The sequence below is a fragment of the Streptomyces sp. NPDC006335 genome (assembly GCF_040612795.1).
Classification (GTDB): Bacteria; Actinomycetota; Actinomycetes; order Streptomycetales; family Streptomycetaceae; genus Streptomyces.
In genome coordinates this window covers 169,224-226,894 of the sequence record NZ_JBEXQX010000014.1, presented here as the reverse complement: position 1 = coordinate 226,894, position 57,671 = coordinate 169,224, and the positions used below count along the sequence as shown (strand labels likewise).

Sequence of the window (57,671 nt, the reverse complement as noted above, 5' to 3'; positions counted from 1 at the left end):
CTGGGCGCCGTAGCGAAGCAAGGGCCGGTCACCTCGGGGGTGGCCGGCCCTTCGGCGGGTGAGGCCTCGTGGGCTTCTCCGGGCCTGTCAGTCGTCGTCCGGACGGGGAGAGCGGGGCCCGCCCAGTTCGACCGCGGTGCAGCGCCAGCGGAGGTCCTGGCCCTGTTCCAGGCGGAAGGCCATGGCGCGCAGTTGGTCGCCGGCGCCGATGCGGGCGAAGGCCTCCAGGGCGCCTTGGCGCGGGACGTAGTAGCCGATGTCCCGGACGACCGGGCGGGTGCCGCGCGTGCGCAGGGGGCCGCGTTCGGCGAGCCGGGCCAGCTCGTCGTAGGCGCGGCCGGCGGTGTGTCGGAGCATCGAGTGCACGGGGCGCTGGCCGCTCAGGACGGCGAGGAGGAGATCGGCGAAGAGGTCGGTGGGCCGGGGCTGGGGGACGGCGGGGCGCCGCGGGGTCTGGGCCGGGACGATCGCGGGTGCGGGTGCGGGTGCGGGTGCGGGTGCGGGTGCGGGGGCGTGTGTCGCGGTGGCGGTGCGGCTCCGGCCGGTAGTGGTGCTGCTCGTGCCGGTGGTTGCGGTGCCGGCCGTGGTGGTGTTGCTCGTGCCGGTGGTTGCGGTGACGGCCGTGGTGGTGCTGCTCGTGCCGGTGGTTGCGGTGCCGACCGTGGTGGTGCTCGGGGTGCCGTGCGGGGCGAGGGTCGTAGAACCGGCCGTCCCACCGCGTCGCGCGACTGCGGGCGTCGTCTCGTTCGGGCCCGGGATGCTCTGCGGGCGGCTGTCCGCGGGGCGCGTACGGGTGCGGGGGCCGCTGCCCGGGGAGCCCGGTGGGCGGCCGTCGCCCGGGGCGGTGCGGGGCGTGCTGCCGCCAGGTGTGCGGGGCGGGGTGCCGGCGGGGCGGCGGGAGTCGCGGCGGGCCGGCGGGCGGGCGCCGGAGTGGTGCTGAGCCCTGGTCATGACCTTGTTCATGGGATCCCCGTTCAGCTGGCCCGGGAAGTACCGGGCAGTAACTTCTGGTTGAGGATCTTGTACGGGGCCGCGGACCGCGTCGGCAAGGAAGCGGCGGGCCGGGTCGGGCGGCCGGAATGTTCACCTATCAGGGTGATCCGAGGGGGAAAAAGCCCGTGAATCCGGGGGTGGGGCGGGTGAATTCCGGGCCCGGGGTGGACGCCTGCCGAGGTCTGGGCAGGGACTCGAAAGGGGACGCCGCACGTATCCTGAAGGCCTTCGCGGAGCCCCTCCGATGATGTTCTCCGACCACGAAAGCGGCCAGTCATGCGCGTCTACGTCCCCCTGACCCTCTCCGGTCTCGCCGAGGCGTACAAGACGGGTGAGCTGGGGGCCGGACCGCTCCTCGCCTACGCCGTCACGCCCGCCCTGCGCGAGTGGTACCTCTCCGACGACATCGAGGAGCTGGAGTACGCGGCGCTGAACCGAGCCGCGCTGGCCTCGTTGCGGTTGCTGGCGGCGGACGCCGGGGCCGTGCGGCGCCGGGTCGTCGTGGCCGTGGACGTGGCCGACGGGGCGGCGGTCGCCGATCCCGACCGGGCGCTGGACCCCGCGGCGCTCGGCGAGGTGCGGGTCGCCGGGACGGTGAGGCTGGCCAAGGCGGCCGCGGTGCACGTCGACTCGGACGACGCGGTGGAGGACGTCACCGCCGCCGTGGACGCGCTGGAGGCGGCGGACGCCGGGGACGACGACGCGCAGTTCGTCGTGGACGGAGCCGAGGACCACGAGCTGATGTGGTACGCCACGCAGGAGATCCCGAACCTGGTGGGGCTGGGCGGCTGAGCCCGTTCTCCGCCGTGCCGGGTCGTAGCTTTACCCGACTTGACCTGCTGGTCTCTTGATTGTCAGTGGGGGCGGGTACGTTTTTGGCATGGGGAAGCTGACAGGGGCGGCAGGGGCGCACATCGTCTGGGACTGGAACGGCACGCTGTTCCACGACAACGACGCGATCATCGGGGCGACGAACGCGGCGTTCGGCGAGCTGGGACTCGCGCCGATCACGATGGAGCAGTACCGGGCGCTGTACTGCGTGCCGGTGCCGAAGTTCTACGAGCGACTGCTCGGCCGGCTGCCGACCGACGCCGAGTGGGAGCTCATGGACGAGACCTTCCACCGGTACTACACCGAGCACCGGGTGGGGTGCGGGCTCACTGAGGGGGCAGTCGAACTGCTCATGGGGTGGAGGTCGGCCGGGCGCAGCCAGTCCATCCTCAGCATGTACGTGCACGACGAGCTGGTGCCCTTGGTGCGCGGGTTCGGGATCGAGGCGCACTTCCTGCGTGTGGACGGGCGGACGGGACCGTCCGGGGGGAGCAAGGCGGAGCACATGGAGCGGCATCTCGCCGCACTGGCGGGAGTGGAGGCCGGCCGGACCGTGGTGATCGGGGACGCCGCGGACGACGCGGTGGCCGCGATGCGGGTCGGGGCGCGGGCCGTGCTGTACACCGGCGGGTCGCACAGCCGGGCCAGCCTTGAGGGGGTCGGGGTGCCCGTGGTGGACACCTTGGCGGAGGCGGTCGCGGAGGCTGAGCGAATAGCGGCGTGACTGTTCGCGCCGGCTCCGCGACCATGGCGGCAGGCGGCAGGCGGCAGGCGGCAGGCGGCAGGCGGCAGGCGGCAGGCGGCAGGCGGCAGGCGGCAGCCGGCAGACGCCAGACGGCACCACGTCGGCTAAGTCACCGGTGCCTTCGCCCTGAGCACTTCCAGGAACTCCCGCATCCAGGCCGAGTGGTCGGGCCAGGCGCGGGAGGAGACCAGGGTGCCGTCGACGACCACCTCGGCGTCCTGGAAGGCCGCGCCGGCGGACTGCATTTCGGGTTCCAGGGCCGGATAGGCCGTGACGCGGCGGCCGCGGAGGCTGTCGATCGCGGCGGTGAGCAGCGGACCGTGGCAGATCTGGGCGACCGGCTTGTCCGCGTCGAAGAAGGACTTGAGGATCTTGCGGAGCTCGGGGTCGTTGCGCAGGTACTCGGGGGCGCGGCCGCCCGGGATGACGAGAGCGGCGTACTGACCGGCGTCGACCTCGGCGAAGGCCAGGTCGGCGGGCCAGGTGTAGCCGGGCTTCTCGGTGTAGGTGTCGAAGCCGGGTTCGAAGTCATGGACGACGAACTGGAGCTTCTTGCGGGCGGGAGCGGCGATGTGGACGTCGTAGCCCTCCTCGCGGAGGCGCTGGTAGGGGTACAGGACCTCCAGTGACTCTGCTGCGTCACCGGTGACGATGAGGATTTTTGCGGTCATGTCGGCAAAGTGCACCGGCGGGGCGTGCTTGCCAAGAGGGCGCGCGAAGAAGAGGAGGGAAGAAGGTCATGGCCCGGATGCGGCGCAGACACTGTGCAGAGTGTCAAAGTTCCACCCCCGGTTTTGTACACATACGGCTCATGACGGCGCCCCTGTAAGGAGCGATAGCCTTGGTGGCGTGATCAGCGCGATAGTTCGCGGGGGCACTGTGGCCCCCGCCCCGCGCCCGGTGCGCACGGAACACCTCCGTGGCCGGGCGGCGGCCGCTGGTCCTCGCGGGCGGGACGGGGCCGTAGGGGCCCTCATGACGCCGAGCACACCCTCGTCACCGGCGCGGCAGAGAGCAGCGTCACACCTGGCGGGCGTGTCGACAATGGCCGATATACCCCCGCTCATCTCACCTTGCGGCATAGCGTCGGAGCAGACCGGAGACCCCGGGGCCGTGGCGTCGAGCCGCAGGGGAAGAGACCGTACTTCCTTCTACGTCACGCAACGGCGCGCGACAGGAGTCAGAGGACAATGCAGACCAAGCTGGACGAAGCCAAGGCCGAGCTGCTCGAGAGGGCCGCACGGGTAGCTGAGAACAGCCCGGCCGGGGGGCACCTACCGACTGGGACGACGGACGACGACACCTCCCGCACCCCGGACACCCCGGACAGCGAGACCGTGCTCGCGTTCCTCCAGCGCTACTACCTGCACACGGCACCGGAAGACCTCGCCGACCGCGACCCGGTCGACATCTACGGAGCCGCTCTCTCCCACTTCCGGCTGGGCGAGACGCGCCCGCAGGGCACGGCCAACGTGCGGGTGCACACGCCCACGGTGGAGGAGAACGGCTGGACGTGCACCCACTCGGTCGTCGAGGTCGTCACCGACGACATGCCCTTCCTCGTCGACTCCGTCACCAATGAGCTGACCCGGCAGGGACGCGGCATCCATGTCGTCATCCACCCCCAGGTCGTCGTCCGCCGCGACCTCACCGGCAAGCTGATCGAGATCCTCACCGTCCCGTCCGCCGGTGACCTCCCGCACGACGCGCACACCGAGTCCTGGATCCACGTCGAGATCGACCGCGAGACCGACCGCGGCGACCTGAAGCAGATCACCGCCGATCTGCTGCGCGTGCTGTCCGACGTCCGGGAGGCCGTCGAGGACTGGGAGAAGATGCGGGACGCGGCCCTGCGGATGGCCGACGAACTGCCCGCAGAGCCCGTCGCCCCCGATCTGCGCGACATGGAGATCGAGGAGGCCCGCGAGCTGCTGCGCTGGCTGGCCGACGACCACTTCACGTTCCTCGGCTACCGGGAGTACCAGCTCAGGCCGGACGACTCCCTCGCGGCCGTGCCCGGCACCGGCCTCGGCATCCTGCGCTCCGACCCGCACCACGCCGGTGAGGAGGGCCACCCGGTCAGCCCGTCCTTCGAGCGGCTGCCCGCGGACGCGCGCGCGAAGGCCCGAGAGCACAAGCTGCTCGTGCTGACCAAGGCGAACAGCCGGGCGACGGTGCACAGGCCGTCGTACCTCGACTACATCGGGGTCAAGAAGTTCGACGCGGACGGCAATGTCGTCGGCGAGCGGCGCTTCCTCGGACTGTTCTCCTCCGCCGCCTACACCGAGTCGGTGCGCCGGGTTCCGGTCATTCGGCGCAAGGTGGACGAGGTGCTCGAAAGGGCCGGTTTCTCGCCCAACAGCCACGACGGCCGCGACCTGCTCCAGATCCTGGAGACCTACCCGCGCGACGAGCTCTTCCAGACCCCGGCCGACGAGCTGGAGTCCATCGCCACCTCCGTCCTGTACCTCCAGGAGCGGCGGCGGCTGCGCCTCTACCTGCGCCAGGACGAGTACGGCCGCTACTACTCGGCCCTCGTCTACCTGCCCCGCGACCGCTACACCACCGGTGTCCGCCTGCGGATCATCGACATCCTGAAGGAGGAGCTCGACGGCATCAGCGTCGACTTCACCGCCTGGAACACCGAGTCGATCCTGTCCCGGCTCCACTTCGTGGTCCGCGTCCCACAGGGCACCGAACTGCCGCAGCTCAGCGACAGCGACAAGGAGCGCATCGAGGCCCGCCTGGTCGAGGCCGCCCGCTCCTGGGCCGACGGCTTCGCCGAGGCGCTGAACGCAGAGCTCGGCGAGGAGCGCGCCGCCGAGCTGACGCGCCGCTACGGCAACGCCTTCCCCGAGGGCTACAAGGCCGACCACACCCCGCGCGCCGCGGTCGCCGACCTGGTCCACCTGGAGCGGCTCGGCGAGGAGAACGACTTCGCGCTCAGCCTGTACGAGCCGGTGGGCGCCGCCCCCGAGGAGCGCCGCTTCAAGATCTACCGCAAGGGCGACGCCATCTCCCTGTCCGCCGTCCTGCCGGTCCTCAACCGGCTCGGCGTCGAGGTCATGGACGAGCGACCCTACGAATTGCGCTGCTCCGACCGCAGCATCGCCTGGATCTACGACTTCGGCCTGCGCATGCCCAAGTCGAAGAACGGCACCGGCGACTACCTCGGCGACGACGGCCGCGAGCGCTTCCAGGAGGCCTTCGCCGCGAGCTGGACCGGCAAGGCGGAGAACGACGGCTTCAACGCCCTCGTGTTGAGCGCCGGCCTGAACTGGCGTCAGGCGATGGTGCTGCGGGCGTACGCCAAGTACCTGCGCCAGGCGGGCTCGACGTTCAGCCAGGACTACATGGAGGACACCCTCCGCAACAACGTCCACACCACCCGGCTGCTCGTCTCCCTGTTCGAGGCGCGGATGTCGCCGGACCGCCAGCGCGCCGGCCACGAACTCGTGGACGCCCTCCTGGAGGAGCTCGACGCGGCGCTCGACCAGGTGGCCTCGCTGGACGAGGACAGGATCCTCCGTTCCTTCCTGACCGTCATCAAGGCGACCCTGCGCACCAACTTCTTCCAGGAGGCCGCGGGCGGCAAGCCGCACGACTACGTCTCCATGAAGTTCGACCCGCAGGCCATCCCCGACCTCCCGGCCCCGCGCCCGGCGTTCGAGATCTGGGTCTACTCGCCGCGCGTCGAGGGTGTGCACCTGCGCTTCGGCAAGGTCGCGCGCGGCGGACTGCGCTGGTCCGACCGGCGTGAGGACTTCCGTACCGAGATCCTCGGCCTGGTCAAGGCGCAGATGGTGAAGAACACCGTCATCGTGCCGGTCGGCGCCAAGGGCGGCTTCGTCGCCAAGCAGCTGCCCGACCCGTCGGTCGACCGGGACGCGTGGCTGGCCGAGGGCATCGCCAGCTACAAGACGTTCATCTCGGCGCTGCTCGACATCACCGACAACATGGTGGCCGGCGAGGTCGTGCCCCCGGCGGACGTCGTCCGGCACGACGAGGACGACACCTACCTGGTCGTCGCCGCCGACAAGGGCACCGCGACCTTCTCGGACATCGCCAACGGGGTCGCCGAGCAGTACAACTTCTGGCTCGGCGACGCCTTCGCCTCCGGCGGCTCGGCCGGCTACGACCACAAGGGCATGGGCATCACCGCCCGCGGCGCCTGGGAGTCCGTCAAGCGGCACTTCCGCGAACTGGACCTCGACACCCAGTCCGAGGACTTCACCGTCGTCGGCATCGGCGACATGTCCGGTGACGTGTTCGGCAACGGCATGCTGCTCAGCGAGCACATCCGCCTGGTCGCCGCCTTCGACCACCGGCACATCTTCATCGACCCGAAGCCTGACGCGGCCACCTCCTACGCCGAGCGCCGCCGTATCTTCGAGCTCCCCCGCTCCAGCTGGGCCGACTACAACACCGAGCTGATCTCCGCCGGCGGCGGCATCTTCCCCCGTACCGCCAAGTCCATCCCGGTCAACGCCCACGTCCGCGAGGCCCTCGGCATCGAGGACAAGGTCACCAAGATGACCCCGGCCGACCTGATGAAGGCCATCCTCAAGGCGCCGGTGGACCTGCTGTGGAACGGCGGCATCGGCACGTACGTGAAGGCGTCCACCGAGACCCACGCGGACGTCGGCGACAAGGCCAACGATCCGATCCGCGTCGACGGCGCCGACCTGCGCGTGCGGGTCGTCGGCGAGGGCGGCAACCTGGGCCTGACCCAGCTCGGCCGGATCGAGTTCGCGCTGCACGGCGGCAAGATCAACACCGACGCCATCGACAACAGCGCGGGCGTGGACACCTCCGACCACGAGGTGAACATCAAGATCCTGCTCAACGGCCTGGTCACCGAGGGCGACATGACGGTCAAGCAGCGCAACAAGCTGCTCGCCGAGATGACCGACGAGGTCGGCCGCCTGGTCCTGCGCAACAACTACGCGCAGAACACCGCGATCGCCAACGCGCTCGCCCAGTCCAAGGACATGCTCCACGCCCAGCAGCGCTTCATGCGCCACCTGGTGCGCGAGGGCCACCTCGACCGGGCCCTGGAGTTCCTGCCCACCGACCGCCAGATCCGGGAGCGTCTCGGGGCCGCGCAGGGCTTGACCAGCCCGGAGACGGCCGTCCTGCTGGCGTACACGAAGATCACGGTCGCCGAGGAGCTGCTGCACACCTCGCTCCCGGACGACCCCTATCTGCACGGCCTGCTGCACACGTACTTCCCGGCCGCGCTGCGCGAGAAGTTCCCCGAGCACATCGACAACCACCCGCTGCACCGCGAGATCACCACGACCGTCCTGGTCAACGACACGGTCAACACGGGTGGTACGACCTACCTGCACCGCCTGCGCGAGGAGACCGGCGCGTCGCTGGAGGAGATCGTCCGGGCGCAGACCGTGGCTCGCGCGATCTTCCGCTCCGGCGTGGTCTGGGACGGCGTCGAGGCGCTCGACAACAAGGTCGAGGCCGCCGTACTGACCCGGATCCGGCTGCACTCGCGCCGCCTCGTCGAGCGCGGCACGCGCTGGCTGCTCAACAACCGGCCGCAGCCGCTCCAGCTCGCCGAGACCGTCGAGTTCTTCGGCGGCCGCGTCGAACAGGTGTGGTCGCAGCTCCCGAAGCTGCTGCGGGGCGCCGACCTGGAGTGGTACCAGAAGATCTACGACGAGCTGAGCGGCGCCGGAGTGCCGGACGAACTCGCCGCGCGCGTGGCCGGCTTCTCCTCGGCCTTCCCGACGCTCGACATCGTCTCGGTGGCCGACCGCATGGACCGGGACCCGATGGACGTCGCCGAGGTGTACTACGACCTCGCCGACCGTCTCCACATCACGCAGCTCATGGACCGCATCATCGAGCTGCCCCGCGCCGACCGCTGGCAGTCCATGGCCCGCGCCTCCATCCGCGAGGACCTCTACGCGGCCCACTCGGCGCTCACGGCCGACGTACTGGCGGTGGGCAACGGCACGTCCACGCCCGAGCAGCGCTTCAAGGCCTGGGAGGAGAAGAACGCCCCGATCCTGAGCCGGGCGCGCACCACCCTGGAGGAGATCCGGAGCTCGGACGCGTTCGACCTGGCCAACCTGTCGGTGGCGATGCGCACGATGAGGACACTGCTGCGGCAGCATTCCTGAGCCGTACGGCCGTCTCGGCGGCGTAGCCGGTACGACGACGAGGGCGCCCCGGGCCGTATGGCTCGGGGCGCCCTCGTCCGGTTGTCCGCCGGGACGGAGTCTCAGGCTGCGGCCTTCGGCTGCGGCTTCGCCTTGTCCGGGCCGCCCGTGAAGTCCTCGTAGGCCGCCAGGACCTCGTCGGTGGGGCCGTCCATGCGCAGTTCGCCGCGCTCCAGCCACAGCACCCGGTCGCAGGTGTCGCGGATCGACTTGTTGCTGTGGCTGACCAGGAACACCGTGCCCGCGTGCTTTCGGAGTTCGCGGATGCGTTCCTCGGAGCGCTTCTGGAAGGAGCGGTCGCCGGTGGCGAGCGCCTCGTCGATGAGGAGGACGTCGTGGTCCTTGGCGGCGGCGATGGAGAAGCGCAGGCGGGCCGCCATGCCGGAGGAGTAGGTGCGCATCGGGAGGGTGATGAAGTCACCCTTCTCGTTGATCCCGGAGAAGTCGACGATCTCCTGGTAGCGCTCCTTGACCTGCTCGCGGGACATGCCCATGGCGAGGCCGCCGAGGTGGACGTTGCGCTCGCCGGTGAGGTCGTTCATCAGGGCCGCGTTGACGCCGAGGAGGGAGGGCTGACCATGGGTGTAGATACGGCCGTTCTCCACCGGCAGCAGGCCCGCGACCGCCTTGAGCAGGGTCGACTTGCCGGAGCCGTTGGTGCCGATCAGGCCGATCGCCTCGCCCTTGTAGGCGACGAACGACACGTTCTTGACCGCGTGCACCCTGCGTACGCCCGCCGCCTTCTCGGCCTGGCCCCGGCGCAGCATGCGGTTGAGGGCGGCGGTGGCCGAGCCCTTGCCCGCGCCGGTGCCGTTCACGCGGTAGACGATGTCGACTCCGTCGACGACGACGGTGGGGGTCTGGTCGTTCTCGATGTCAGCCACGGCCGTACGTCTCCTCAGCCTTCCAGAAGTAGATGAAGCCGCCGACGCCGGCGACCAGCGCCCAGCCCACCGCGATCGCCCACACGTGGTGAGGCAACTGGCTCGCGTGGAAGCTGTCGATCAGGGCGTAGCGCATCAGGTCGATGTAGACCGCGGCCGGGTTGGCCTGGAGGACGGGGACCACCCAGGACGGCCAGTCGTGGTGGCCCTTGGCGAGCTTGTCGATGCTCCACATCACGCCGGAGACGTACATCCAGGTGCGCAGGACGAACGGCATCAGCTGCGCGATGTCCGGCGTCTTGGCGCCCATCCGCGCCATGATCATCGAGACGCCCGCGTTGAACGTCGACTGCAGTACCAGCGCCGGGATCGCCAGCAGCCAGGACGCGGCGACGGGGACACCGAAGCAGAGCAGGATCACGACCAGGGCGGCCATCGAGAAGAGCAGCTGCTGCAACTGCTGGAGGGCGAACGAGATCGGCAGCGCGGCCCGCGGGAAGTGCAGGGCGCGCACGAGGCCGAGGTTGCCCGAGATCGCCCGGGTGCCCGCCATGATCGAGCTCTGCGTGAACGTCCAGATGAACACGCCCGTGACCAGGAACGGCACATAGTCCGGCACGTTCCTCTTCGTGCCCAGGAGCACGCCGAAGATGAAGTAGTAGACCGCCGCGTTCAACAGCGGGGTCATCACCTGCCAGACCTGGCCGAGCTTCGCCTGGCTGTACTGCGCGGTGAGCTTGGCGGTCGAGAACGCGGTGATGAAGTGACGCCGTGCCCAGAGCTGACGGACGTAGTCGGGCAGGGAGGGACGGGCGCCGCTGACCGCGAGGCCGTGCCGGGCGGCCAGGGCCGACAGGTCTTCGTCGGCGGGGGGCGCTGTCGGGGGCGGTGTGTCGAGGACCTGGCTCACATCCGCTGCTTTCGCTCGAGGGTGGGGGTGGGGCGCGTGCGGCCGGCGCGTCTCGTCATCCGGCGTTTCCTTACGTGACTCTTCACGTTTTCTTACGTCGGGACGGGACCGTATCGTCGCAACGTGAGCGTAAGGCGAGGGAGCGTCGGAACGCAACCGTTTCGTCGTGACGAATGATGCTGGAACGTGACCGGGCCGTCGCGGGCGTAGGGGCGTTGGCACGGAACGGTGTCGTCGTGGCGTGCGGCGCGGGGACGGGACTGTGTCGTCGTGACGCCCGACGTCGGGGCGGGGCCGTATCGTCCTGACGTCCCACGCCGGGACGCAACCGTATCGTCCTGACGCGCCTCGTCGGGGCGGCGCCGTTTCGTCGTCGCGACGACTTCGCGTCGGAACGCAACCGTTTCGTCGCTACGCCCTATGCTGTCCGCATGACGACCAACGCCGACGCGCCGCAGACCCGTCCGCGCCGCCGTGCCCCGGCAGGGGCCGCCGTACTCCGTGAGGATGTGACGGACGCCATTCGAGCGGCCGTCTTCGAGGAGCTTGCGGCCGTCGGCTACGCGCGGATGTCCATAGAGGGCATCGCGCGCCGCGCGGGCGTGGGCAAGACCGCGGTCTATCGCCGGTGGCGTTCCAAGTTGCACCTGGTCCTCGACGTCGTGTCGGAGATCGCGGTGATGGGCCTGCCGGTGCCGGAGACGGGTTCGCTTGAGGACGACCTGCGGATGCTGTACGAGGTGACGTCCCGGGCGCTGCGGCACCCGGTGGCCTCGCAGATCATCCCGGATCTCCAGGCCGAGGCCGCCCGGAACCCCGAGATCGCCGAGGCGTTGCAGAACGCGTTGCAGAAGGGTCAGGAGGGCGTCGCCAGCAAGATCATCTCGGCGGCGGAGCAGCGCGGGGAGCTCCGCACGGGCTTCAACGACGAACTGGCCCTCGATCTGATTTCCGGCCCCCTGTACTGGCGCTCGGTGGTCATCCGCAGCCCGAAGCTGCCCAAGGGGTATCTCGCGGCGCTGGCCCGAGCGACGACGGAGGCGCTGAAGGCGCTCTGAGCGCTCAGCGGCCCGGCTGGTGGCCGGGGGCCCTCAGCGGCCGGGCCGGTGGCCGGGGTCGGTGTGCGGTGCCGCGCGCAGGGCGAGGAGTTCCGGGGCGAGCACCCGGATCCGGCCGTTGCCGCCGCCGCTCTGCGTGGGCCCGATCAGCCCGTCCCGTCGGAGCCGGGACAGTGCGCGATTGACGGTGACGCGGGTGACTCCGAGGAGGTCGGCGAGTTCGCGCTGACCGCCGGGGAGGGGGACGTGGCCGTCGGCTCCGTCTCGGCTCAGTCCGTCCAGGAGCCAGGACGCGAGGCGGGCCTCGCAGGGCAGGGTGGCCGTGTCGGTGAGGCGTTCCTGCTGGGCGCGGGCCTGGGCGGCGAGGAGCCGGAGGACGTGGGCGCGCACGGCCGCGGAGTCGTCGAGCAGGGCCGTGAAGCGGGCGCGCGGGACGGCCCGTACGGCGCACAGGGTGAGCGCGGTGAAGGTGGCCGTGTGGCCGGCTCCGTCGAGCAGCGCGACTTTGTCGAGGGCGCAGGGCCCGTCCAAGGCCCCGAACCGTAGGACGCGTCCGCCGGCGGTCGTGGCCGATGCCGAGGCGGTGCCGGCGAGCAGGACGAGCAGGTGTTCGGCGGGGGTGCCTTGGCCGCGCAGGGTCTCGCCGGGGGCGTACCGGCGGGGGACTGAGGTGTCCCACAGGCGGCGCAGGCCGGGCTCGGGGAGGGCGGCGAACAGCGGGACGTCCCGTAGTCGGCGCCAGTCGGGTGGGGACATGCCGACGGCTCCTTCCCTCGCTGTATCGGCTGATACAGACCGGCGCGGCGGGCCGAGCCTAGCGTCGTCGCGTCGGTCTGTTGTCCTGGGAAGGGGACCTTGTGCTTGTCGTGGAACTCGCCTTCACGCCCACGTCCACGCCCGAACGCCTTGCCGCCCGGCCCGCTCACCGTGAGGCGCTGGCCCGTCTGCACGCCGAGGGGAAGCTGTTCGCCGCCGGGCCGTGGGCGGACGACCGGGGGGCGCTGTTGGTGTTCGCGGTGGAGCGGGCGGGGCTGGAGGAGATTCTGGGGGCGGATCCGTACTACCGGTCCACTCCCGGGGTCGAGGTGCGGGCGATCCGTGAGTGGGTGCCGATCGTCGGGGGCTGAGGGAAGCCCCCTGCGCGGGCGGGCGAGGTGACCCGCCCGCGCGGGGAAGCGCAGGTCGCCGACTCCCGCGGGCAAGCCCCGCCCGATACGCCCGCACCTCGGGCGGCTACACCCGGCGTCCCGTCCTCCGACGACCCGTCCCCGCCCTCCCGGCGTCCCGTCCTCCGACGACCCGTCCCCCGGCCTCCGGCGTCCCGCCCTCCGGTATTCCTGCCGCGCAGGCCCTACTCGATGACCAGCTCGACCTCGATGTTGCCGCGGGTGGCGTTGGAGTACGGGCAGACCTGGTGGGCCTGCTCGACCAGCTTGCGGCCGGTCTCGGCGTCCACGGTGTCGGGGAGCTCGACGCGGAGGGCGACCTTGAGGCCGAAGCCCTCGCCCTGCTTGCCTATGCCGACCTCGGCGGTGACGGCGGCGTCGCTGACGTCCACCTTGGCCTGGCGGCCGACGAGACCGAGGGCGCTGCCGAAGCAGGCGGCGTACCCGGCGGCGAAGAGCTGCTCCGGGTTGGTGCCCTGTCCGTTGCCGCCCAGTTCCACCGGCGGGGCCAGCGCGACGTCGATCTTGCCGTCGTTCGTGTAGGCGCGGCCGTCGCGGCCGTGGGTGGCGGTGGCGACAGCGGTGTAGAGCGCGTCCATGGATACCCATCCCTCTCGAAGTCACGTTCCGGCGGCTCTTCCGCGGCCGCCTCACGGCCATAAGTAGAGCACACAATTTAATTGTGCACAACTAAATGGTCCGCAAGGGCTATCCTGGACTCATGGACACGTCCCCGACCGGCGCACCGACCGCCCCTCCCGCCGCCACCGACTGGCTCCGCCTCGACCAGCAGATCTGCTTCTCCCTGAACGCGGCCTCCCGTGCCTTCGGCAGCGTCTACCGCGTGATCCTCAAGGATCTGGGGATCACCTACCCGCAGTACCTCGTGCTACTGGTGCTGTGGGAGCACGGCGCGCTGCCCCTCAAGAAGCTCGGCGAGCACCTGCGGCTCGATTCGGGCACCCTCTCCCCGCTCCTCAAGCGACTGGAGACGGCCGGCCTCGTCCGGCGCGAACGCAGCGCCCGTGACGAGCGCTCGGTGGAGGTGCGGCTCACCGAGGAGGGTGTCGCCCTGCGCGAACGCGCGGAACAGGTGCCCCGCCGGATCGTCTCGGCCACCAGCTTCGACGTGGACGAGATCCGTGCTCTACGGGCCCGCCTGGACCAGCTCACCTCGGCACTGGACGCGGCGGTGCACGCCGAGCTGCCCGACGAGGACTGACCGAGGGGCCGTAGGGCTCACGCAACCCCGACCGAAGGCTGACCGAACCTCGACCGGACCCCGACCAAAGCCCGACCGAACCCCGCCCGAGAGTCGGCGGCGGAATGGCGGAGGACTGGGGACAGACTGGCCGAGGGCGGACGCATGCCGAAAGGCAAGCCCACCTCCGGGGGCTCGGCCCCGCCACCCCCCGTGTCGCTCAGGTCACACGCCGTGCCCCCGGTGACACCCGCCGGGCCAGGCCGCCTGGTTCACTGATACGCGGACACGGGTCAACCGAAGAGGGGACGGCCGTACATGACCTGGCTGATCACCGGCGGCGCCGGTTACATCGGGGCGCATGTCGTGAGGGCGATGACCGAGGCGGGGGAGCAGGCGGTCGTGTACGACGACCTGTCCACCGGCGTCGCCGAGCGCGTCCCGGCCGACGTGCCGCTGGTGGTGGGCTCCACGCTGGACGCCGAGCGGGTCGCGCACACCCTGGCGGACCACGAGGTCACCGGTGTGGTGCACCTCGCGGCGAAGAAGCAGGTCGGCGAGTCGGTGGACCTGCCGCTGCACTACTACCGGGAGAACGTCGAGGGCCTGCGCGTCCTCCTGGAGGCGGTGACGACGGCCGGGGTCCCCTCCTTCGTCTTCTCGTCCTCCGCGGCGGTGTACGGCATGCCGGACGTCCAGCTGGTGACGGAGGAGACCCCGTGCGCGCCGATGTCCCCGTACGGCGAGACCAAGCTGGCCGGAGAGTGGCTGGTCCGCGCCACGGGCCGCGCGACCGGCCTCGCCACGGCCTGCCTGCGCTACTTCAACGTGGCCGGCGCGGCGAGCCCCGAACTGGCCGACACGGGCGTCTGCAATATCGTCCCGATGGTCTTCGAGAAGCTCACGGAGAACGCGGCCCCGCGCATCTTCGGCGACGACTACGACACCCCCGACGGCACCTGCGTCCGCGACTACATCCACGTCGTCGACCTGGCCGAGGCCCATGTGGCCGCGGCCCGCACGCTGCAGTCCTCCCCTGGGCGCGACCTGACCGTCAACATCGGCCGAGGCGAGGGCGTCTCCGTCCGCGAGATGATCGACCACATCAACGCCCTCACCGGCTACGACCGTCCCCCGACCGTCACTCCCCGCCGCCCCGGAGACCCGGCCCGAGTCGTCGCCTCCGCCGACCTGGCGGCCACGGAGCTCGGCTGGAAGGCCAAGCACGACGTGCAGGACATGATCACGTCGGCGTGGGAGGGGTGGGTGCGGACGCATCCGGAGGCGGCTCGGGGTTAGTGCGCGGTGCCGTAGCGGGTGACCATGAGGGTGACAGCTTCGTCCACGACGGTGGTCCCCGTGGGGCCGGGCGGGATGAAGTCGCTCAGCCATGCCGCCGTGAGCGGAAAGGGCTCGGCGAGCAACGCTCGGGACGGCCGGGACCCCAGTCCGAGGGCGTCTCCGCGAGGGGCAGCAGGCCATAGTACGGCGGTCCCGCGCGCAGCCCGTCGCAGATCTCCGCCACGAACGTGCGGTACGGATCCGGGTGCACGATGCCGTGCTCGCTCTCGAAGGACCGCACCGCCTCCCAACCGGCCGGTGGTACCGCCTCGGGACGGGAGGCGAAGATCTCGCGGAGGGCGGTCGCCTAGGCCGGGTCGCAGGTTTCCGTGTTCATGCCGGCCATCCTGCAAGAGACGAAGCCGGTCAAGAGCCGAAGCCGCGGTCGGCGCCCCGGCCGTCCCACCGGGCGCCAGGTGGAGGGGCGGGTCGGCGTGGGATGGGACGCGCTGGACGGCACGGACCCTCCTAACGGGTCTCGGTGAGGGGCGAGTCCGTCGCCGGGCGGGGCACGGAGGCCAGCGGGGTGCGGTCGAGCGCGGCCGCCGCCGACGGCACCGGACGGCGCTCCGCGAGCGGGATCACCGCCGGCGACTCGGTCTCGCCCAGCACGACATGGCGTACGACCCGTTCGGCGGCGCGGCCGTCGTCGTACGGGCAGAAGCGCTCGCGGAACGCCGAGCGGAGCTGGGTGGAGCGGGAGCCGCGCCAGTGCCCCGTGGCGAAGATGTCGATCAGCTCGTCCTCGCTGCGCGCGACCGCGCCCGGCGCGAAGGACCGCAGGTCGAAGTAGGTGCCGCGGGCCGCCTCGTACGCCTCCCGGTCGTCGGCGTGGATCACGATCGGGCGGTCCAGGTTGGCGTAGTCGAACATCAGGGACGAGTAGTCGGTGACCAGGGCGTCCGAGGCGAGGCACAGGGACTCCACGCTCGGGTGGTCGGTGACGTCGATGACCCGGCCGGCCGCGGGGGAGACGAGCGGGCCGCCGTGGCGGTGGTGGGCGCGGGCCAGCACGACGAAGCGGGGGCCCAGGCGGCGCACGAGACGGTCCAGGTCGAGGGTGACGCGCTGGGTGCGGCGGTAGTCGCGGTGGGTGGGCGCGTACAGGATCGCCACCGAGCCCGCGGGGATGCCCAGGGACTCGCGCAGCAGCCGTACGTCCTCCGAAGTCGCCCGCTGGAACACGTCGTTGCGGGGATAGCCGTAGGGGAGCGTGGTGTAGCCGCCGGGGTAGACCCGCTCCCAGGTCAGGGTGGTGTGGCGGTTGGGGGACAGGAGGTAGTCCCACTGGTCGACGCCGTGCAGCAGCGCGGCGAAGTCCAAGTCCCTCGCCGCGGCGGGGTGTTCCTGGAGGTCCAGGCCCATGTGCTTGAGCGGTGTGCCGTGTTGGGTCTGGAGGAGGATCTGGCCGGGGCGCTTGACCAGGCGGCGGTCGAAGTCGGTGTTGTCGACGAGGTACTTGGAGCGGGCCAGCGCCGTCCAGTAGGCGGCCGTGCCGGGGCGCACTCGGCGGGTCGCGGTCGGGAGGGTGTGGTGGTGCTCGGGGTGGGCGATCCACGCGGTGCGGATGTGCGGGGCGAAGGTGCGGAACGCCTCCTCCAGCGCGCCCGGGTTGCAGCCGTGGCCGCGGCCCCCGTACGCGGAGAAGACGGCCCGGTCCGCGCGCAGGGGCAGGCGGAGCTGGACGCGGTAGTGGAGGCGCAGGGCCGCCGCGTGCAGGGACCTGGCGAGGCGTACGACCGGGCGGGCGGTCCGGCGGCCGAGGCTCCGGACCAGCTCCGCGAGCCGGTGCGTGCGGTACAGGCCCAGGCGGATCACGGTGTGGCGCGGTCGGGAGCGCACCGGGACCGGGTGGCCCGGGGTGCGGTGGGCGCGGTAGTGGGCGCGGGCCCGTCGCAGGAACTCGGCGCGGACGCCGTGCGGGAGACGGCCCCGCCCGCTGAACTCCGCCCACAGGTCGTCCACCATGCGACGGAACAACGCAGGGCGCCACCGCGCGAGTTCGGGGCGGGGGTCGACGTACCCGAAGACCCTGTCGTACTGCTCGAAGAGGTCGAAGTGGCCGTGCGCTTCGAGGGGTTCGCCCTCGCGGTGCCGCCGGTGGTGGACGCAGACCCGGTCCAGGGTGGCGATCGACTCGGCGGTCATCAGGACCGGGTAGGTCCAGGCCGGGTCCGGGTACCGACCGGGCGGGAAGGCGAAGCCGCCGCGCTCGACGAACTCCCTGCGGTACGCCTTGTTCCAGGCCGCCGACGGCACCCGCAGCAGCCCCGGGCGGTCCTCCAGACGGAACGGCGCCGCGCCCCGCTCGGTGAGCTGCCCCGCGAAGGCGTCGCGGACCCTCTCGCCCGACCAGTCGACGAGCACGTGGTCATGGACCAGGACGTCCGGCTCTCCCGTCTCCTTCAGCCGGTCGGCGATCGACCGCAGCGCGTGCGGAGCGAGCGTGTCGTCGCCGTCGAGGAACAGCAGGTAGTCGCCCGTCGCCTCGGCCGCACCGGCGTTGCGGGCGGCACCGAGCCCCCCGTTCCGCGCCAGGTGGACCGCCCGGACCCGGGGATCGCGGGCCGCGAACTCATCGATGATCTCTCCGCACGCGTCCGAGGAGTGGTCGTCGACCGCGATCAGCTCCAGATCCTCGTACGACTGTGACAGCACCGATTCCAGGCAAGCGGGCAGGTAGGCCTGGACCTTGTACGCGGGGACGATGACACTGAACCTGGGCACGGCACATCCAAGGGTCGGCGCGGGCGGTCTGCCCGGGAACGCCCCATGAAGGCACTTGGTTACGCTCCCTACGGCATTCGGGCGAACGCGAAGGGGCGGACCGGTACCGGCCCGCCCCCTCAAATCGGTTGCCCTGCGCGCTACTTGACCGCGCCCGCCATCACGCCGGACACGAACTGCCGCTGGAACGCGAAGAACACGATCAGCGGAATCACCATCGAGATGAAGGCGCCCGGTGCCAGGACGTCGACGTTGTCGGCGAAGGCACGCATCTGGGTCTGGAGGGCGACCGTGATCGGCTGGCTGTCGGCGTCCGTGAACACCAGCGCGATCAGCATGTCGTTCCACACCCACAGGAACTGGAAGATGCCCAGGCTCGCGATCGCCGGCCCGCCGAGCGGCATCACCACCCGTGCGAACAGGCGCAGTTCGCCCGCGCCGTCGAGCCTGGCCGCCTCCAGGAGTTCCCGGGGGATCTCCGCGAAGAAGTTCCGCAGCAGGAACACCGCGAACGGCAGGCCGAAGCCCACATGGAAGAGGATCACCCCGAGGATGTTGCCGAACAGGCCGATCTTGCCGAAGAGTTCGGCGATCGGGATCAGCGCCACCTGTACCGGCACCACCAGCAGACCGACCACGCCCATGAACCACCAGTCGCGGCCGGGGAATTCCATCCACGCGAACGCGTAGCCCGCGAGCGCGCCGATGATGATCACCAGCAGCGTCGCCGGGACCGTGATCATTACGGTGTTGACGATGGAGCCGGTGATGTCGCTGTTCTGGAGCAGCTTGTCGTAGCTGTCGAGGGTGAGCTGGGAGGGCTTGGTGAAGACCTTCCACCAGCCGGTCGCGGCGAGGTCCCCGGGGCTGCGCAGCGAGGAGATCAGCAGCCCGATCGTCGGCACCAGCCAGAACAGGCCGACGACGACGAGGAAGACGCTGATCAGGCCGCCGCTGACCCGCTCGACGAGCCGTGAGCCGAGCGACTGCTTCGCCTTGGTCCCGTCGGCGGGTGCCGTCTCGGGGAGCCTTTCGGCCTGGGTCGTCATCGCCGTACCTCCCGCCTGAGCCGACGAATGTTGAACCACATCACCGGGATCACCAGCAACAGCAGGAACACCGAGATGGCGCTCGCGATGCCGGGCTGGTCCTCGGCGAAGCCCTTGCGGTACAGCTCCAGCGCGAGGACGTTCGCGTCGTCCTGCGAGGAGCCCGGGGCGATGATGAAGACCAGGTCGAAGATCTTCAGGACGTTGATCATCAGGGTCACCGTGACGACCGCGAGGACGGGGGCCAGCAGGGGGACCGTGACCCTGCGGAAGACCTGCCACTCGCTCGCGCCGTCGACCCGGGCCGCCTCCAGGAGTTCCCGGGGGATGCCCGCGAGCCCGGCCGCGATCAGCACCATCGCGAAACCGGCCCACATCCAGATGTACGACCCGATGATCGCCGGCGTCACCAGCGACGGGCCGAGCCAGTCGAGCCCGTTGTAGGCCTCCTTGAAGTTGCTCGCCGGCAACCGCAGTTGGGCTCCGTCGGCCTTCTCGGAGAAGGAGAACGTGCCGTCGTCGCCGGCCGTCGCCGTCTCGACGACCTTGCCGTCCTTCACCGCCTCGATCTTCATGCCGGGGTAGCCGAGTTCGGTCGGGTCGACCCCGCCGAGCTTGCCGACGCCCTTGCCGCGGGTGAAGTCCTGCCAGGTCGTCCCGGTGATCCGGCCCGGGTCAGCCTGCGGCGCCACGGCCTTCTTGGCGTCACCGGGCATCTGGTCCGGGGCGACACCGACCAGGGGCAGGGTGACCGTGCCGCCGGTGTGGACGGCCTCCTTGGTGATGAAGCCGCCCCCTTGGGCCACCAGCGGCGAGTTCCGGCCCGGGTGGGCCTTCGGGAACGCCGAGGACTGCGCGAACGTGTCGTGCACGCCCACCCACACCGCGTTCGCGAACCCCTTGTCCGGGTCCTGGTCGTAGACGAGCCGGAAGATGATGCCGGCCGCCAGCATCGAGATCGCCATCGGCATGAAGACGACCAGCTTGAACGCCGTTCCCCAGCGCACCCGTTCGGTCAGCACCGCGAAGATCAGACCGAGCGCGGTGGCGATCGTCGGCGCGAACACGACCCAGATGATGTTGTTCTTCAGGGCCGTGCGGATGCCGTCGTCGGTGAACAGGGCCTTGTAGTTGTCGATTCCGGCGAAGCCGTCACCGGACTGGTCGTAGAAGCTGCGGACGATCGAGTACCCGATCGGGTAGACCACGAGCGCGCCCAGCAGCACGAGGGCGGGCAGCAGGAACAGCACTGCCACGGTCCTGCGCGTGCCGGTCACGCTCTTGCGCGACTTGGGAGAGGCAGGGGCCGGAGGGACCCCTGCCTCGGTGGCCGATGTCATCGCGTCAGTTCCCGTAGGCGGCCGCCGCGTCGGCCTCCAGCTTCGCCTGCGTGCCCGCGATGTTCTTCGGGTTCGTCAGGAAGTCCTGGAGCGCCTTCCACTCACCCTTGCCGGGGGTGCCGCCGAAGGCCTGGGGGGCCTGGTCGGACATGTCGAAGCGGAAGTCGTCGCCCGAGTCGATCAGCGCCTTGGCGATCTTCTGCTGCACCGGGTTCGGATACGACGAGATGTCCACGCTCTTGTTCGGCGAGAGGTAACCGCCCAGCTTGGCCTGGATCGTCGCCGCGTCCGGGGAGGCCAGGAAGGTGGCCAGCGCCTGCGCCGCCTTGGAGTCCTTCAGGATCACGGCCGCGTCGCCGCCGGAGACCACGGGGGCGGTGTCACCGACCTTCGGGAACGGGAACACCTTCGCGTCCGTGCCGACCTTCGCCTTGGCCGTCTGGATGTTGACCTGCGCGAAGTCGCCCTCGTAGACCATCGCCGCCTTGGGCTGGTCACCGCCGGTGAAGGTCTGCGTGACCGAGGCCGGGAAGTCCGTCTGGAGCGCGCCCTTGGCGCCACCCGCGACGTAGTCCTTCTTGCCCCAGACCTGCGCCAGCGTGGTCAGCGCGTCTTTCACGGACGGGTCCGTCCACTTGATCTCGTGCTTGGCGAGCTGGTCGTACTTCTCCGGGCCCGCCTGGGAGAGGTAGACGTTCTCGAACCAGTCCGTCAGGGTCCAGCCCTCGGCACCGCCCACGGAGAACGGCGTCACACCCGAGTCGTAGACCGTCTGGGCGGTGGTCAGGAGCTCGTCCCACGTCTTCGGCTCGGTGGCGCCCGCGTTCTCGAAGACCTTGGCGTTGTACCAGATCAGCGACTTGTTGGCGGCCTTGTAGTAGACGCCGTACTGAGTGTCGCCGACCTTGCCGATGTCCTGCCAGCCCTGCGAGTAGTTCTTGGCCAACTCCGCCTTGGCCTCCGCGCCCAGCGGCTTGGCCCACTTCTTGTCCACGGCCTGCTTGATCGCGCCGGGCTGCGGGAGCATCGCGATGTCCGGCGGCTGGCCGCCCGCGACCTTCGAGCCCAGGAAGTTGACGATCGGGTCCTGGGCGGGCACGAAGGTCACCTTGGCGCCGGTGCGCTTCTCGAACTCCGCCAGGACCTTCTTGAAGTTGGCCTGTTCCGCGCCGCTCCAGACGGCGGCCACCTCCAGGCTCTGACCGTTCAGTTTGGGGAGGGTGACCGTGGTGCCGGTCTCCTTGCCGCCTGTCGCGCCACTGTCACTGCTCTTGTCGTCGTCTCCGCCGCATGCGGTGAGCGACAGGGCGAGGGCCGCCGCGAGGGCGGCTGCCGCCGATTTCGCAGCCCTGTTCGCTGACCTGGGCTTCCGCTGTGTGCTGCTCGTGCTGCGCATCACGACCCCGTTCTTCGTTCCTCGTCGAACGTTCGAGGGCTGTCCCGTGCGATCTGGTCTACGCCGGGGACACGAGGTCGGCAAGTGGGCGTCCGCTGTCAAGCGGAAGATCGTGATGCCGTCGTGACCAGTGCCGGTGCGTTGTGGCACGCGTCGATCGGGGGCGGCGCCCCCGGGCCCCTCGGTGTCTAGAGCAGTGACGGGACCTCTGCCGCTGCGACTTCCCTCGCTGCCCGTTCCAATGCACTCGCCAGCAGGGCCAGGTCCGTCGGACCGTTGCCCAGTTCCCGGATCGGGCGGCGGGCCGGGGGGTCGCCCATGCGCTCCCATTCCAGCGGGACGACCGTGGGACGCAGGGTCGCCGTGCGGGGGATACGACCGGTGACCCGGCCGGCCTGGAACGCCGTGACCCGGCCGTCGGGCCAGGTCAGCCGGCCGCGGCCGGGAGCCGGTTCCTCCGGGCCGGTGGCCGGGGTGTCCAGGGTGACGCGGAGAGTGGCCCGGCGGGCCGCTTCCGACTCCGCCGTACGGCCGCCCGGGCCGGTCGCGGCCACCAGGTGGACGCCCAGGCGCTCGCCCTCCCGGGAGACCGCCTCCAGCGCGCGTATGACCGAGCCGGCGGCCGGTCGGCCGGGGGAGCCGAGGGGCGGGGAGACCAGGGCGTCCAGGTCGTCCACGACGACGACCAGACGGGGGAGCGGGGGCGCCGTCTCCGTCTGGCGCCTGGCCGCCGCCGGGCGCAGGCGGATCGTGGAGCTGGGCGGCGAGTCGAGGTCGCCGGCGGCCGGGTCGCCGGGCGCCGGATCGCCGGGGGCGCCCGCGGTGCCGGTCGTGGCCCGGCGGGACGGTGCGCGCTGGGCGACCAGACGGCCCGACAGCTCCCGGCCGGTGTGCCACTCCGTGAAGTCGCAGCGGCCCAGCAGCTCCGCGCGCCGCTTCAGCTCGGCGCTCAGGGACTGGGCGAACTCCCGCATGCGGACCGGGTCGTTGGCGGTGAGGTGGGTGGTCACGTGCGGTACGTCCGTGCACACGCGCAGACCCTCGCCGTGGCTGCCGGCGGCCACGCTGTCCCGGCCGTCCATCAGGACGACGCTGAGACGGTCGGGGCGCTCGGCCGCGGCCAGCGAGGCGACGACCGCCCGCAGCAGTTCCGTACGGCCGCTGCCCGTCGGGCCCTCGATCAGCAGGTGTGGGCCCTCGGCCACGAGGTCCGCGCACACCGGCCCGCGCGGGCCGGCCCCCAGCACCGCCCACGCCCGGCCGCCGAGCGACTCCGGGTCGTCGGCCGCGTCCGCCCAGCGCGTCATCAGCGACGGCGGGGTGGCCCGGGCCAGCCCCAACTCGTCCAGCAGCCGCGCCGACTGGGGCAACGGCGACGACACACGCGTGTGCCCCGCGGCGGCGGTGCCGTCCGTCCGCAGCGGCGCCAGTGCCCGCGCGAACCGCTCGGCCCAGGCCGCGGAGACGGCGTCCACGGCGGCGATCGTGCCGTGGCCGACGGGGGCCGGGGCGGGGACCGCGGTGAGGTGGACGGTGTCGACGTCGGTACGGGCGCCCGCGCCGGTGGGGCGGGCCTCGGCGCCGAAACCGGTGCGGGACGCGTCCGCGTGGCGTGCGTCGGCCGTGGGCGGGGTGGTGCCGGGGCGGGAGGCGCCGGTGCGGTCGGTTCCGGGGTGGTCGGCCCCGGTGCGGTTGCGGGAATTGCCGGGGCGGCCCGGATCGGGGCGATCGTGCGCGGTGCCGGTGCCGTCGGTCTGGGGGGCCGCCTGCGCGGGGACCCCCGCCCGCGCCACCCGCATCAGCCGCAGTGCCGTCGCCACGTCCCCACTGAGCAGGCCCACCGCCCCGCACTCGCGGAACGTCGGGGCCGCCGCGCACGCCGCCTCGTACGTGTCCGTCACCGGAGAGGCGGGCGAGGCCGGAGCCGTCTCGGCCAGGCACACGATGTGGATGCCGGCCCGCGGACCCTCCGCCGCCAGCCGCGCCACCGCCTTGCGCAGATCCGCGCCGCCGGGGTCACCGTCCACGACGACCACGGTGTACGGCCCCGGGAAACCGCCGCCCGTCCCGTCCGCCACGTCGTCCCGGGCCCAGGAGGGCCGTCGGGCGGGGTTCCCGGGGCGGTCCTGCGGGGTGGCGGAGCGGGCCGCCGGGACGGTCCCGCGGGCGGCGGCGAGCTCCGCGTCGGCCAGGTGGTCGTCCAGGCGCCGCAGGAGTTCGTCGGTACGGGCCGCGGCCTGTTCGCGGTCGTGGGCGAGGAGGAGCCGGCAGTCCTGGCCGTGTCTCGGGCGGACATGGGGGAGCCAGCCGAGCCAGGACCACTCGGCGACGCGCTCCTGCGCGGGCCGGGAACGGTCCGTGCTGATCAGCACGATCTCCAGCGTCTCGGGCGCGTGCAGCGCGGCGAGTTGGGCCACCACCGCGCGGGCCAGCCCGGCGAGCCGCGCGCGCGGACCGGCCAGCCCCAGCGCACCGGCCTCGCGCAGATCCGCGGTGACCGGAACGGCCGGCAGCAGCCCCGAGCCGTCGGGGGCCGCCCGGTCGGCGGTGCCGAGCCGCACGGTGAGGGCTTCCGGATGCCCGGGCCCGCGCTCCCACAGGCGCGCGCCGGGGCCCAGCGCCGTCAGCAGCAGGGCGGCCGGGTCGGGCCAGACCTCGGGCACCTGGGCTGCGGCGGCCGACGGCACCGCGGTGACGGGCGCGGTCGTCTCGTCGTACGCCTCGTCCCGCCCGGGCGTCTCCTGCTCGCCCCGGCCCCCGGTCAGCCGCCGGGCCCACGCGGAGAGCCCGCCGCGCCGCCGCACTCCCTGCGGTACATCGGTCCCGCGCAGGGGGGTGCCTTTGCGGCGGCCGCTCGCGGGGGCGTCCGGGGCGTCGGAGGGCGTGCGGGCGGTAGAAGGGGAGGGCTGGTCCCGGTCGGCCGGAGGAGACGGGGGCACGGCGGTCGTGCGCGTGACCTCGAAGGAGCCGATCCCGGACCGGCCGCCATGGGTGTCGCCGTCGGAGGTCGTGGCGCGTCCCGCACCGGAGACGGCTCCGGTGCGGGGGCCGGCGTCGGTGTCCGGACGTCCGCCACCGAGGCCTCCCCGGTGCTCGATCCGGGGCGCGCCGCCCTGGCCCGGTACGACGACCGGTGGCTCGGAGCGGCCGTGGCCCTGTGCTCCCGCCGTGTCGGGGCCGCCGCCCGACGCGCCCCAGCTGGCGGAACCGTAGGCGTGATGGGTCCGGTCGGCGGGCGGCCGGGCCGAGGTGTCGCCGCTGTCACGGTCGCCCCGCGCGCTTGCCGGGCCCTCGGCAGATGCCGTGCCCGAGGCCGACGCGGCCCTCGCCGACACCCTGCCCCGCGCGCGTGACGGGGGCTCGGCCTGTCCGGGGGCGGATCCGGACGCGCCTGGGGCGTCCTGGTGAGCTCCTGAAGTCCCGTGTCCCTGTCCGGCGCCCGCCGCATACCCGGACGCGCCGGTCTCCGAGCTGTGGCGCGCCCCGGGCACGCCCGGTCCGTGGCCGCCGCCCGGCCCACCGGCCGGTGCCGGACCTCCGTGTGCGCGGCTTCCGCTCGCTGTGGGCCCGGCTCGGCCGACACCGGCCTGCACACCCCCGGGCCCCCGGTCGTCCCCCGGCACGGGTCCGGTCTCGCCCGAGGTCACGCGCACATGGCCCTCGCCGTCCGGTTCCGTCCCGAGCCGTGGCCCCCCGCTCGGCGACAGCCGCAGCACCGACTCGCCGATCCTCAGGAGCGCCCCCGGAGGGAACCGGACCGGGCGGGTGCCCACGCGGGTGCCGTCCAGGGTGGTGCCGTTGGTGGAGTCGAGGTCGGCCACCGAGACGCGGCCGTCGGGCGCGACCGTGACCGCGCAGTGCAGGCGGGAGACGTCGGGGTCGTCCAGCGGGACGTCGGCGTCGGCGGAGCGGCCGATGTGGATCTGGCCGCCGTGCAGGAGATGGACGCCGCCGGCGTCGGGGCCGGCGACCACGTGGAGCTGGGTGGGGGCCTCGTCGAGCTCGGGGTGGGGCTCGGGGGCCGCCGGTGCGCCCAGGGACAGCACGGCGCCGTCGATCAGCGGGGGCTCGCCCAGGGTGGCGCGCTGGGCGTCCAGCCGCTCGCCGTCCGCGTACAGCACGACCGGACCGCCGCCGCGCTCGGCCTCACCCGCGCGGGAGGCGCCGCTGTCCCCGGGGACCGCCGAGGCGAGTGCCGTGGCCACCGCGGCCAGTGCGGTGCCGACGGGGGCGGTGACCAGTACGTCGCGGCTCGCGGCGCGGCCCCGGGTCCGGTCGGGCGGGCCCAGCGGGTCTACGACGGTCAGCCGGATCTGCATCGCCGTCAGCGGTCCCTTCTGCTCGGACGCGGACATCCCCACCCCGCACGAGCACCATCGGCCAGTACTGCACGCATCCTCGCACCTGCCACTGACAACGCGCCCGCCGCCCGAGGGCAAGTGATCTTGATTGGTCAGCTCTGCCCCCAAAAGTGCCTGACCAGTGCAGCGTCGGCGATCACTTGAGATCGGTCACGTCAATGTCCGGCAACCAGGAGACCCGGACGGAGCGTCTTTCTCCGGAACGTGCTTGGCAACGCTCACGTGGTGCCCGCAGGAGCGGCACTACAGTGGGTCGGAAGTGGGTCGGGAACGACAGCAAGCAGCAGGGAGTGCATGACGTGCGGCCGGTTGGCAGCAAGTACTTCCTCGAGGAGCCGCTCGGACGCGGTGCCACGGGGACCGTGTGGCGAGCCCGCCAGCGGGAGACCGCGGGCGCCGAGGCCGCCGTTCCGGGACAGCCCGGCGAGACCGTCGCGATCAAGGTCCTCAAGGAGGAGCTCGCGAGCGATCCGGACATCGTGATGCGGTTCCTGCGCGAGCGCTCCGTCCTTCTGCGGCTGACCCATCCGAACATCGTGCGGGTGCGCGACCTGGTCGTCGAAGGCGATCTGCTCGCCCTGGTCATGGACCTCGTCGAGGGCCCCGACCTGCACCGCTACCTGCGCGAGAACGGCCCCTTCAGCCCCGTCGGCGCCGCCCTGATCACCGCCCAGATCGCCGACGCGCTCGCCGCCAGCCACGCCGACGGCGTGGTCCACCGCGACCTCAAGCCCGCCAACGTGCTGCTGCGGCAGCACGGCGGCCAGATGCACCCCCTGCTCACCGACTTCGGCATCGCACGCCTCGCGGACTCCCCGGGCCTGACCCGGACCCAGGAATTCGTCGGCACGCCCGCGTACGTCGCGCCCGAGTCCGCCGAGGGCCGCCCGCAGACCTCCGCGGTCGACATCTACGGCGCCGGCATCCTGCTGTACGAGCTGGTCACCGGCCGTCCGCCGTTCGCCGGCGGTTCCGCCCTGGAGGTCCTGCACCAGCACCTGAGCGCCGAGCCGCGCCGCCCCTCCACGGTCCCCGAGCCGCTGTGGACGGTCATAGAGCGCTGTCTGAGCAAGAACCCCGGCCGGCGGCCCAGCGCCGAGAACCTCGCGCGCGGGCTGCGGGTCGTCGCCGAGGGCATCGGCGTGCACGCGAACTCCGCGCAGATCGCCGCGGCGGACAACGTCGGCGCGCTGCTGCTGCCCGACCCGGACCCGGCGGCCGTGCCGGACACCCCGGGCGCCGCCGACCCGACGCAGGTCCTGCCGCACGGTGCCGGTGCCGCGGGTGCCTACGACCCGAACGCCGCGACCAGCTTCCTGCCGCACACCGGTCCCGGGAACCCCGTCGGCGCCGCCGACCCCACCGCCGTACTCCCGCACCGCGGCGCGGCCGATCCGACGGCCGTCATGCCGCCGGTACCGCCGGGACAGCCGGGCCAGGGCCAGTACGGGCAGCAAGGGCAGCAGGGCCAGCAGCCCGGTGGGCCCGAGGACCCGCACCCCTGGCAGAACCAGCTCCGCGCGGCCCGCGACCGCAACGAACAGACCCAGGTCCAGTACCTCGACCCGGGCGAGGACCCGCTGCGCCGCCGCCCCCAGCGGCAGGTCGCCAGGCCGCAGCAGCCGCCCCAGCGGCAGCAGCAACCCCAGCAACGCCCGCAGCAGGGCGGCTACGGCCGTCAGCCGCAGCAGCAGCCGCCCCAGCGCCAGCAGTACGCCCCGCAGCAGCAACAGCCGCAGCGGTACGCGCCCCCGCCGCAGCCCGAGCGCCCCGCGCGCGAGCCCCGGCAGCCGCGGCAGCGCAGCGCCAACCCGATGAAGATCCCGGGTCTGGGCTGCCTCAAGGGGTGTCTGTTCACGATCGTCATCCTGTTCGTCGCGAGCTGGCTGATCTGGGAGCTGAGCCCGCTCCAGGAGTGGATCGGCACCGGCAAGAGCTACTGGCAGCAGATCGGGGACCTCGTCGACACCGTGAGCGGATGGATCGGGGATCTCAGCGGAAAAGCCTCAGGTCAGTAGTAACTCTGGCGATTTGTCGACACCCGGCGGGTGATTTCCGTCTCCGCGGTGAAGGTTGGCTCTTCCGGCGCGTAGTTTTAGCGACAACACGCGTCTGTAGGAGCAGTCTTGGCACGGAAGATCGGCAGCCGGTACACCGCCAACCAGATCCTGGGGCGGGGCAGCGCCGGCACGGTGTGGCTGGGTGAGGGACCCGAGGGTCCCGTCGCCGTCAAGCTGCTGCGCGAGGATCTCGCGTCCGACCAGGAACTCGTCGGCCGCTTCGTCCAGGAGCGCACGGCCCTGCTCGGCCTGGACCACCCCCACGTGGTCTCGGTGCGCGACCTGGTGGTCGACGGCAACGACCTCGCGCTCGTCATGGACCTGGTCCGGGGCACGGACCTGCGCACCCGGCTCGACCGGGAGAAGCGGCTCGCCCCCGAGGCGGCGGTGGCGATCGTCGCGGATGTCGCGGACGGCCTGGCCGCCGCGCACGCCAAGGGGGTCGTGCACCGGGACGTGAAGCCGGAGAACATCCTCCTGGACATGCAGGGGCCGCTCGGCCCCGGCGGCGCGCACCCCGCCCTGCTGACCGACTTCGGTGTGGCGAAGCTCATCGACTCGCCGCGCCGCACCCGGGCCACGAAGATCATCGGGACGCCGGACTACCTGGCCCCGGAGATCGTCGAGGGCCTGCCCCCGCGGGCGTCCGTGGACATCTACGCCCTCGCGACCGTCCTGTACGAGCTGCTGGCCGGCTTCACGCCGTTCGGGGGCGGGCACCCCGGGGCGGTGCTGCGACGGCACGTGACGGAGACGGTGGTTCCGCTTCCGGGCATCCCCGACGAGCTGTGGCAGCTCGTCGTGCAGTGCCTGGCGAAGGCGCCGGCCTCCCGCCTGCGCGCCTCCGAGCTGGGCGTACGGCTGCGGGAGCTGCTGCCCCTGCTGGCCGGGATGCCCCCGCTGGACGTCGACGAGCCGGACGCGGAGTCGGAGGAGGAGCAGGGCGCCGAGGACGCGGCCGCGGAGTCCTCCGGGGAGCCGGCGCCGTCCGGGCGGCCGGCGCGGCGGGGGGCGGTGCCGTTGGTGCCGGGGGCGAAACCGGCGGACTCCAATCGGGACACGCACACGTCGATGAGGGTGCCCGGGCCTGACGAGCTGGCCGGAGGCGCGCGGGGGACGGCCAGGGTGCCGAGGCCCGCGGGGGCGCCCCGGCCCGGATCCGCGCGGCACCGGGCGACCACGCGGCGGCGGAGGCTGGTCGTGGGGGTCGCGGGGCTGGTGCTGGTCGCCGCGGCGGGCGTCGGGATCTGGGCGGCCACATCGGACGACGCGGGAGCGTCACCGCAGGACACGAAGAACTCGGCGCCCGCCTCCCCCTGAGGGGGCGGCGGCCGGGGGACGACCGACGTCGGTTGCCACAGCCGTTAGGCTGGAGGGCGTGGCAGTCGTCGATGTATCCGAAGAGCTCAAGTCCCTCTCCTCGACCATGGAGTCGATCGAGGCCGTTCTGGACCTCGACAAGCTGAGGGCAGACATCGCCGTGCTCGAGGAGCAGGCGGCCGCGCCGTCCCTGTGGGACAACCCGGACGAGGCGCAGAAGATCACCAGCAAGCTGTCCCACCTCCAGGCGGAGGTCAGGAAGGCGGACGCGCTGCGCGCCCGCATCGACGATCTCGCCGTGCTGTTCGAGATGGCCGAGGAGGAGGACGACTCGGACACCCTCGCCGAGGCCGAGTCCGAGCTCATCTCCGTCAAGAAGGCGCTCGACGAGATGGAGGTGCGCACCCTCCTCTCCGGCGAGTACGACTCCCGTGAGGCGCTCGTCAACATCCGCGCCGAGGCCGGTGGCGTCGACGCCGCCGACTTCGCCGAGAAGCTCCAGCGGATGTACCTGCGCTGGGCGGAGCAGAAGGGCTACAAGACCGAGGTCTACGAGACGTCGTACGCCGAAGAGGCCGGCATCAAGTCGACCACCTTCGCCGTGCAGGTGCCGTACGCCTACGGCACCCTGTCCGTCGAGCAGGGCACCCACCGGCTCGTGCGCATCTCGCCCTTCGACAACCAGGGGCGCCGGCAGACCTCCTTCGCGGGTGTGGAGATCCTCCCCGTGGTCGAGCAGACCGACCACATCGAGATCGACGAGTCCGAGCTGCGCGTGGACGTGTACCGGTCGTCCGGTCCCGGCGGTCAGGGCGTCAACACCACCGACTCCGCGGTCCGGTTGACCCACCTCCCCACCGGCATCGTCGTCTCCTGCCAGAACGAACGCTCGCAGATCCAGAACAAGGCGAGCGCGATGAACGTCCTCCAGGCCAAGCTGCTGGAGCGGCGCCGCCAGGAGGAGCAGGCCGCGATGGACGCCCTCAAGGGCGACGGCGGCAACTCCTGGGGCAACCAGATGCGTTCGTACGTCCTGCACCCGTACCAGATGGTCAAGGACCTGCGCACCGACTTCGAGGTCGGCAATCCCGAGGCTGTGTTCAACGGCGAGATCGACGGTTTCCTGGAAGCCGGAATTCGCTGGCGCAAGCAGCAGGAGAAGTAACTTTGTCGACTTGACCACCGGTCCGCAACTGCCGCCCATCGGGCGGCAGTTTGCTTTATGTCTGGGTTTTACATCACACTCACAGACCGCTTTCCCCGGCAAAGAGCGCTTACCAGGACATCACGCCCGCAACGGCCTTGACGTTGCTTTGAAAAATGGGAAGGGTAAAGCGTGGCATGCGTATCTCTGGGGCGCATGTGAACCGGGGGACTTCAGCACAGCTACCTTCCTCCGTCGATCACGGCCCCGAGCGCCGCCTCATTGACGATGAGCTACTGGGGGTAGCAACCACATGACGAAGAAGACGCGGATCCGTATCGCGCGCATAGCCGCCGGTGCCGTGATCGCGGCCGGCGCCTCGCTGACCGCCGCCGGCGCCGCTTCCGCGCTGGAGATCGGCGTAAGCGTGGGCGAGAGCGGTGTCGGCGTGAACGTCGACACCGGCCTCGGCGACGACGACCCGGGCAACCCGACCGACCCCGGCACGGAGATCCCGACCGACCCGGGCACCGAGCTCCCCACGGACCCCGGCACCGAGGTGCCGACGGACCCGGGGACCACGCCGCCGGTCACCGAAGAGCCCACGGACCCGACCGAGGAGCCCACCGAGCCCACCGAGGACCCGACCGACCCGGGCAACGGGAACGGGAATGGCAACGGAAACGGCAACGGTAACGGGAACGGCCACGGCAACGCCGGGGGCGGTGGCAACAGCAACACCAGCCCCGACGGTGGTTCCAACACCTCCACCCAGGAGGAGGGCTCCTCGGCCCTCACCGAGACCGGCACGGACACCACGTCCAACACGTCGGCCCAGGGCAACGGCCAGGAGCTCGCCGAGACCGGTGCCGGTCAGACCGCGTTCCTGGTCATCGGTGCCGCCACGATGATCGCCGGCGGTGTCGGCTTCCGTCTCCTGCCGCGCCTGGCGGGCGGCCGCGGTGGCGCCGCCGCCTGACGGTGACGCCCGGTAGCCGCGCATCCGCTTAGCGTGCGCATGCTGTACGACGAAGGGCCCGGAGCCTGTCAGCTCCGGGCCCTTCGTATGTCCTCGACCGCCGCCTACGCGGTCTGGTGCGCCAGCAGGGCCACCGCCGCGATCAGCACCGCGAGCAGGGCGATCAGGGTCATCGGGTTCAGGCCCGCGAAAAGACTCTCCTGCTGCAGCCGCTCGCGGTTCGCGCGGCACACATGGCACCGGCCCTCGCTCACGGGCGCCGCGCAGTTTGCGCACACCAGGCGGTCGTACGTCATGCGCGTCACCCTTCTTGCGAATACGTTCCACGGGGAGAACGCCCCCGGGTCGGAGAACGTTCCCCTCCCTACTGTGCCAGGTTCCACTGAGGGTCGCCTGTGCGCTGCCGGAGACGGGGTTCACAGGTGGGCACAAAACCGCCCAACCGATACGCAACCCGAACCGGCGCCTGCGCTCGCGCACCCGGTTCGCGTATGGTCACGCTCATCTACCCCCGGCCTACCGTGGTGCATCCGTGATCCGATTCGACAACGTATCCAAGGTCTACCCCAAGCAGACCCGCCCCGCACTCAGGGATGTCTCCCTCGAAGTGGAGAAGGGCGAGTTCGTGTTCCTCGTCGGGTCCTCCGGCTCCGGAAAGTCCACCTTCCTGCGGCTGATCCTCCGCGAGGAGCGGTGCAGCCAGGGACAGGTGCACGTGCTGGGCAAGGACCTCGCCCGCCTGTCCAACTGGAAGGTGCCGCAGATGCGGCGCCAGCTCGGGACGGTGTTCCAGGACTTCCGGCTGCTGCCCAACAAGACGGTCGCCGAGAACGTGGCCTTCGCCCAGGAGGTCATCGGCAAGTCCCGCGGCGAGATCCGCAAGTCCGTGCCGCAGGTGCTCGACCTCGTCGGGCTCGGCGGCAAGGAGGAGCGCATGCCCGGTGAGCTCTCCGGTGGTGAACAGCAGCGCGTGGCCATCGCGCGCGCCTTCGTGAACCGGCCCAAGCTGCTCATCGCCGACGAGCCCACCGGCAACCTCGACCCGCAGACCTCCGTCGGCATCATGAAGCTGCTGGACCGGATCAACCGGACCGGCACGACCGTCGTCATGGCCACGCACGACCAGAACATCGTGGACCAGATGCGCAAGCGCGTCATCGAGCTGGAGAAGGGCCGCCTCGTCCGCGACCAGGCACGCGGCGTCTACGGCTACCAGCACTGACCGCCGTTCGTAGAGTCCCCGGAAAGGCCTGAAGAAGACGCCATGCGCGCCCAGTTCGTACTCTCCGAGATCGGTGTCGGTCTCCGTCGCAACCTGACGATGACGTTCGCGGTCATCGTCTCCGTCGCCCTGTCGCTCGCCCTGTTCGGCGGGTCGCTCCTGATGAGCGACCAGGTCGGCGCCATGAAGGGCTACTGGTACGACAAGGTCAACGTCTCGATCTTCCTCTGCAACAAGAGCGACGCCGAGTCCGACCCCAACTGCGCCAAGGGCGCGGTGACCGAGGACCAGAAGAAGGACATCCTCTCCGACCTGAAGAAGATGTCGGTCGTCGAGACGGTCGTCCACGAGTCGCAGGACGAGGCGTACAAGCACTACAAGGAGCAGTTCGGCGACTCCCCGCTGGCCGCCTCCCTCACGCCGGACCAGATGCAGGAGTCGTACCGGATCAAGCTGAAGGACCCGGAGAAGTACCAGGTCATCGCGACCGCCTTCAACGGCCGTGACGGCGTGCAGTCCGTGCAGGACCAGAAGGGCATCCTGGACAACCTCTTCACGATGCTGAACCTGATGAACCGGGCCGCGCTCGGCGTCATGGCGCTCATGCTGATCGTCGCCCTGCTGCTGATCGTCAACACGGTGCGCGTCTCGGCGTTCAGCCGTCGGCGGGAGACCGGGATCATGCGGCTGGTGGGCGCGTCCGGCTTCTACATCCAGGCGCCGTTCATCATGGAGGCCGCCGTCGCCGGCGCGATCGGCGGCGGGCTCGCCTGTGTCTTCCTGGTCGTCGGCCGGTACTTCACCGTCGACCACGGCATGGCCCTGGCCACGAAGCTCAACCTGATCAACTTCGTGGGCTGGGACGCCGTCCTGACGAAGCTGCCGCTCATCCTCGCCGCGAGCGTGCTGATGCCCGCTTTGGCCGCGTTCTTCGCGCTGCGCAAGTACCTGAAGGTGTGACGCATGCCAAGAGGGTCGTACGGTCAACCGGCCGTGCGGCCCTCTTGCGTTGTCCTAGACTCACCGGCATGTCGGGCCGAGATCTGTTCTGTCAGCCCCGCCGCATTCGCCGCGGGGCGGCCCTGACATTGGTGTTCGCGAGCGTGCTGGTGGCAGGCGCGGCGACCGGTTCCTTCCCCGAGGCCGACCGCGGCGACCGTAAATCCACGTCCGACACGGCCCGTTCGGCCGCCCCCGCGGGTCACCACGAGGACGTGGCCGAGGCGGCCGAGGAGGCCATGGCCGACGGCGCGTCCCCCGTGGAGGCCGCCGAGCGTGCCGTCAGCCGCAGCGGGGACCGCTGGGGAGCCGTCTACTCCCGGGGCGAGTACGAGGAGTTCGAGGAGGCCCTCGACGGCCGGTACACCGGCGTCGGCCTGTGGGCGCGGCGCGAGCGGGACGGCCGTATCGAGGTGACCCGGGTGAGCTCGGACTCGCCCGCGGCCGCCGCCGGGATCCGCGAGGGCGACCGGCTGCGCAGCGTCGACGGCGAGCGGGTGGACGGGCACCCCGTCACCGAGGTGGTCTCCTTACTGCGCGGCGACGCCACGGACGCGGCCGCCGGTACGGCGGTCCGGCTGGGCCTGGAGCGCGGTACGCGCGCGTGGACGCAGACCGTCCGGCGTGCCCGGCTGTCCACGGACTCGGTCAGCGTTCGAGAACTCGCCGGCGGGATCACCGTCATCAGGATCGACTCGTTCACCAAGGGCGTCGGGGACGAGGTCCGGGACGCCGTGCGGCAGGCCCCGGCCGACGGCGGGATCATTCTCGACCTGCGCGCGAACTCCGGCGGCCTGGTCACCGAGGCCGTCACCACGGCGTCCGCCTTCCTCGACGGGGGACTGGTGGCGACCTACGACGTCGACGGGACCCAGCAGGCCCTGCACGCCGAGCCCGGCGGGGACACCGACAGGGCACTGGTCGTGCTGGTCGACGGCGGGACGATGAGCGCGGCCGAGCTGCTCACCGGGGCCCTCCAGGACCGGGGGCGGGCGGTGGTCGTGGGGTCGCGGACGTTCGGCAAGGGGTCGGTGCAGATGCCCAGCGCGTTGCCGGGCGGGTCCGTGGCCGAGCTGACGGTGGGGCACTACAGGACTCCGTCGGGGCGAGGCGTCGACGGGCGCGGGATCACCCCTGACCTGGAGACGGACGATCAGGCCCTTCAGCAGGCGGAGACGGTGATCGCGGGGCTGGGCGCCTAGCCCGCCGACCTCGCGTGCGCGAGGTCTGCGCACCGCTTGATTAAGGGCTGGCCCCGGCCCCCCTCCGTAGTGCGAAAATGGTCAGCACTATGAGCAAGGGAATGTACGTACCGAAGGAGTCCCAGCCGAAGCAGGGTGGCGGGGGCGGCAAGGCCCGGGACGGGGAGAAGGGTGGCAAGCGCAAGCTCGTCGCCCAGAACAAGAAGGCCCGGCACGACTACGCGATCATCGACACCTACGAGGCCGGGATCGTGCTCACCGGTACCGAGGTGAAGTCGCTGCGTCAGGGGCGCACCTCGCTGGCCGACGGCTTCGTCCAGATCGACGGCGGTGAGGCGTGGCTGCACAACGCCCACATCCCCGAGTACAGCCAGGGCAGCTGGACCAACCACTCCGCGCGCCGCAAGCGCAAGCTGCTGCTGCACCGCGAGGAGATCGACAAGCTGGAGACGAAGGCGCAGGAGACCGGTCACACGATCGTGCCCCTCGCCCTGTACTTCACCAACGGCCGGGCCAAGGCCGAGATCGCCCTCGCCCGAGGCAAGAAGGAGTACGACAAGCGGCAGACCCTGCGCGAGAAGCAGGACCGGCGGGAGTCGGACCGCGCGATCGCGGCGGTGAAGCGCAAGGAGCGGGGCCTGTAGGACGGGGCCGCCCGGAATACAGTGGCATCGGCGTGCGTTGGTCACGTACGATGGAGTCAACACCGGCCGCGGTCGGTGGGCTGATTGAAAACAAAACATGGGGATGATCGGTTTCGACAGCGGCTGTTGAGGCAGGGGAAGCGTGTCGAGGAAGCGGCAATGATCTCGTAAACCATATGTCGCAACCAATAATCGCCAATTCCAAGAGCGATTCCCGCGTCTTCGCCCTCGCTGCCTAATAAGCAGTGAGCGAAGGCCCTAACGGGTGTCAGCCCGGGAGTGTTCCCGACCCGGATCCTGGCATAATCTAGGGGACTAAACCATTGAGCCCGGTCACGGGGTTCGATGGGAAACCAAACAGTGACTGGGCCCGTCGGCGACTTGTTCGCGTGATCGCCGGGGCCGAGAAAAGCGCAGCGAACTGCACACGGAGAAGCCCTGGTTCTGCACCGTTGGACGCGGGTTCGATTCCCGCCATCTCCACTCGTCCCTCCGGGGACAACCCCATGTGGGCGAAGGCCCCGCTGCTTGATGGCAGCGGGGCCTTCGTCATACATACACAACATGACCTGGACCTCGGCTCCACGACGACTTCTCATCCACGCGCAGGGTGACGACTCACCGCTCTATACCGCGGACAACGAGGGCGACGACGACCTCTCCCGGTTCACCCGGCCCGTCGCACTCGACGATCCGGGGCTCGGGCTGACCGAGTCCCTGGCCGACCGGCTGACGTCCTGGTCGCGGGCCCGCCCCCGGGGAGGGGTCGTGTCCCGCCAGATTGCGCGCAGGCATGCGAAGCAGGGTCTGGAGGTCGCCCAGGCGCTGGCCCGGTACCTCGGGCCGCAGTGGATGGTGCGGTACTGGGACGACGCGTACGCCACCGACAAGTTCGTCTGCTGGGGATGCCGGCGACTGCACTGGTCCCTGCACGAGCACGACACACCGCCCTATCCGCTCCACATCACCGTCGAGGGCGAGTACAAGTGGCACCCGCTCCGCGCGGAGGGGTTCGGGGACTTCGCTCCCGACGACCCCGCCGCCGGACTGGACCTGTCCGACGAACTGGTCGCTGACCTGTACAGGTGGGCGGCCGACTTCAACGCCGGCATGGAGCAGTACCTGAAGGACCGGGACGAAGAGAAGGACGACGAAAGGCGCGCCGAACTGGACCTGCGAGGCCGTGACCTGGCCGCGCGCGTGGCCCGTGAAGCGGGCCCGGCCAGGACGGTCACCTACGGCGGACTCGCCTAGCGACTCCCTCGGAAAAAGTGTGAAGGCCCGTGCTCGACCGAGTGCGGGCCTTCCGTCCTTGTGGTCTCCGGCCGTGGGTCAGGACACCGTCCGCCGCCCCGTACTGGCCCGCTCCGTGATCCGCGGTGGCAGCAGCGTCGACTCCGGTACGGCTGTTCCGTCCAGTTTCTTCATCAGGAGGTCCACGGCCCGCTCACCCACCTCCGTCGACGGCAGGGCCACCGAGGTAATCGGGACGCGGGTCGACTCGGCGAGTTCGTCGGGGCAGATCGCGGTGACGGAGAGGTCGGCCGGGACACGCAGACCGAGTTGCTCGAAGGCGTCGAGCAGCGGCTCCAGCAGGGCTTCGTTGTGGACGACCACGCCCGTCAACGCGGGCTGCTCCCGCAGGAGTTGCTCGGCCAGCGAGCGGGCGCCGCCCGGCTCGCAGGGGTGGACGGTCGACGACATGCCGCTGCGGTCCGCGGCGGCCGTGAAGCCCTGGACCACCTGTTGGGCGAAGGCCGTCCGGCGCACGTACACCTCCGGCGGGGAGCCGATCAGGGCGACCGAGCGATGGCCCAGCCGCGCCAGATGCTCCACGCACGCCTCACCGGCCGCCTGGAAGTCGAGGTCGACGCAGGTCAGACCCGCACCAGAGGCAGGGAAGCCGATCAGCACCGACGGCAGGTCCAGCGAGCGCAGCAACGGCAGCCGGGGATCGTCCAGTTGGACGTCCATCAGGATCAGCCCGTCGACCAGTGCCGTGTCCGCGACCCGGTGCAGTCCCTCCTCGCCCTCCTCCTGCGTCAGCAGCAGCACGTCGTGGTCGTGGCGCCGGGCCGTCGTCACCACCGACACCGCGAACCGCATCACCGTCGGGACGTGGATCCCGCTCCGCAGGGGCACCACCAGCGCCAGGACGTTCGAGCGCCGCCCGGCCAGGGCGCGGGCGCCCGCGTGCGGACGGTAGCCCAGCTCGCGGATGGCGTCCTCGACCCGCCGCCTGGTCTCCTCCGAGATCGGGCGCTTGCCGCTGAGGGCGTAGGAGACGGTGCTGGGGGAGACCCCGGCCCGCCGCGCCACATCCGTGATCTTCACCATCAGCCCAGCTCCAGGGAGAGGAACCCGGTGCCGGCCTGCGCCCGCGCCGCCCTGTCCCCGGCCGCCAGGCCCCAGGGCGCCGACGGGTCACCGCAGGACGCCCGCAGCGTGTCCCCCTCGCGTACGACGGTGAAGGCGACCTCGCCGACCCGTACCGTGACCTGCTCGCCCCGGGCCAGGCCGTACGCCCGCAGGGTCACCCCGTCGGCGTGGTCGTAGTCGGGGCGGTCCTCCACCGCGCCGACGGGGAGCACGGCACCCGGCCGTACCAGCAGCGGCACGCTCATGAAGTCGTGCCGCTCGCGCACCCAGCGCGGGCCGGTCACCGTCTCGCCGGTCACGAAGTGGGTCCAGGTGCCCTCGGGGACGTAGTACGAGACCTCCCCGGAGTCGCTGAACACGGGTGCCACCAGGAGATCCGGGCCGAGCATGTACTGGCGTTCCAGGTGCGCGCAGCCGGGGTCGTCCGGGAACTCCAGGACCATCGCCCGCATCACCGGCACGCCCTCGGCGTGGGCGGTGCGCGCGGCCTCGTAGAGGTAGGGCATGAGCTTCAGCTTGAGGCGGGTGAAGTGCCGCAGGACGTCGACGGACTCCTCGTCGAACAGCCACGGCACCCGGTAGGAGGAGCTGCCGTGCAGGCGGCTGTGGGAGGAGAGGAGTCCGAAGGCCAGCCAGCGCTTGAACAGCGCCGGTGTCGGGGTGCCCTCGAAGCCGCCGATGTCGTGGCTCCAGAAGCCGAAGCCGGACAGGCCCAGGGACAGTCCGCCGCGCAGGGACTCCGCCATCGACTCGTAGGTCGCCTCGCAGTCGCCGCCCCAGTGCACCGGGAACTGCTGGCTGCCCGCGGTCGCCGAGCGGGCGAAGACCACCGCCTCCTCCTCACCGCGGTGCTTGCGCAGCACGTCGAAGACGGTCTGGTTGTAGAGGTAGGTGTAGTAGTTGTGCATCCGCTCGGGGTCGGAGCCGTCGGACCACTCCACGTCCAGCGGCACCCGCTCGCCGAAGTCGGTCTTGAAGCAGTCCACGCCCTGCGCGAGGAGCGCCTCCAGCTTGGACGCGTACCAGTCGCGGGCGGCCGGGCTGGTGAAGTCGACCAGGGCCATGCCGGGCTGCCACAGGTCCCACTGCCACACGCTGCCGTCGGGGCGCCTGAGGAGATGGCCGAGCTCCTTGCCCTCCGTGAACAGGGGGGACCGCTGGGCGATGTACGGGTTGATCCACACGGAGACCCTCAGGCCCCGCGCGTGCAGCCGGGCGAGCATGCCCTCCGGGTCGGGGAAGACCCGCGGGTCCCACTGGAAGTCGCACCAGTTGAACTCGCGCATCCAGAAGCAGTCGAAGTGGAAGACGGAGAGGGGGAGTTCGCGCTCCCGCATGCCCTCGATGAAGGACGTCACGGTCTCCTCGTCGTACGAGGTCGTGAAGGACGTCGACAGCCACAGGCCGAAGGACCAGGCGGGCGGGAGGGCCGGGCGGCCGGTGAGGGCCGTGTACTTGCGGATGATCTCCTTGGGGGAGGGCCCGTGGATGACGTAGTACGTCAGTTCCTGCGTCTCCGCGCTGAACTGGACCCGCGACACCGCCTCCGAGCCGACCTCGAAGGAGACCTTGCCCGGGTGGTCGACGAAGACGCCGTAGCCCGCGTCCGTGAGGTAGAACGGGACGTTCTTGTAGGCCTGTTCGGTGGCCGTGCCGCCGTCGGCGTTCCAGATGTCGACGACCTGGCCGTTCTTCACCAGCGGTCCGAAGCGCTCGCCGAGGCCGTACACCGAGGTGCCCACGGTCAGGTTGAGCTGCTCGCGCAGGTAGTGAGCCCCGGTCGCGTCCCGCAGGATGCCCATGTTCTTGGTGCCGCTGCTGGTGAGGACCCGGCCGTCGGCGAGGAAGTCGACCTGCCAGGGGCCGGTGCGGGCGAACCGGACCGACAGCGAGCCGGAGGTGAGGGTCGCGGAGTCCTCGTCGGACCCGGCGTGGGGGGTGAACTCCTCTTTCACGAGCTGGAATTCGGGGCGGTCCGGCTGCTCGCCCTCGAAGTGGGTGAAGGTGATGCCGATGACGTCGGGCATCGGGGCGTGGGCGCTGATCGTCACGACCGGTCCCTTCAACAGGTCGCCGCGGTGGCGGATGGGCTGCGACGGCGCGTGGATCTCGAGCCCGCCGTCCGAGGCGACGACCTCGTGGACCACGGCCGGGTGGTCGGCGGTGACGCCCTCGCGCAGCAGCCAGTAGCCGTCGGTGAACTTCATCTGTGGGGGGTCCTTACTTCACGGCACCCACGGCGATACCGCGGGTGAGGGTTCGCTGGAACACGAGGAAGAACACGATCGCGGGGAGCACGCCGAGCAGGGCGGCCGCGTTGGTCATCGTGGCGTCCATCAGGCGCTGGCCCTGGAGGACGCCGAGGGCCACGGACACCGTCTGGTTGTCGTTGGAGATCAGCATGACCAGGGGGAGCAGGAACTCGTTCCAGGTCCAGATGAAGAAGAAGACCAGCAGCACACCGAGGGTGGGGCGGCTGACGGGGACGACGATCCGCCACAGGACCTGCCACTTGTTCGCGCCGTCGATCCGGGCCGCCTCCAGGATCTCGCGGGGGAACTGGCCGAGGACCGCGGAGAGCAGATACGTGCCGAAGGCCGCCTGGATCACCGTGAACACGATGATCACGCTCAACCTGGTGTCGTAGAGGCCGACTTCCTTGCTCAGGTAGTAGACCGGGTAGACCAGCGCCTCCTGCGGCAGCATGTTCGCGAGGACGAAGAAGGCGAGCACCCAGGTACGGCCCTTGATGCGGCCGATGCCGATCGCGTACGCGTTGAGGACCGACAGGATCACGGCCAGTACCGCCACCGAGCCGCTGATCAGGACCGAGTTGAGGAGCTTCTGGCCGAAGTCGACGCGCTCCCAGAAGTCCTTGAGGTCCTGGGTGTAGAGGCCGTCGGGGAGGCTGAGGGGGCCGTTCTGGGCGTACTCCGCGGGGGACTTGAAGGCGTTGAGCGTGACGATGAGGAACGGCACGACCATGAACAGGGCCGCGACGCACAGGGCGAACAGCACCGGGTAGCGGCGCAGGGCGGTGGTCATGAGTCGCTCCTCTCCTGGAGCTTCAGACCGATCAGGGAGAGCGCGAGGATGATGACGGTGAGCACGGTGGAGATCGCGGCGCCGTAGCCGACCTGCGTCTTCTCGAAGAAGGTGGTGAAGGAGAAGTAGGAGGGCACGTTCGTGGCGCCGCCCGGCCCGCCCTTGGTCAGGACGTACACCGCGCCGAACACCTTGAGCGCGGCGATCGAGCACCAGGTCAGCACGACGTAGATCTCCGGGCGGATCTGCGGCAGCGTGATGTGCCAGAAGCGGCGCCACCAGCCGGCGCCGTCCAGCTCGGCGGCCTCGTGGAGTTGGGGGTCCACACGCTGGAGACCCGCCATGAAGATGACCAGCGGGAAGCCCAGTTGGACCCAGACCATGACGCCCATGACGCTGTACAGGGCGAGGTCGGGGTCACCGAGCCAGTCCTGCTGCCAGCTGCCGAGACCGATGGCCTTGAGGAGGGCGTTGAGGGAGCCGTTGTCGGGGGCGAGGATCCAGCTCCAGACGATGCCGGCGACCGCGATCGGCAGGACCTGGGGGAGGTAGAAGCAGGCGCGCAGGACGGCGGCGACCCGGCTCCCGAAGTGCTTGCCGACGTAGTCGAACAGGGCGGCGGCCAGGACCAGTCCGAGGACGGTGGGGATCGCCGCCATCGCCACGACCATGAACAGGCTGTGCCGGAAGGACGCCCAGAACTCGGAATCGTCCATCAGCTCGCGGTAGTTGGCGAGCCCCGACCACTCGGGGGAGCCCACGCCCTGCCAGTCCGTGAAGCTCACGTAGGTGTTCATCACGAACGGCAGGACGATGATCGCCAGGAAGGCGAGGGCGCCCGGCAGGAGGAACAGGGCGTAGGAGTCGCGGGGGCGGCGCGGGGGCCGGGGGGCGCCGGCGCCCTTGCCGACCGCCCGCGCACCGCGTTCGACGGTCGCCGTCATTGCTTCGGCGCGCCCTTGTCGTAGGCCTCCTGGAGATCGCTGAGGTAGCCGTCGGGCTTCTCGCTGCCCGTGATCAGCTTCTGGGTCGCGGAGACGAGGACGTCGTAGAAGCCGGGGACCGGCCAGTCGGGGTAGAAGGCCAGGCCGTCGTTCCTGGACAGGGTGTTGAAGTCGTCGATCAGGGTCTTCGACTGGGGGTCGGTGATGGCGGAGGCGTCGGCCGCGACCGGCACACCGCCGGAGTTGCCGAGCAGGTTCTGGATCTTCTTCGACATGGTGATGTCGATGAAGTCGTAGGCGAGGTCCTTGTTCTTCGAACCCTGCGGTACGACCCAGAGGTTGCCGCCGGAGCCGAGGGTGAGCTGGGAGTCGGGCCAGCGGAAGGTGCCCCAGTCGAACTTGTTCTCCGTCTTGAAGCGGCCGTACCACCAGCTTCCGGAGAACAGGATGGGCGCCTTGCCGGAGGTGAAGGAGACACCGGCGGCCTCCTCGTTCTGGCCGCTGGAGGACTTGCTGAAGTAGCCCTTCTTCACCCAGTCGGCGAAGGTCTCGGCGCCGTAGGTCCAGGCCGCGTCGTGGAAGTCCGTCTTGCCCTTGTAGAGCTGGTAGGCGTCGACCCAGGAGCGGTTGGCCTTCGACAGCGCCAGTTGGTAGAGGTACTGCTGGGCGGGGTAGGCGGCGCCGCCGTTGGCGAGGGGGGTGACCTTGTTGTCGACGAACTTGTCCATCGCGGCGGTCAGTTCGTCGAACGTCTTCGGCTCGGCGATGCCGTACTTCTTGAAAAGGTCCTTGTTGTAGTAGACCAGCGTGTACTCGGCGTAGTTGGGGACGCCGTACCACTTGCCGGAGCCCATCACGCCGTTGGTGTCGTAGAGGCTGGTGGTGCGGACGCTGGGGCTGAGCTTCTTGTCCCAGCCGCGCTTGGTGGCCTCCTGCGTGAGGTCGGTCAGCAGGCCCTGCTTGGAGAGCAGTCCCGCGGTCGCGTTGCCCTTGTTGTACTCCATGAGGTCGGGCGCGTCCGAGGAGTTGAGGACCATCGGGGCGGTCTTCTGGATCTGGTCGAAGCTCTTCTCCTCGAACTCCACCTTCACACCGGGGTGCGTGGCCTCGAACTCCTTGATCGCCTCCTTCCACGCGATGCCCATCGCGCTGTCCGGCCCCTCGTAGTGCCAGAGCCGGAGCGTCTTCCCGTCGGAGGACCCGCTGTCCGAGCCTCCGCAGGACGTCACCAGCAGTGATCCGGTCAGGATCACCGCCGTCGCCGTCGCCGTCGCACGCCTTCGTGCCGTCAACATCCCGTACCTCCGGGGAGTCGGATGGTCGCTTCGGGCGGGGCGCCGCGCAGGGGGCGTCGATTCGACTCGATTCGACGCCCCCTGTCGAAGCGCTTCGACGAAGGAACGTATGTGGGGGCTCTGAAGGTCGTCAATGGGTTGTGCAGGATCGGGTGAAGCGATTCGATGATTGCCGGGTTGGGGGCCGGGGGTCGGGGCTGAGGTTGGTCGTGGTGAGGGGGTGCCTGTTGGGGTCGTCTACGTGGGCGGGGGCGTCTGGGGTGTCGCGGCGGTCGTTGCGGGGTGTCGTGGTCCGTCACCGGGGACAGACAGGTGTGCTGCCGTCCAGGGGTCAGTGGCTCTCGCGGTCGATCCGCCGTTGGTCTCGTCGGTACGTGCGCGGTTGCCTGGGGTGCTGCGGTGGCGGTGGCGGTGGCTGGGGTGCCGTGGGCTCGCGGAGGCGTCGGTCGGGCTCTGGCCGCGTAGGCGGGTCACGTGTGTGTGGGGGGATCTGGCCGGGTTCGTGCATGCGGGCGTGGTCGCCGGGGGTGGGCTGAGTGCCGTGATTCTGTTGCCGAGACAGGCGTCTGGCGTGGAGGTGCCGGTCGCGCTGTCGCAGGCGGTTCCGCCGTTGGCCCTTGTTCGTATGCGCGTGGTTGGCTGTGGCTTTGGTCGGGATGCCGCAGCCGGGATGTGCTCGGTCGTACAGTTGCCGGTCGCGGCGGGGTCCTGGGCTCGTCGGGCTCTTGTGGTGAGCGTGGTCGCGGGGGGTGGGGTGGGCGCCGTGGTCGGGGTGCCGTAGTCCGTCGGCGGGGAGAGGTGGTTCGTCGCGGGGGTGCCGGTCGTGCTCCCGCAGGTGGTTCCGCCGTTGGCCTTTGTTCGTACGCGCGGGGTGATCTTGGCTGGTGTGTGCACCGCCCGGCGCCGGTCGTGGCGGGGTCATTGTCTCGTCGGTCTCATCCGTAATGGCGCCGAGCTGCGGGCGTGGCCCGGATGCCGTAGCCGGCGGCTGTCGAGATGACCCACCGCGCAGTCGCCGGGCTCGCCCCCGCCCAGCAGGCCGATCACCGCGAGGTCATGGTCGCCCCGGTCTCGTGCACGTGAGCGCCGTCATCAGGGCTGTCGCGGCGGCCGTGACCGGGATGCCGTAGCCCGCCACCGGGGACACGTGTTCCGCCGTCCAGCCGCCGGCCGCGCTCCCGCAGGCGATTCCGCCGAGCAGGCCGGTCACGGCGAGGGTCATGCCCTCGTTGAGCCGACCGGGTGGGGTGCGTCGCTGGATCAGGGTCATGCCCGTGACCATCGTCGGGGCGGTCGCCATCCCGGCGATCAGCAGCGCGGGGGCCAGGGCGAGCAGGGAGCCGGTGAGGGACGCGGCCAGCAGGGGGAGGGTCAGCAGGGTCGTCATGGCGGCTATGCACCACACGTAACGGTCCTCCAGGGACCCGGTGCCGGTCCGGTGCGTCGCCCCGTAGACCAGCCCCGCCGCGCACGAACCGGTCGCCTGGAGCGCGAGCACGATCCCGGCCGCCGAGCGGTGTCCCTGCGCGTCGGCGAAGGCGATGGTGACGACTTCCATGGAGCCGAAGACGGCACCCATGGCCAGGCAGACGGCGAGGAGGGGCGGGACACCGGGCGCGCGGAAGGGCGCCTTCGCCGGGCCGCGCCCCCGCACCGGCGGCTCCGTCGCACGCTGTGCCGTGAACACCAGCACGCCCGACACCAGCAGCGCCACCCCGGTCAGCGTCCCCGCCTCCGGGAACAACGCCGTGCACAGGAAGGCCGCGAGGACCGGGCCCAGCATGAAGCACGCCTCGTCCACGGCCTGCTCGAAGGAGTTCGCGACATGCAGTGCCCTCTCGTCGCCGTCGAGGAGATGGGCCCAGCGGGCGCGGGACATCCCGCCGAGGTTGGGGGTCGTGGCGGTGGCGGCGTACGACACGAAGAGCGTCCACGCCGGGGCGTCGAGGCGGACGCACAGCAGTAGCGACAGCGAACCCAGGGCCGCGAGAACCGTGGCCGGTACGGCGATCTTGGCCTGTCCGTGTCGGTCGACGAGCCGCGCGATCCACGGGGCGACGACCGCCGTGGCCGCGAGACCGAACGCGGTGACGGCACCGGCGAGGGCGTACGAACCCCGCGTCCCCGCGATCATGACGACCGCGCTGACGCTGAACATGCCCATCGGAAGCCGGGCGAGAAGATTCCCGGTGGTGAACGCCCGGGCTCCCGGGGTGGCGAGAAGACGGCGGTAGGGACCGGGGGTGCGACGACGACGGGAGGCGTGTGCACCTCGCGGGTCTCCTACGCCTCGGGGGCTGAAGTCGACGATGACGAGCGCGTCCGCGGTCGTGGTGAACATCGGTCGGTTCGGTTGCGGCATGCGCCCACCGTCGCGTGGGGCGATCAAGGGGTCCAACACCTTCTCCGTACCGATTCACGCACCTGTGTTGTAAGTTCGCCCGATGTCCGTGCCCAGCCCGCGCCCCGGCCCCCGCTCCCACCACCTCGACCCCCGCCTCCTGCGCGCCTTCCTCGCCGTCGCCGACGAGCTCCACTTCACGCGCGCGGCGGCCCGGCTCTACGTCGCCCAGCAGGCGCTCAGCCGTGATGTGCGGCGGCTGGAGCGGGAGTTGGGTGCGGAACTGTTCGTGCGAACCACCCGGCAGGTGACGCTGACCGTCGACGGCGAGCGACTGGTGCCGTACGCCCGGCGGATCCTGGACGCCCAGGACGAGCTGCTCGCCGCGTTCGCGCAGGCCCGCCCCCTGCTGGTGGACCTGAACTTCCCCGACCAGGCCACCGCCCGCGCCGTACTGCTGCGGGCCCGGGAACTCGCCCCTGACCAGGAGCTCATGGCCCGCTACGAGAGCGGGCTGACGGGGGCGGCGGGGGAGCTGCTCGCCGGTCGCCTCGACGCCTCGTTCGGCCGGTTCGCCGGTCTGGACCCGGTGCTGCGGGCGGGCCTGGACCACCAGCCCGTACGTCTGGAGCCCATGGCGGTCGTGCTGCCCGAGGACCACCGGCTGGCCTCGCTGGAACGGGTGCCGCTCGCCGCCCTGGAGGGCGAGACCGTGTACGCGGGGGCCGGAAATCCGCGGACTCCGGAATGGACCGATCTCGCTCGTCGGCTGTTCGAAGGACGGGGCATCCGGATCGCCCCGCCCGTTCCGCTCGCGGTCGGCGACGAGGAGTTCCAGCGGATCATGGCGAAGGCCCGCCACCCGATTCTCGCGGTCGTGGATTTTCCGGCCCTGCCTGCCACGGTGCTGCGTCCGCTGGTCGACCCGGTACCGCTGTCGCCCGTGTCGTTGGTGTGGCGCAGGGGTCTGGCGCATCCCGCCTTCGACGCCCTCCGTCGCGCCGCAATCGAACTTTCCATAGAACATGGCTGGCTTCGGCGGCCCTCCGGTGGATGGTTTCCAGCCACCGATGAGGCCGTTATGAACATCCACAAATGACACGTGGCAAACACACATCCTCCGTGTGCGCTACCTTCGTGGCCTGAGCACGGTGTGGTAAAGGGGGCGCTCGGACCGGGTGGGGGCCCGGTTCGGCCGACGTGTGCTCAAGGTCGAAAGCGCGCCCAGATCAGCCCGTGGGGGATGTGCGTGCGCGTGAAAAAGTGGCGAGAAGACGCCCAACCGGAATGGCCCGAGGCTGCATCAGGCACCCAGGACATACCGATGACGGGGGGCGCTACCCAGACGTTCCCGGAGTCAGGAGCGACACCGACGACGGGAACGGGAACGGCGGGAGCGGCGGGACCGTCCGGCGCGGCCCGAGCGACCGGGCCGACCGGAGCAATCAAGGCGACCGGATCGACCGGATCGACCGGAGCCGTCGGCGTCCCGGCCATGGGTCCCTCCGGCTCGGTCGGCATCGAAGGCCCCGAGCCGACGGCCGACCGCACCGGGATGCCCCCGGGGAAGACGAGGACCACGGGAAAGCCGGGAACGAGCGGTGACCCGGACTTCCCGGGAGCCCCCAGAGCGGACCGCGCCGGGGACGTCCCCGAGGCACCCGGCCGCAGAGTCGTCGTACGCGACCCGTGGGACGAGTCCGGCATCGCCGCCGGTGGCGCCCACGACCCGCACGAGGTGACCGTCCAGCTCGACGCGATCAGCCTCAACAGCCAGGACCGCATCGAGGGCCGCCCCGGAGGGGACGGCGGATCCGAGAGCTCCGACGGCCCGGTCTTCGTCGACGAGTCGGGGCGGCGCAGCCGACGCTTCCGCCGGATCGGTATCGCCGTCGGCCTGGCCTGCGCGGTCTACGCCGTCGTCATCCTCGTCACCCTGCTGTCCGGCAACTCCAACGCGCCCTGGCTCCCCATGACCGGCCCGAAGGACGACACCCCGGCCGGCAAGGTCGACACCAGCCCGATGCCCGCCGACTCCGCCGAACCCTCCGCCGGCGCGGGCCTGATCCCGGGGACCACCCCGACGGTCAGCGGCGGGATGACACCGGCTCCCGGAGTCAGCGGCACCGCGCCGGGTGCGACCGTGAGCCCGGGCAAGCCGGGCGCGTCCGCCGACGCGTCGCCCACGGCCACCCAGCCGGGCGGCAACCCGTCGGTCAGCGCCGATCCGTCGACGCAGCCGACACCGTCGGTCACCCCGCCGCCCAGCGCCTCGGTCACCCCGCCCGTCACCACCAGCCCCAGCCCCTCGGTCGCCCCGACCCAGACCACGGGCGGTGGCAGCGCCGGACCCGGCACGGTCGCAGACGGCCCGGCCGACCCGTCGCCCATCGCGTCGGAGACGTCCCCGACATCGGCACCCGGCACGTCCGCCCCGGCGCCCACCGACGCCCCGCTCTCCTTCCCGTCCCCGGAGTACATCCTCTGATGGCATCCCGCACCCGCCGCCCGGGGACCGCGCCAGGAGCCCCCGCCGGCTCCAGGCGCCGTCGCCTGCCCATGCGCCTGCTGCTGCCCGTGCTCGTCCTCGTCGCCCTCATGGCGATGCTGATGCTGCGCGGCTACGTCCACAGCGAGATCCTCGCCGACCACCGCATCCAGACCGAGGCCTCCTCCGACAAGGTGCCGGAGAAGATCATCGACGGCGGCCCGGTGATCGACACCCGCAGCGGCAAGGCCACCAGCCTGAAGATGCCGGACCGCAGGCTCGTCCTCACCTTCGACGACGGCCCCGACCCGACCTGGACCCCCAGGGTCCTCGACGTCCTGAAGAAGCACCACGCGCACGCCGTCTTCTTCGTCACCGGCACCATGGCCTCCCGCTACCCGGACCTGGTCAGGCGCATGGTCGACGAGGGCCACGAGATCGGGCTGCACACCTTCAACCACCCCGACCTGTCCTTCCAGTCGAAGAAGCGCATCGACTGGGAGCTCTCCCAGAACCAGCTCGCGCTCGCCGGCGCGGCAGGTATCCGCACCTCGCTCTTCCGGCCGCCGTACTCCTCCTTCGCCGACGCCATGGACAACAAGTCCTGGCCGGTCACCGAGTACATCGGCACCCGCGGCTACATCACGGTCGTCAACAACACCGACAGCGAGGACTGGCAGAAGCCCGGTGTCCGCCAGATCATCCGCAACGCCACGCCGGAGAACGGCAAGGGCGCCATCGTGCTGATGCACGACTCCGGCGGCGACCGCCACCAGACGGTCCAGGCGCTCGACCGGTTCCTGCCCGACATGAAGGACAAGGGCTACGAGTTCGACAACCTCACCGAGGCCCTGGAAGCGCCCACCGCGCACACCACGGTCGCCGGGCCCGAACTGTGGAAGGGCAAGGCGTGGATCTTCCTGGTCCAGGCCTCCGAGCACATCACCGACGTCCTCGTCGTGGGACTGTCGATCATCGGCTCCCTGGTCATCGGCCGCTTCGTCCTCATGCTGCTGCTCTCGGGCATCCACGCCCGCCGGGTGCGCCGCAAGGACTTCCGCTGGGGCGAGCCGGTCACCCAGCCGGTGTCGGTGCTGGTCCCGGCGTACAACGAGGCCAAGTGCATCGAGAACACCGTCCGTTCCCTGATGGCGAGCGAGCACCCCATCGAGGTGCTCGTCATCGACGACGGCTCCAGCGACGGGACCGCCCGGATCGTCGAGGCGATGGGCCTGCCGAACGTCCGGGTCGTACGCCAGCTCAACGCGGGCAAGCCGGCCGCCCTCAACCGCGGTCTGGCGAACGCCCGTCACGACATCATCGTGATGATGGACGGAGACACCGTCTTCGAGCCGTCCACCGTCCGTGAACTGGTCCAGCCCTTCGGCGACCCGCGCGTGGGCGCCGTCGCCGGCAACGCCAAGGTCGGCAACCGCGACTCGCTGATCGGCGCCTGGCAGCACATCGAGTACGTGATGGGCTTCAACCTCGACCGCCGGATGTACGACGTCCTGCGCTGCATGCCGACGATCCCGGGCGCGGTGGGAGCCTTCCGCCGCTCCGCCCTGGAACGCGTCGGCGGCATGAGCGACGACACCCTCGCCGAGGACACCGACATCACCATGGCCATGCACCGGGACGGTTGGCGCGTGGTCTACGCCGAGAAGGCGCGCGCGTGGACCGAGGCCCCGGAGTCCGTCCAGCAGCTCTGGTCCCAGCGCTACCGGTGGTCGTACGGCACCATGCAGGCGATCTGGAAGCACCGGCGCGCGCTGGTGGAGCGGGGCCCGTCGGGTCGCTTCGGCCGCGTGGGTCTCCCGTTGGTCTCCCTGTTCATGGTGCTGGCGCCCCTGCTGGCCCCCCTGATCGACGTGTTCCTCCTCTACGGCGTCGTGTTCGGCCCGACCGAGAAGACGATCGTGGCCTGGCTCGGCGTCCTCGCGATCCAACTGGTCTGCGCCGCCTACGCGTTCCGCCTCGACCGGGAACGCATGACCCACCTGATCTCGCTGCCGTTGCAGCAGATCCTCTACCGCCAGCTCATGTACGTCGTGCTGCTCCAGTCCTGGATCACGGCCCTCACCGGAGGCCGCCTGCGCTGGCAGAAGCTGCGCCGCACCGGAGTCGTCGAGGCACCGGGCGGACCGGTGCCGAGGCAGCGGGCGGGCAGTGAGAGTGACGAGCGGAGGCCGGTGGGATGACCCAGAACTACGCGGCTGGGCTTGCCGTTCCGGCGCCTGAGGCGGATGCGAGGAAACCCGGCCGGGACCGCTACCTGGACCTTCTCCGCTCCCTCGCCCTGGTCCGGGTGGTCCTCTACCACCTCTTCGGCTGGGCGTGGCTGACCGTGCTGTTCCCGTCGATGGGCGTGATGTTCGCGCTGGCGGGCTCGCTGATGGCGCGTTCACTGAACCGCCCCGCGCTGGGCGTGATCAGGGGCAGGATCCGCCGACTCCTGCCCCCCCTCTGGGCGTTCAGCGCGGTGATACTGCCGCTGATGTTCCTCGGCGGCTGGAAGCTCTCGGAGGACCCGGACCACAGCGGCACCTGGGGCCTGCTGGAGCTGGTCAACTACGTCATCCCGATCGGGGCGCCGCCGTACCCCTGGGAGGTCGGTTTCCCGAACGACCTGCTGGAGAGCACCTGGGCGGACCAGGCGGTGGGCCCGCTGTGGTACCTCCGCGCGTACCTGTGGTTCGTGCTGGCGTCCCCGCTGCTGCTGTGGGCGTTCCGCAGGGTGCCGTGGGCGACCCTGCTCGCCCCGCTGGCGTTGACAACCGTGGTCGGCACGGGACTGGTGACCATCCCCGGCGAACTCGGCAACGCGGTCACCGACTTCGCGGTCTACGGCAGTTGCTGGGTCCTCGGATTCGCGCACCACGAAGGGGCGCTGGCGAAGGTCCCGCGCTATCTCGCCGTCTCCGTTTCGTTCCTGGTGATGTCCTTCGGCCTGTGGTGGGCGTCCGGCCACCTCGGCCCCGAGGGCTGGGACCTCAACGACATCCCGCTCGCCCAGGCGGCCTGGTCCTTCGGTTTCGTGGTCATCCTGCTCCAGTACTCCCCGTCCTGGCAGGAGCTCCCGGGCCGCCTGGCCCGCTGGGACAAACTGGTGACCCTCTCCAACAACCGTGCCGTCACGATCTACCTCTGGCACAACATGCTCATCATGGCCACGGTCCCGATCATCGACCTGGCCTACCGCCTCCCCTTCATGCAGAGCGACCGCGCGGTCGCGGCCCTCGACTCGACGGACACGCTGTGGATGTTCTTCATGGTGTGGCCGCTGATCGGGCTGGCGATCCTGGCGTTCGGGTGGATCGAGGACCTGGCGGCGGGGAGGGGGCCTCGGTTGTGGCCGGACGGATCGCGACGGGGCCGGGTGGGGCCCACGGCGGCTGCCGGACCCGCGTCCTGACGGCCTTCAGGCTCCGCCCCCGCCGTGCGGGAGGCGGAGCCCGGCCATGTCATCCGATGGAGAGGCGTGTCGCCCAGTAGGTGTTCGGGTTGATGACCTGCGTGCCCGAGCCCGACAGCACCGTCCTGCTGCCTGGATGGAATCTCACGGCACCGTCGGCCGCGACGGCCCAGATGTCGGGGATGCCGTCGCTGTTGGCGTCGGGTGTTCCCATGAGCAGCGGAACGTCGGTGGTGTACCAGCCGGAGGCGCCGTACTCGGTGTCGGTCTTGCCCGAGGAGTTGGCCGCGGAGGCCAGGGAGTTGAGGTCGGTTCCTCCTCCGCTCGCGGCGATGCCCTTGCGGAGCAGCAGCCGCCCGGACGTGTCGGTGCGGTAGACCATGTCGGCGACGCCGTCACCGCTGACGTCCATGACGATCGCCAGATCACGGTTGGTCCACCCGCCGGACAGGCGGACGGCCTGGTCGATCGTCGCTCCGTGATACCCGGTGAAGGCCCACAACTCGTCGCCGGCAGTGGCGAAGAAGTCGGTGCGTCCGTCACCGGTGATGTCCCCGGTGGCCACGATCTGCGTCAGGGCCGAAGGGCTCGGGGCGCCCGACGGCAGCAGGATCTCCTGCCGCCTGTCGATGTTCACCGCGCCGTAGCCGTCGCCCGGATAGACCCAGAGCCTGCCGCCCACCCGGACGACGAGATCTTGAAGGCCGTCCCCGCCGTAGATGTCACCGTTGTGGGTGATCAGGGCGCCGCTGAAGTGGCCCTTCGGGGCGGCCGCGTAGGGGGGCAGGGTGTCGGTGCCGTTGGGGTCCTTGTCCGGATTCGGCCGGTAGGCGCCGGGCATCGAGTAGTTCAGGTCGCCCGAGCCCTTGGCGGCATCGGTCGACGTCGCCTCGGAGGGATAGAGCGCGAGGTTGCCCTCGTCGGTGACCGCCATCAGGTCGGCGAACTGATCACCCGTGAAGTCGCCGGGTTTGTCGGCCTGGTCGCGCGGAGTGACGTAGAAGAAGTACCTGGTCGGCTCGGAGACGTTGCCGGCGGCGTCGGCGGTCCGGACATAGAGCACATTGGGTCCGGCGGCGGGCGGTTTGGCGTCGGAGATGGGAGAGCGGAAGGTGGTGGGTATGCCGCTGCCCCGGGGAATGCGGCCGGTGTAGCTGGCCGAGTTGTAGCCGTACTCGTACCGCACGACATCCGTGTTCACCGCGCGCACGAAGAAAGTGCCGGCCGTACCGAACTTGACGGCGGACCACTTGCTGTCCTCACCCCCGCTGCCGAAGCCGTTCTCGCTGGCGTCCGCGTTGGGGAAGTCGGTGGACGTCACCACAGGAGGGCGTGGTGCGGTGGTGTCGAGGACGAAGCGGCAGGGCGTCTTCGGGTACCAGCCCGAGGTGGCGCCGGCGTCGTCGAGGGCCCGCACTCGCCAGGAGTACGTACCGCCGTTCCTGAGCTTGCTGGTGGCGAATCCGTCGGTGGTGGCCAGGGCAACGTCGGTGTCACTGCCCGCGGTGACCTTGCCGGTCGCTTTCAACAGGTCGCCGGTTGCGTCCCACTTCCCCGTCTCCCACAGATCGAAGTCGAAGAAGTCGAGGTTCTTGTCCTTGTCCGTGGCCTTGGCGGTGAAGGTCAGATCGCCCGAGCCCATGCGGACGTAAGGCTTCGTGGTGGTGCACTTGCCGCCCGGGCCGAGGTCGAGGGAGTCGGAGACGATCGACGGCGCGCGGTTGTAGACGAGTTCGAGGACGGGCGCGTAGTCGCCGTTGGCCTGGAACTTCTTCCATGCGTACTGGGCGTTCTCGTCGCGGGCGCGCAGCCCGAAGGTGATCGTTTCCTCGCCCTTGTCGGCCCTCTTCTGGGCGCCCTTCCTCACGTCGAAGGTCTCGAAGGCGTCGCGGCAGCCGGACTTGTAGCCGTGCGCGAAGCTCTTGGTGGCCAGCTTGTTCCCGTCATGGAGCTCGGGCGCGTTGTTCCAGTTGGTGTGCGAGTCGATCTCGCCCGTGATGTGCACGCTCATCGAGCGTGCCTGGCACGACCAGGAGTAGGTCTCCAGCATGCGCAGCTTGGCGCTGGTGATCCTGGTGCCCTTGAGATCCTTGTCGAACTGGATGTTGAAGAACGACCGTGAGGTGCCCCATGTGTCGGACTCGAAGCCGACCCGTGCCTCGTGCGTGCCGCCCTTGTTGAAGCCCTTGCCGTTGTAGAACGTGGCCTTCGGGAAGCGGTTGTAGGCGGTGGTCCAGTTCTGCGTGTGCTTCTTGACCGAGGGGTCGATGAATACCGGGTAGGTGGTGGCGGGGTCGGTCAGGAAGTCCTGGTCGGGGGTCAGCGTCCACTGCCCGGCGGACAGGTTGGCCTTCACCACGTCACCGCGTGAATCCGGGGACGGGCCGTTGAGGGACGTCAGGCCCAGCGTCGCGGCGGAACCGGTCTGGGAGGGTGCCGGGGTCGGTTCGCCCGGTGCGGTGGGCAGCGGGGACTCCGAGACGGTCGGTGCCGGGTCGTCGGTGGCCGGCGGCAGGGTCTCGACGTCGGTGTCGCTCTGCTCGTCCGATTCGACCTCCTCCTCGGAGGCACTGGGGCTGTCCGAGACGGTCGGTGGGTCGGGCGGGTTCGGGGACTCGGACGCCGTCGGCTGCGCGGTCGCGCCGACAGCGCCGTCGGTGACAGCGGGGGTCCCGCTGCTGTCCCACATCAGCGGGGTGGGGGACACCGCCACTTCGTCGCGATAGCCGTTCACCGCGGTGACCACACCCGACAGCGGGTCCAGAGTGAAGCTGAGGTTGGTCGAGTTCAGTCCGTAGACGAGCTGTCGGACGTGAGGGTCGGAGGCGGCCTGACGGTTCTTGACGACGACCACTTGGCCGAAGCCGTCGTCGTCTGCCGTCAGTACGAGGTCGCCGCCCGGGAAGATCTCCGGGTACAGGATGCGGTCGCCGTCGACTATGGGCGTCGGTACGGTGCCCGGCCAGGTCAGCTGGACCTGGTAGCCGTCGTTTTCGCCGACATAGAGGGTGGCGAGCGGGGTGCCGGTGTCAGCCGCGCCCTTGAGCAGGGAGACACGTCGTACGGTCGCGCGGGAGGCCCGCTGCTCGCTCCGCTCTTTCGACCCGGCCGAGAACACCATCCGGGTGTTGGTGGCCTTCGGTTCCCAGCCCCGCTCGGTGCGGCGCAGACTCGTGTCGATCTTCTTCCACTCGCCACCCACCTTGGCCCGGATCGGGGCGGAGTGCAGCTGTTTCGTCATCAGGCCGTCGGGCCGGGCCCAGGTGGTGCTGCGCGCGGTCCGCGCGGCGGTCACCTCGACGGCCTTCCCCGTCCGCATCGCCTGGTCGAGCGCCGTGGATTCGGTGACTGTCGCAGCGCTTCGGCCGCGGTCGGTGTCCTTGTGAGCGGCGTCGTCGGTCAGCCGGAAGCCGACGTAGACGACGCCGGTCGTGGTGACCGCGGCGGCGAGCAGTGCCGCTCCGGCCCGACGGCCGGACAGGCGGCGCCGGTTGTGCGTCATCGGGCGGGTTCCCCTTCCCCCTGGTATGGCCAGCTGATGATGACCTATGGGGGAACTGTCGTCACCCTGTGAAGATCTCTGCGGGTGCTGGCGTGGTGCTGATTCAGCGTCCTGCCGGAAGCGTCGAACGTCTGGGAGTCCCTGTTCCCAAATCGCGCATGAAGGCGCAATTCGGCTGTACTGAGGGGCCTTACGTAAGCAAGAGTTCTAAATTTGCCCAATGGGCGATAAGGGCGAAGTCAAGCCCAGGTAAGTTCATATCCGACGTTGCGGCGCATTCGTAGAGTAATAATGCGTTACGCACGGTGATGATCATCACATCGACCCCACATATCTGGCGCTTTTTCACAGAGTGATCACAGAATCTGTGCTCTCTGATAAGTCGTCACGCGTGGTCCTTCATCGGTCCCGCTTCAAGTGGTCCGGGGGACCTTGGTCGTGTTCGATCGACTTCCGCATGCTCGCAGGCGCCGTATGGCACGCGCAGCCGTTCCGGTCACGGCTGTGGCGCTGCTGGTCGGGCTGCTGCCCGCACAGGCGATGGCGATCCCCCCGGATCCGGCGAAGGCCGAGGTCGGCAGAGAGACACTGACCCTGGAGGAGCTCGAGAAGGAGGAGCCGATCCCGGGCAAGGAATCCGGCCCGGATCGCTCGGCGCTGCGCGCCGAAGTGCCCAAGGACCAACTCGAGGCGTCGGCCAACACGACGATCACCCCCGCCGGAACGGCACCGGTCACCTTCGGCTCCACCACGACGACTGCGTCAGCCCGAACCGCCGGGCACACAGCGACGCAGACCGCGCTGACGCCTGCCGGGACCCTGCCGGTGAGCCTGGGGCAGGCGGCCGGCCAGGCGGCGCCGACAGGCACCTGGCAGGTCACCATCCCGCAGCGCACCGCTTCCACGGCACAGGGAGTCGACGGCGCTGTCATCGTCGTGGAAGCTCCCGCCACCGGGGCGGTTCCGATCTCGGTGAAGCTGGACTACGCCAGGTTCGAGAGCCTCTACGGCGCCGACTGGGCATCACGGCTGCGCTTCGTGCAGTTCCCCGACTGCTATCTGACCACGCCGGACGACGAGGCATGCCAGACGTACGAGGAGCTGGAGACCTCGAACGACCCCGCCTCGGCATCCGCCACGGCCACGGTCGACCCCGCAGCCGACGGCACGGTGACACCGGCCTCTGCGAGGCCCGCACCGTCCGCGAACTCCGGTGTGGTCCAGGCGGCTTACCGGAAGACGGCGCAGACGGCCGCGGCGGGCAGTAGCACCGCGGTCGTCGGCGCGATCGATTCCGGCACTGGCGGCGGCGGCACCTTCAAGGCGACTCCGCTCGCCACGGATGGCAAGTGGACGGCGGGCGGGTCGTCCGGCGCGTTCACCTTCTCGTACCCGTTGACCGTGCCGGAACCTCCGGGCGGGCCGGCACCCGATATCTCCTTCAACTACAACTCACAGACCGTGGACGGGCGTACCGCGGTCTCCTCGCCGCAGGCTTCCTGGATCGGTGAGGGCTGGTCCTACGACCCCGGCTACATCGAGCGCCGCTACCGCTCCTGCCAGGACGACCGCAAGACCCTCGACGCGGGTGCTCCCAACAACACCGCGAAGAAGGACAAGACGTCCGACCTGTGCTGGGTGTCGTACAACGCGGTGATGTCGTTGGGCGGAAAGACCACCGAGCTGGTCAGGGACGCGCCTTCCGGCAGCAAGCCCGAGTCGGAGACCGAGACCTACCGTCCCCAGCAGGACGACGGCACCCGGGTCGAGCACCGCGTCGGCGGCACCAACGACGACAACAACGGCGAGTACTGGGTCGTCACCACCACGGACGGCAACCAGTACTACTACGGCCTGAACTCGGTCGGCGGTGGTCACGCCACCACCAACTCCGTCTCCACTGTCCCGGTCTTCGGCAATCACCCGGGCGAGCCCTGCAACGCATCGGCCTTCGCCGACTCCCGCTGCGGCGCAGGAAAGCAACAGGCCTGGCGCTGGGGGCTGGACAAGGTCGTGGACGTCCACGGCAACACGATGATCGTCAACTGGGCGCAGGAGTCCAACTGGTACGCCGTCCGCAAGAAGTTCAAGACACCCGAGCAGTACGACCGTTATGCCTATCCGACGTCGATCGAGTACGGCATGCGCCCGGACGGGCTGACCAAGCCGTCGGCGACCGTCAACTTCGGCGTCAAGCAGCGCTGCCTCAAGTCGGACACGGCGTGCGCGGCGACCAACTTCGCCAAGACCGACGACCCGGGCGCCTACCGGGCCTGGTGGGACACGCCCGGCAATCTCAACTGCAAGTCCACGTCCAAACTGTGCCCGGCGTTCCCGTCCTTCTGGACCCAGCTGCGTCTGGACACCGTGACGACCAGGGCGGCCCGTGCGGGCCAGGCCGACCTGGGTCCGGTCGACAAGTACACGCTCCGCCAGTCCTTCCCGGAGGACTGGTACGACACCGCACCCGGTCTGTGGCTCAACTCCATCACCCGCACCGGCTACGCGCCC

General features: G+C 70.6%; 40 protein-coding genes, 1 other RNA gene and 1 pseudogene (1 of these 42 only partly in view). 22 read left to right on the top strand and 20 right to left on the bottom strand.

Annotated features, from left to right (window positions below):
- Positions 1-87: 87 nt before the first annotated feature.
- Entirely contained in the window at positions 88-963 is an 876-nt protein-coding gene (locus ABZ098_RS32495) for an Rv3235 family protein (RefSeq protein ID WP_356597263.1), read from the bottom strand.
- 306 nt (positions 964-1,269) lie between these two features.
- On the opposite strand from ABZ098_RS32495, the gene ABZ098_RS32490 reads away from it, so the two are divergent.
- Both ABZ098_RS32490 and ABZ098_RS32485 read left to right on the top strand, forming a co-directional pair.
- Positions 1,270-1,785 (top strand): hypothetical protein, encoded by a 516-nt coding sequence (locus tag ABZ098_RS32490; RefSeq protein WP_356597261.1) that lies wholly within the window; start codon positions 1,270-1,272, stop codon positions 1,783-1,785.
- Between the two features lie 88 nt (positions 1,786-1,873).
- The gene (locus ABZ098_RS32485) at positions 1,874-2,548 is read left to right on the top strand and encodes an HAD hydrolase-like protein (protein WP_356597259.1); all 675 of its coding nucleotides are present in this window, start codon (positions 1,874-1,876) and stop codon (positions 2,546-2,548) included.
- 125 nt (positions 2,549-2,673) lie between these two features.
- Here the strand turns inward: ABZ098_RS32485 and ABZ098_RS32480 are convergent, their stop codons facing one another.
- Positions 2,674-3,240, bottom strand: coding sequence for a DJ-1/PfpI family protein (locus ABZ098_RS32480; RefSeq protein WP_356597257.1), 567 nt, complete (start codon positions 3,238-3,240; stop codon positions 2,674-2,676).
- A gap of 519 nt (positions 3,241-3,759) precedes the next feature.
- Between ABZ098_RS32480 and ABZ098_RS32475 the strand changes: the two genes are divergently transcribed.
- Entirely contained in the window at positions 3,760-8,709 is a 4,950-nt protein-coding gene (locus ABZ098_RS32475; protein WP_356597255.1) for an NAD-glutamate dehydrogenase, read from the top strand.
- A 101-nt stretch (positions 8,710-8,810) separates the two neighbouring features.
- Here the strand turns inward: ABZ098_RS32475 and ABZ098_RS32470 are convergent, their stop codons facing one another.
- Positions 8,811-9,632 (bottom strand): ABC transporter ATP-binding protein, encoded by an 822-nt coding sequence (locus ABZ098_RS32470; protein ID WP_356597253.1) that lies wholly within the window; start codon positions 9,630-9,632, stop codon positions 8,811-8,813.
- On the bottom strand, positions 9,625-10,542 hold the full coding sequence (locus ABZ098_RS32465) for an ABC transporter permease (protein ID WP_356597251.1): 918 nt from the start codon (positions 10,540-10,542) through the stop codon (positions 9,625-9,627). Before ABZ098_RS32465 ends, ABZ098_RS32470 begins: the two co-directional genes overlap by 8 nt.
- Before the next feature lie 431 nt (positions 10,543-10,973).
- Between ABZ098_RS32465 and ABZ098_RS32460 the strand changes: the two genes are divergently transcribed.
- Positions 10,974-11,600, top strand: a complete 627-nt coding sequence (locus ABZ098_RS32460; RefSeq protein ID WP_356597249.1) for a TetR/AcrR family transcriptional regulator — start codon at positions 10,974-10,976, stop codon at positions 11,598-11,600.
- Positions 11,601-11,633: 33 nt separating this feature from the next.
- Here the strand turns inward: ABZ098_RS32460 and ABZ098_RS32455 are convergent, their stop codons facing one another.
- On the bottom strand, positions 11,634-12,356 hold the full coding sequence (locus ABZ098_RS32455) for a helix-turn-helix domain-containing protein (protein ID WP_356597247.1): 723 nt from the start codon (positions 12,354-12,356) through the stop codon (positions 11,634-11,636).
- A gap of 101 nt (positions 12,357-12,457) precedes the next feature.
- On the opposite strand from ABZ098_RS32455, the gene ABZ098_RS32450 reads away from it, so the two are divergent.
- Positions 12,458-12,727 carry a YciI family protein gene (locus ABZ098_RS32450; RefSeq protein WP_356597245.1) on the top strand — a complete coding sequence of 90 codons (270 nt, stop codon included), beginning with the start codon at positions 12,458-12,460 and terminating at the stop codon, positions 12,725-12,727.
- A gap of 224 nt (positions 12,728-12,951) precedes the next feature.
- On the opposite strand, the gene ABZ098_RS32445 is transcribed toward ABZ098_RS32450, so the two are convergent.
- Positions 12,952-13,365 carry an organic hydroperoxide resistance protein gene (locus tag ABZ098_RS32445; RefSeq protein WP_053850338.1) on the bottom strand — a complete coding sequence of 138 codons (414 nt, stop codon included), beginning with the start codon at positions 13,363-13,365 and terminating at the stop codon, positions 12,952-12,954.
- A 122-nt stretch (positions 13,366-13,487) separates the two neighbouring features.
- Between ABZ098_RS32445 and ABZ098_RS32440 the strand changes: the two genes are divergently transcribed.
- Both ABZ098_RS32440 and galE read left to right on the top strand, forming a co-directional pair.
- Positions 13,488-13,988: a MarR family transcriptional regulator gene (locus tag ABZ098_RS32440; RefSeq protein WP_356597243.1), complete on the top strand. Its 501-nt coding sequence runs from the start codon at positions 13,488-13,490 to the stop codon at positions 13,986-13,988.
- A gap of 297 nt (positions 13,989-14,285) precedes the next feature.
- Positions 14,286-15,266, top strand: coding sequence for a UDP-glucose 4-epimerase GalE (galE, locus tag ABZ098_RS32435; protein WP_356597241.1), 981 nt, complete (start codon positions 14,286-14,288; stop codon positions 15,264-15,266).
- Positions 15,267-15,352: 86 nt separating this feature from the next.
- Here the strand turns inward: galE and ABZ098_RS32430 are convergent.
- From ABZ098_RS32430 to ABZ098_RS32405, 6 genes and pseudogenes are all read right to left on the bottom strand, one after another.
- Positions 15,353-15,597 (bottom strand): annotated as a pseudogene (locus ABZ098_RS32430) (SMI1/KNR4 family protein); the annotation flags it as partial.
- Between the two features lie 179 nt (positions 15,598-15,776).
- Positions 15,777-18,035, bottom strand: a complete 2,259-nt coding sequence (locus ABZ098_RS32425; RefSeq protein ID WP_356597239.1) for a bifunctional glycosyltransferase family 2 protein/CDP-glycerol:glycerophosphate glycerophosphotransferase — start codon at positions 18,033-18,035, stop codon at positions 15,777-15,779.
- A gap of 140 nt (positions 18,036-18,175) precedes the next feature.
- Entirely contained in the window at positions 18,176-19,084 is a 909-nt protein-coding gene (locus ABZ098_RS32420) for a carbohydrate ABC transporter permease (protein WP_356597237.1), read from the bottom strand.
- Positions 19,081-20,424 carry a sugar ABC transporter permease gene (locus tag ABZ098_RS32415; protein WP_356597234.1) on the bottom strand — a complete coding sequence of 448 codons (1,344 nt, stop codon included), beginning with the start codon at positions 20,422-20,424 and terminating at the stop codon, positions 19,081-19,083. The genes ABZ098_RS32420 and ABZ098_RS32415 overlap by 4 nt, the downstream gene beginning before the upstream one ends.
- Before the next feature lie 4 nt (positions 20,425-20,428).
- A complete protein-coding gene (locus tag ABZ098_RS32410; RefSeq protein WP_356597232.1) occupies positions 20,429-21,820 on the bottom strand; it encodes a carbohydrate ABC transporter substrate-binding protein in 1,392 nt (463 codons plus the stop codon).
- Positions 21,821-22,008: 188 nt separating this feature from the next.
- Positions 22,009-26,175: an FHA domain-containing protein gene (locus ABZ098_RS32405; RefSeq protein ID WP_356597230.1), complete on the bottom strand. Its 4,167-nt coding sequence runs from the start codon at positions 26,173-26,175 to the stop codon at positions 22,009-22,011.
- A 305-nt stretch (positions 26,176-26,480) separates the two neighbouring features.
- Here ABZ098_RS32405 and ABZ098_RS32400 point away from each other — a divergent pair, with 305 nt between their 5' ends.
- From ABZ098_RS32400 to ABZ098_RS32385, 4 genes are all read left to right on the top strand, one after another.
- Entirely contained in the window at positions 26,481-28,199 is a 1,719-nt protein-coding gene (locus ABZ098_RS32400; protein WP_356597228.1) for a serine/threonine-protein kinase, read from the top strand.
- 108 nt (positions 28,200-28,307) lie between these two features.
- Positions 28,308-29,561: a serine/threonine-protein kinase gene (locus ABZ098_RS32395; RefSeq protein WP_356597226.1), complete on the top strand. Its 1,254-nt coding sequence runs from the start codon at positions 28,308-28,310 to the stop codon at positions 29,559-29,561.
- Positions 29,562-29,619: 58 nt separating this feature from the next.
- Positions 29,620-30,726 carry a peptide chain release factor 2 gene (prfB, locus tag ABZ098_RS32390; RefSeq protein ID WP_356597224.1) on the top strand — a complete coding sequence of 369 codons (1,107 nt, stop codon included), beginning with the start codon at positions 29,620-29,622 and terminating at the stop codon, positions 30,724-30,726.
- Positions 30,727-31,018: 292 nt separating this feature from the next.
- Positions 31,019-31,684 carry a hypothetical protein gene (locus ABZ098_RS32385; protein ID WP_356597223.1) on the top strand — a complete coding sequence of 222 codons (666 nt, stop codon included), beginning with the start codon at positions 31,019-31,021 and terminating at the stop codon, positions 31,682-31,684.
- 104 nt (positions 31,685-31,788) lie between these two features.
- Here ABZ098_RS32385 and ABZ098_RS32380 read toward each other — a convergent pair whose 3' ends face one another.
- A complete protein-coding gene (locus tag ABZ098_RS32380; RefSeq protein ID WP_356597221.1) occupies positions 31,789-31,980 on the bottom strand; it encodes a hypothetical protein in 192 nt (63 codons plus the stop codon).
- A gap of 236 nt (positions 31,981-32,216) precedes the next feature.
- Between ABZ098_RS32380 and ftsE the strand changes: the two genes are divergently transcribed.
- The 6 genes from ftsE (at position 32,217) to ABZ098_RS32350 (ending at position 37,005) form a co-directional block, all read left to right on the top strand.
- Positions 32,217-32,906, top strand: a complete 690-nt coding sequence (gene ftsE, locus ABZ098_RS32375; protein WP_125191296.1) for a cell division ATP-binding protein FtsE — start codon at positions 32,217-32,219, stop codon at positions 32,904-32,906.
- 42 nt (positions 32,907-32,948) lie between these two features.
- Entirely contained in the window at positions 32,949-33,866 is a 918-nt protein-coding gene (ftsX, locus tag ABZ098_RS32370) for a permease-like cell division protein FtsX (RefSeq protein WP_356597219.1), read from the top strand.
- A 68-nt stretch (positions 33,867-33,934) separates the two neighbouring features.
- Positions 33,935-35,107, top strand: coding sequence for a S41 family peptidase (locus tag ABZ098_RS32365; protein WP_356597217.1), 1,173 nt, complete (start codon positions 33,935-33,937; stop codon positions 35,105-35,107).
- 101 nt (positions 35,108-35,208) lie between these two features.
- Positions 35,209-35,751, top strand: a complete 543-nt coding sequence (gene smpB / locus ABZ098_RS32360; protein ID WP_356597299.1) for an SsrA-binding protein SmpB — start codon at positions 35,209-35,211, stop codon at positions 35,749-35,751.
- A gap of 99 nt (positions 35,752-35,850) precedes the next feature.
- Positions 35,851-36,237, top strand: a transfer-messenger RNA (tmRNA) gene (gene ssrA, locus ABZ098_RS32355).
- 78 nt (positions 36,238-36,315) lie between these two features.
- The gene (locus tag ABZ098_RS32350; protein ID WP_356597215.1) at positions 36,316-37,005 is read left to right on the top strand and encodes a hypothetical protein; all 690 of its coding nucleotides are present in this window, start codon (positions 36,316-36,318) and stop codon (positions 37,003-37,005) included.
- A gap of 78 nt (positions 37,006-37,083) precedes the next feature.
- On the opposite strand, the gene ABZ098_RS32345 is transcribed toward ABZ098_RS32350, so the two are convergent.
- The 6 genes from ABZ098_RS32345 to ABZ098_RS32320 form a co-directional block, all read right to left on the bottom strand.
- Positions 37,084-38,088 (bottom strand): LacI family DNA-binding transcriptional regulator, encoded by a 1,005-nt coding sequence (locus tag ABZ098_RS32345; RefSeq protein ID WP_356597213.1) that lies wholly within the window; start codon positions 38,086-38,088, stop codon positions 37,084-37,086.
- The gene (yicI, locus tag ABZ098_RS32340) at positions 38,088-40,337 is read right to left on the bottom strand and encodes an alpha-xylosidase (RefSeq protein ID WP_356597211.1); all 2,250 of its coding nucleotides are present in this window, start codon (positions 40,335-40,337) and stop codon (positions 38,088-38,090) included. The genes ABZ098_RS32345 and yicI overlap by 1 nt, the downstream gene beginning before the upstream one ends.
- Before the next feature lie 13 nt (positions 40,338-40,350).
- The gene (locus ABZ098_RS32335) at positions 40,351-41,175 is read right to left on the bottom strand and encodes a carbohydrate ABC transporter permease (RefSeq protein ID WP_356597209.1); all 825 of its coding nucleotides are present in this window, start codon (positions 41,173-41,175) and stop codon (positions 40,351-40,353) included.
- A complete protein-coding gene (locus ABZ098_RS32330; protein WP_356597207.1) occupies positions 41,172-42,119 on the bottom strand; it encodes a sugar ABC transporter permease in 948 nt (315 codons plus the stop codon). The genes ABZ098_RS32335 and ABZ098_RS32330 overlap by 4 nt, the downstream gene beginning before the upstream one ends.
- Complete coding sequence (locus tag ABZ098_RS32325) at positions 42,116-43,414, bottom strand: extracellular solute-binding protein (protein ID WP_356597206.1); 1,299 nt, start codon at positions 43,412-43,414, stop codon at positions 42,116-42,118. Before ABZ098_RS32325 ends, ABZ098_RS32330 begins: the two co-directional genes overlap by 4 nt.
- A gap of 1,054 nt (positions 43,415-44,468) precedes the next feature.
- The gene (locus ABZ098_RS32320) at positions 44,469-45,776 is read right to left on the bottom strand and encodes an MFS transporter (protein WP_356597204.1); all 1,308 of its coding nucleotides are present in this window, start codon (positions 45,774-45,776) and stop codon (positions 44,469-44,471) included.
- Between the two features lie 82 nt (positions 45,777-45,858).
- Here ABZ098_RS32320 and ABZ098_RS32315 point away from each other — a divergent pair, with 82 nt between their 5' ends.
- The 4 genes from ABZ098_RS32315 (at position 45,859) to ABZ098_RS32300 (ending at position 51,658) form a co-directional block, all read left to right on the top strand.
- Positions 45,859-46,854, top strand: a complete 996-nt coding sequence (locus ABZ098_RS32315) for a LysR family transcriptional regulator (protein WP_356597202.1) — start codon at positions 45,859-45,861, stop codon at positions 46,852-46,854.
- 396 nt (positions 46,855-47,250) lie between these two features.
- A complete protein-coding gene (locus ABZ098_RS32310) occupies positions 47,251-48,243 on the top strand; it encodes a hypothetical protein (RefSeq protein ID WP_356597200.1) in 993 nt (330 codons plus the stop codon).
- Positions 48,243-50,444, top strand: coding sequence for a glycosyltransferase (locus ABZ098_RS32305; protein ID WP_356597198.1), 2,202 nt, complete (start codon positions 48,243-48,245; stop codon positions 50,442-50,444). The genes ABZ098_RS32310 and ABZ098_RS32305 overlap by 1 nt, the downstream gene beginning before the upstream one ends.
- Positions 50,441-51,658, top strand: a complete 1,218-nt coding sequence (locus tag ABZ098_RS32300; protein WP_356597196.1) for an acyltransferase — start codon at positions 50,441-50,443, stop codon at positions 51,656-51,658. Before ABZ098_RS32305 ends, ABZ098_RS32300 begins: the two co-directional genes overlap by 4 nt.
- A 49-nt stretch (positions 51,659-51,707) precedes the next feature.
- Here ABZ098_RS32300 and ABZ098_RS32295 read toward each other — a convergent pair whose 3' ends face one another.
- Complete coding sequence (locus ABZ098_RS32295) at positions 51,708-55,160, bottom strand: DNRLRE domain-containing protein (protein WP_356597194.1); 3,453 nt, start codon at positions 55,158-55,160, stop codon at positions 51,708-51,710.
- A 474-nt stretch (positions 55,161-55,634) separates the two neighbouring features.
- Here ABZ098_RS32295 and ABZ098_RS32290 point away from each other — a divergent pair, with 474 nt between their 5' ends.
- Positions 55,635-57,671, top strand: the start of a protein-coding gene (locus tag ABZ098_RS32290) for an HNH/endonuclease VII fold putative polymorphic toxin (RefSeq protein ID WP_356597192.1). The gene runs 5,151 nt beyond the window's last position; only the first 2,037 of its 7,188 coding nucleotides appear in the window; its start codon is at positions 55,635-55,637; its stop codon lies beyond the right edge, outside the window.

Coding starts and splice junctions, on each gene's coding strand:
- ABZ098_RS32495 (WP_356597263.1), bottom strand. CDS start 963: ATGAACAAGGTCATGACCAGGGCTCAGCACCACTCCGGCGCCCGCCCG.
- ABZ098_RS32490 (WP_356597261.1), top strand. CDS start 1,270: ATGCGCGTCTACGTCCCCCTGACCCTCTCCGGTCTCGCCGAGGCGTAC.
- ABZ098_RS32485 (WP_356597259.1), top strand. CDS start 1,874: ATGGGGAAGCTGACAGGGGCGGCAGGGGCGCACATCGTCTGGGACTGG.
- ABZ098_RS32480 (WP_356597257.1), bottom strand. CDS start 3,240: ATGACCGCAAAAATCCTCATCGTCACCGGTGACGCAGCAGAGTCACTG.
- ABZ098_RS32475 (WP_356597255.1), top strand. CDS start 3,760: ATGCAGACCAAGCTGGACGAAGCCAAGGCCGAGCTGCTCGAGAGGGCC.
- ABZ098_RS32460 (WP_356597249.1), top strand. CDS start 10,974: ATGACGACCAACGCCGACGCGCCGCAGACCCGTCCGCGCCGCCGTGCC.
- ABZ098_RS32455 (WP_356597247.1), bottom strand. CDS start 12,356: ATGTCCCCACCCGACTGGCGCCGACTACGGGACGTCCCGCTGTTCGCC.
- ABZ098_RS32445 (WP_053850338.1), bottom strand. CDS start 13,365: ATGGACGCGCTCTACACCGCTGTCGCCACCGCCACCCACGGCCGCGAC.
- ABZ098_RS32440 (WP_356597243.1), top strand. CDS start 13,488: ATGGACACGTCCCCGACCGGCGCACCGACCGCCCCTCCCGCCGCCACC.
- galE (WP_356597241.1), top strand. CDS start 14,286: ATGACCTGGCTGATCACCGGCGGCGCCGGTTACATCGGGGCGCATGTC.
- ABZ098_RS32420 (WP_356597237.1), bottom strand. CDS start 19,084: ATGACGACCCAGGCCGAAAGGCTCCCCGAGACGGCACCCGCCGACGGG.
- ABZ098_RS32415 (WP_356597234.1), bottom strand. CDS start 20,424: ATGACATCGGCCACCGAGGCAGGGGTCCCTCCGGCCCCTGCCTCTCCC.
- ABZ098_RS32410 (WP_356597232.1), bottom strand. CDS start 21,820: ATGCGCAGCACGAGCAGCACACAGCGGAAGCCCAGGTCAGCGAACAGG.
- ABZ098_RS32405 (WP_356597230.1), bottom strand. CDS start 26,175: ATGTCCGCGTCCGAGCAGAAGGGACCGCTGACGGCGATGCAGATCCGG.
- ABZ098_RS32385 (WP_356597223.1), top strand. CDS start 31,019: ATGACGAAGAAGACGCGGATCCGTATCGCGCGCATAGCCGCCGGTGCC.
- ABZ098_RS32380 (WP_356597221.1), bottom strand. CDS start 31,980: ATGACGTACGACCGCCTGGTGTGCGCAAACTGCGCGGCGCCCGTGAGC.
- ftsX (WP_356597219.1), top strand. CDS start 32,949: ATGCGCGCCCAGTTCGTACTCTCCGAGATCGGTGTCGGTCTCCGTCGC.
- ABZ098_RS32365 (WP_356597217.1), top strand. CDS start 33,935: ATGTCGGGCCGAGATCTGTTCTGTCAGCCCCGCCGCATTCGCCGCGGG.
- smpB (WP_356597299.1), top strand. CDS start 35,209: ATGTACGTACCGAAGGAGTCCCAGCCGAAGCAGGGTGGCGGGGGCGGC.
- ABZ098_RS32350 (WP_356597215.1), top strand. CDS start 36,316: ATGACCTGGACCTCGGCTCCACGACGACTTCTCATCCACGCGCAGGGT.
- ABZ098_RS32345 (WP_356597213.1), bottom strand. CDS start 38,088: ATGGTGAAGATCACGGATGTGGCGCGGCGGGCCGGGGTCTCCCCCAGC.
- yicI (WP_356597211.1), bottom strand. CDS start 40,337: ATGAAGTTCACCGACGGCTACTGGCTGCTGCGCGAGGGCGTCACCGCC.
- ABZ098_RS32335 (WP_356597209.1), bottom strand. CDS start 41,175: ATGACCACCGCCCTGCGCCGCTACCCGGTGCTGTTCGCCCTGTGCGTC.
- ABZ098_RS32330 (WP_356597207.1), bottom strand. CDS start 42,119: ATGACGGCGACCGTCGAACGCGGTGCGCGGGCGGTCGGCAAGGGCGCC.
- ABZ098_RS32325 (WP_356597206.1), bottom strand. CDS start 43,414: ATGTTGACGGCACGAAGGCGTGCGACGGCGACGGCGACGGCGGTGATC.
- ABZ098_RS32320 (WP_356597204.1), bottom strand. CDS start 45,776: ATGCCGCAACCGAACCGACCGATGTTCACCACGACCGCGGACGCGCTC.
- ABZ098_RS32315 (WP_356597202.1), top strand. CDS start 45,859: ATGTCCGTGCCCAGCCCGCGCCCCGGCCCCCGCTCCCACCACCTCGAC.
- ABZ098_RS32310 (WP_356597200.1), top strand. CDS start 47,251: ATGGGTCCCTCCGGCTCGGTCGGCATCGAAGGCCCCGAGCCGACGGCC.
- ABZ098_RS32305 (WP_356597198.1), top strand. CDS start 48,243: ATGGCATCCCGCACCCGCCGCCCGGGGACCGCGCCAGGAGCCCCCGCC.
- ABZ098_RS32300 (WP_356597196.1), top strand. CDS start 50,441: ATGACCCAGAACTACGCGGCTGGGCTTGCCGTTCCGGCGCCTGAGGCG.
- ABZ098_RS32295 (WP_356597194.1), bottom strand. CDS start 55,160: ATGACGCACAACCGGCGCCGCCTGTCCGGCCGTCGGGCCGGAGCGGCA.